Annotated in this window: 40 protein-coding genes and 1 pseudogene (1 of these 41 running past the window's edge); 10 read left to right on the top strand and 31 right to left on the bottom strand. The window is 45.2% G+C overall.

What is annotated here, in order from left to right:
* Nucleotides 1-339: 339 nt before the first annotated feature.
* The 7 genes from DW033_RS17645 to DW033_RS17610 form a co-directional block, all read right to left on the bottom strand.
* Entirely contained in the window at nucleotides 340-1,413 is a 1,074-nt protein-coding gene (locus DW033_RS17645) for an AAA family ATPase (RefSeq protein WP_048694584.1), read from the bottom strand.
* 2 nt (nucleotides 1,414-1,415) lie between these two features.
* Complete coding sequence (locus DW033_RS17640) at nucleotides 1,416-1,790, bottom strand: helix-turn-helix domain-containing protein (protein ID WP_048694588.1); 375 nt, start codon at nucleotides 1,788-1,790, stop codon at nucleotides 1,416-1,418.
* A gap of 100 nt (nucleotides 1,791-1,890) precedes the next feature.
* Nucleotides 1,891-2,649, bottom strand: coding sequence for a hypothetical protein (locus DW033_RS17635; protein ID WP_122382991.1), 759 nt, complete (start codon nucleotides 2,647-2,649; stop codon nucleotides 1,891-1,893).
* Between the two features lie 167 nt (nucleotides 2,650-2,816).
* Complete coding sequence (locus tag DW033_RS17630; RefSeq protein ID WP_122382990.1) at nucleotides 2,817-3,935, bottom strand: site-specific integrase; 1,119 nt, start codon at nucleotides 3,933-3,935, stop codon at nucleotides 2,817-2,819.
* 107 nt (nucleotides 3,936-4,042) lie between these two features.
* Nucleotides 4,043-5,503: a helix-turn-helix domain-containing protein gene (locus DW033_RS17625; protein ID WP_048694598.1), complete on the bottom strand. Its 1,461-nt coding sequence runs from the start codon at nucleotides 5,501-5,503 to the stop codon at nucleotides 4,043-4,045.
* Nucleotides 5,504-5,889: 386 nt separating this feature from the next.
* A complete protein-coding gene (gene mnmE / locus DW033_RS17615; protein ID WP_057326341.1) occupies nucleotides 5,890-7,275 on the bottom strand; it encodes a tRNA uridine-5-carboxymethylaminomethyl(34) synthesis GTPase MnmE in 1,386 nt (461 codons plus the stop codon).
* A gap of 8 nt (nucleotides 7,276-7,283) precedes the next feature.
* Nucleotides 7,284-8,402 (bottom strand): DUF362 domain-containing protein, encoded by a 1,119-nt coding sequence (locus tag DW033_RS17610; protein WP_008773563.1) that lies wholly within the window; start codon nucleotides 8,400-8,402, stop codon nucleotides 7,284-7,286.
* A gap of 77 nt (nucleotides 8,403-8,479) precedes the next feature.
* Between DW033_RS17610 and DW033_RS17605 the strand changes: the two genes are divergently transcribed.
* On the top strand, nucleotides 8,480-9,664 hold the full coding sequence (locus DW033_RS17605) for an AAA family ATPase (protein ID WP_036617201.1): 1,185 nt from the start codon (nucleotides 8,480-8,482) through the stop codon (nucleotides 9,662-9,664).
* Between the two features lie 21 nt (nucleotides 9,665-9,685).
* The gene (locus DW033_RS17600; protein ID WP_057327238.1) at nucleotides 9,686-10,432 is read left to right on the top strand and encodes a nitroreductase family protein; all 747 of its coding nucleotides are present in this window, start codon (nucleotides 9,686-9,688) and stop codon (nucleotides 10,430-10,432) included.
* On the opposite strand, the gene rpiA is transcribed toward DW033_RS17600, so the two are convergent.
* The 5 genes from rpiA to DW033_RS17575 form a co-directional block, all read right to left on the bottom strand.
* Nucleotides 10,422-11,126 (bottom strand): ribose 5-phosphate isomerase A, encoded by a 705-nt coding sequence (gene rpiA / locus DW033_RS17595; protein WP_005864338.1) that lies wholly within the window; start codon nucleotides 11,124-11,126, stop codon nucleotides 10,422-10,424. The genes DW033_RS17600 and rpiA overlap by 11 nt on opposite strands.
* Before the next feature lie 13 nt (nucleotides 11,127-11,139).
* Nucleotides 11,140-12,009: a nucleoside phosphorylase gene (locus DW033_RS17590; RefSeq protein WP_057327239.1), complete on the bottom strand. Its 870-nt coding sequence runs from the start codon at nucleotides 12,007-12,009 to the stop codon at nucleotides 11,140-11,142.
* A gap of 88 nt (nucleotides 12,010-12,097) precedes the next feature.
* Nucleotides 12,098-13,090: a flotillin-like protein FloA gene (gene floA, locus DW033_RS17585; protein ID WP_005854361.1), complete on the bottom strand. Its 993-nt coding sequence runs from the start codon at nucleotides 13,088-13,090 to the stop codon at nucleotides 12,098-12,100.
* A 10-nt stretch (nucleotides 13,091-13,100) separates the two neighbouring features.
* On the bottom strand, nucleotides 13,101-13,589 hold the full coding sequence (locus tag DW033_RS17580) for an NfeD family protein (protein ID WP_009275728.1): 489 nt from the start codon (nucleotides 13,587-13,589) through the stop codon (nucleotides 13,101-13,103).
* A gap of 8 nt (nucleotides 13,590-13,597) precedes the next feature.
* Nucleotides 13,598-15,046: a tetratricopeptide repeat protein gene (locus DW033_RS17575; protein WP_057327240.1), complete on the bottom strand. Its 1,449-nt coding sequence runs from the start codon at nucleotides 15,044-15,046 to the stop codon at nucleotides 13,598-13,600.
* A 111-nt stretch (nucleotides 15,047-15,157) separates the two neighbouring features.
* Here DW033_RS17575 and DW033_RS17570 point away from each other — a divergent pair, with 111 nt between their 5' ends.
* Complete coding sequence (locus DW033_RS17570; protein WP_121962638.1) at nucleotides 15,158-15,904, top strand: tRNA 2-thiocytidine biosynthesis TtcA family protein; 747 nt, start codon at nucleotides 15,158-15,160, stop codon at nucleotides 15,902-15,904.
* Nucleotide 15,905: 1 nt separating this feature from the next.
* The gene (locus DW033_RS17565; protein WP_005854365.1) at nucleotides 15,906-16,277 is read left to right on the top strand and encodes a DMT family protein; all 372 of its coding nucleotides are present in this window, start codon (nucleotides 15,906-15,908) and stop codon (nucleotides 16,275-16,277) included.
* A gap of 127 nt (nucleotides 16,278-16,404) precedes the next feature.
* Here the strand turns inward: DW033_RS17565 and miaA are convergent, their stop codons facing one another.
* Nucleotides 16,405-17,304 (bottom strand): tRNA (adenosine(37)-N6)-dimethylallyltransferase MiaA, encoded by a 900-nt coding sequence (gene miaA, locus DW033_RS17560; RefSeq protein WP_122382989.1) that lies wholly within the window; start codon nucleotides 17,302-17,304, stop codon nucleotides 16,405-16,407.
* The gene (locus DW033_RS17555) at nucleotides 17,304-17,864 is read right to left on the bottom strand and encodes a hypothetical protein (protein WP_005854369.1); all 561 of its coding nucleotides are present in this window, start codon (nucleotides 17,862-17,864) and stop codon (nucleotides 17,304-17,306) included. The genes miaA and DW033_RS17555 overlap by 1 nt, the downstream gene beginning before the upstream one ends.
* Before the next feature lie 72 nt (nucleotides 17,865-17,936).
* Here DW033_RS17555 and DW033_RS25225 point away from each other — a divergent pair, with 72 nt between their 5' ends.
* Together DW033_RS25225 and DW033_RS17545 are read left to right on the top strand one after the other, a co-directional pair.
* Nucleotides 17,937-18,062 (top strand): hypothetical protein, encoded by a 126-nt coding sequence (locus DW033_RS25225; RefSeq protein ID WP_255419887.1) that lies wholly within the window; start codon nucleotides 17,937-17,939, stop codon nucleotides 18,060-18,062.
* Nucleotides 18,063-18,183: 121 nt separating this feature from the next.
* A pseudogene (locus DW033_RS17545) lies at nucleotides 18,184-19,040 on the top strand (PD-(D/E)XK nuclease family transposase).
* Between the two features lie 101 nt (nucleotides 19,041-19,141).
* Here the strand turns inward: DW033_RS17545 and lpxA are convergent.
* The 8 genes from lpxA to DW033_RS17505 all read right to left on the bottom strand — a co-directional run bounded on the left by lpxA (nucleotide 19,142) and on the right by DW033_RS17505 (nucleotide 27,390).
* Entirely contained in the window at nucleotides 19,142-19,927 is a 786-nt protein-coding gene (gene lpxA, locus DW033_RS17540) for an acyl-ACP--UDP-N-acetylglucosamine O-acyltransferase (RefSeq protein ID WP_009018102.1), read from the bottom strand.
* A gap of 17 nt (nucleotides 19,928-19,944) precedes the next feature.
* Nucleotides 19,945-21,330: a bifunctional UDP-3-O-[3-hydroxymyristoyl] N-acetylglucosamine deacetylase/3-hydroxyacyl-ACP dehydratase gene (locus DW033_RS17535; RefSeq protein WP_122382987.1), complete on the bottom strand. Its 1,386-nt coding sequence runs from the start codon at nucleotides 21,328-21,330 to the stop codon at nucleotides 19,945-19,947.
* Nucleotides 21,331-21,336: 6 nt separating this feature from the next.
* Nucleotides 21,337-22,380 carry a UDP-3-O-(3-hydroxymyristoyl)glucosamine N-acyltransferase gene (lpxD, locus tag DW033_RS17530; protein ID WP_005864351.1) on the bottom strand — a complete coding sequence of 348 codons (1,044 nt, stop codon included), beginning with the start codon at nucleotides 22,378-22,380 and terminating at the stop codon, nucleotides 21,337-21,339.
* An 89-nt stretch (nucleotides 22,381-22,469) separates the two neighbouring features.
* A complete protein-coding gene (pyrF, locus tag DW033_RS17525; RefSeq protein ID WP_122382986.1) occupies nucleotides 22,470-23,312 on the bottom strand; it encodes an orotidine-5'-phosphate decarboxylase in 843 nt (280 codons plus the stop codon).
* Nucleotides 23,313-23,344: 32 nt separating this feature from the next.
* A complete protein-coding gene (prfA, locus tag DW033_RS17520) occupies nucleotides 23,345-24,454 on the bottom strand; it encodes a peptide chain release factor 1 (protein WP_005854384.1) in 1,110 nt (369 codons plus the stop codon).
* A gap of 9 nt (nucleotides 24,455-24,463) precedes the next feature.
* Nucleotides 24,464-25,630, bottom strand: coding sequence for an AIR synthase related protein (locus tag DW033_RS17515; RefSeq protein WP_005864354.1), 1,167 nt, complete (start codon nucleotides 25,628-25,630; stop codon nucleotides 24,464-24,466).
* Between the two features lie 46 nt (nucleotides 25,631-25,676).
* Nucleotides 25,677-26,585, bottom strand: coding sequence for a glucosaminidase domain-containing protein (locus tag DW033_RS17510; RefSeq protein ID WP_122382985.1), 909 nt, complete (start codon nucleotides 26,583-26,585; stop codon nucleotides 25,677-25,679).
* 73 nt (nucleotides 26,586-26,658) lie between these two features.
* The gene (locus DW033_RS17505) at nucleotides 26,659-27,390 is read right to left on the bottom strand and encodes a bifunctional 2-polyprenyl-6-hydroxyphenol methylase/3-demethylubiquinol 3-O-methyltransferase UbiG (RefSeq protein WP_122382984.1); all 732 of its coding nucleotides are present in this window, start codon (nucleotides 27,388-27,390) and stop codon (nucleotides 26,659-26,661) included.
* 125 nt (nucleotides 27,391-27,515) lie between these two features.
* On the opposite strand from DW033_RS17505, the gene cdd reads away from it, so the two are divergent.
* Nucleotides 27,516-27,992 carry a cytidine deaminase gene (cdd, locus tag DW033_RS17500; RefSeq protein WP_005864357.1) on the top strand — a complete coding sequence of 159 codons (477 nt, stop codon included), beginning with the start codon at nucleotides 27,516-27,518 and terminating at the stop codon, nucleotides 27,990-27,992.
* Nucleotides 27,993-28,054: 62 nt separating this feature from the next.
* On the opposite strand, the gene DW033_RS17495 is transcribed toward cdd, so the two are convergent.
* The 6 genes from DW033_RS17495 to DW033_RS17470 all read right to left on the bottom strand — a co-directional run bounded on the left by DW033_RS17495 (nucleotide 28,055) and on the right by DW033_RS17470 (nucleotide 36,627).
* Nucleotides 28,055-29,803: a phospho-sugar mutase gene (locus DW033_RS17495; protein ID WP_122382983.1), complete on the bottom strand. Its 1,749-nt coding sequence runs from the start codon at nucleotides 29,801-29,803 to the stop codon at nucleotides 28,055-28,057.
* A gap of 134 nt (nucleotides 29,804-29,937) precedes the next feature.
* A complete protein-coding gene (locus DW033_RS17490; protein WP_122382982.1) occupies nucleotides 29,938-31,626 on the bottom strand; it encodes a M23 family metallopeptidase in 1,689 nt (562 codons plus the stop codon).
* Nucleotides 31,627-31,713: 87 nt separating this feature from the next.
* Nucleotides 31,714-32,358, bottom strand: a complete 645-nt coding sequence (gene pdxH / locus DW033_RS17485; protein ID WP_122382981.1) for a pyridoxamine 5'-phosphate oxidase — start codon at nucleotides 32,356-32,358, stop codon at nucleotides 31,714-31,716.
* Between the two features lie 87 nt (nucleotides 32,359-32,445).
* Entirely contained in the window at nucleotides 32,446-33,492 is a 1,047-nt protein-coding gene (locus tag DW033_RS17480) for an endonuclease/exonuclease/phosphatase family protein (RefSeq protein ID WP_122382980.1), read from the bottom strand.
* Between the two features lie 39 nt (nucleotides 33,493-33,531).
* A complete protein-coding gene (locus tag DW033_RS17475; protein WP_122382979.1) occupies nucleotides 33,532-35,019 on the bottom strand; it encodes a hypothetical protein in 1,488 nt (495 codons plus the stop codon).
* A 150-nt stretch (nucleotides 35,020-35,169) separates the two neighbouring features.
* The gene (locus DW033_RS17470) at nucleotides 35,170-36,627 is read right to left on the bottom strand and encodes an aminoacyl-histidine dipeptidase (RefSeq protein ID WP_122382978.1); all 1,458 of its coding nucleotides are present in this window, start codon (nucleotides 36,625-36,627) and stop codon (nucleotides 35,170-35,172) included.
* A gap of 147 nt (nucleotides 36,628-36,774) precedes the next feature.
* Between DW033_RS17470 and DW033_RS17465 the strand changes: the two genes are divergently transcribed.
* Both DW033_RS17465 and DW033_RS17460 read left to right on the top strand, forming a co-directional pair.
* The gene (locus DW033_RS17465) at nucleotides 36,775-36,993 is read left to right on the top strand and encodes a hypothetical protein (protein WP_005854411.1); all 219 of its coding nucleotides are present in this window, start codon (nucleotides 36,775-36,777) and stop codon (nucleotides 36,991-36,993) included.
* Between the two features lie 25 nt (nucleotides 36,994-37,018).
* Complete coding sequence (locus DW033_RS17460) at nucleotides 37,019-37,624, top strand: OmpH family outer membrane protein (protein ID WP_005854413.1); 606 nt, start codon at nucleotides 37,019-37,021, stop codon at nucleotides 37,622-37,624.
* A 174-nt stretch (nucleotides 37,625-37,798) separates the two neighbouring features.
* Here DW033_RS17460 and DW033_RS17455 read toward each other — a convergent pair whose 3' ends face one another.
* Both DW033_RS17455 and DW033_RS17450 read right to left on the bottom strand, forming a co-directional pair.
* A complete protein-coding gene (locus tag DW033_RS17455) occupies nucleotides 37,799-38,122 on the bottom strand; it encodes a hypothetical protein (protein ID WP_122382977.1) in 324 nt (107 codons plus the stop codon).
* The gene (locus tag DW033_RS17450) at nucleotides 38,123-38,428 is read right to left on the bottom strand and encodes a septum formation initiator family protein (protein WP_005854418.1); all 306 of its coding nucleotides are present in this window, start codon (nucleotides 38,426-38,428) and stop codon (nucleotides 38,123-38,125) included.
* Nucleotides 38,429-38,497: 69 nt separating this feature from the next.
* On the opposite strand from DW033_RS17450, the gene DW033_RS17445 reads away from it, so the two are divergent.
* On the top strand, nucleotides 38,498-40,258 hold the full coding sequence (locus tag DW033_RS17445; protein ID WP_122382976.1) for a DNA polymerase III subunit gamma/tau: 1,761 nt from the start codon (nucleotides 38,498-38,500) through the stop codon (nucleotides 40,256-40,258).
* Nucleotides 40,259-40,303: 45 nt separating this feature from the next.
* Here DW033_RS17445 and aldA read toward each other — a convergent pair whose 3' ends face one another.
* Nucleotides 40,304-41,089, bottom strand: the 3' portion of a protein-coding gene (gene aldA, locus DW033_RS17440) for an aldehyde dehydrogenase (RefSeq protein ID WP_122382975.1). 651 nt of this gene lie beyond the right edge of the window; only the last 786 of its 1,437 coding nucleotides appear in the window; its start codon lies off the right edge, out of view; its stop codon occupies nucleotides 40,304-40,306.

Genomic DNA, 41,089 nt, shown 5'->3' with positions numbered 1-41,089 from the left:
ACATCTAAAGACTCCGAAAGACCGGCTCCGGACACACTAAGTGAAACACTACCCGAAATTCGTATTTTGTCGAGAAAGTAATACCAGAGCTGGCAAAAAGAAAAAATGTCCAAATAACGCCTTTTTCTCATCAATCAGCTTGCTGAAGGATTTGGTAATCTCAAACGACCGATTGGTTGCTTGGGGGATTATGCTACCCATATAAGATAATGTCTGTACAACGGGCAAGCCCAATCAATGGCAGCGACCGATTCCGTGAATTATCATGAAACCAGTCGTTGCGCTTGAACTTTGACTTATATACGAATAGGCACTTTTAGAATAAAGTCAAGTGGGGGATTAGTAGTGATAATCAGGCATGAACCGATAAATGCCACGGCTTTCCTGAATCACCATCCGTTTGTTCGTGAGGAACTTAATCAACTCTACAATCTTGTTGTGATTCAATTTCGTTCCTGCCAGTTCGTAGGCAGTGGTCAGTTCTTCTTCCAAAGCCTTATATCCCGAAATAGTCTCTTTACCGTCAAAAGCCAGTTCGAGAGCTTTGCGATGGATGGCTTCTGGAATATCCCTATAAGGGGAGAACGGTTCCTGTTTGGGACGACCTGCGCTCTTCTTTGTCGGCACATAGTCCGGCAGAAGTTCGGGAAGTGATTGGTCATTGATGCAGAAAGCGAATGGCAGGAAGTCTTTGGAACGGGTATGCACACTTTCCACTTTACTGATGTTGCTGTCGTCCTTGTCTTTCTCGATTTGGATGACAGTCTCAGCCTTGTTGTTGATTTCCGTGCCAATGTGCCCTCGTGCGTTTTCATCGCTTTTGTTCTGGTGAAGGATGGTATGAAGATGAATCTGGTGCTCGTCAGTCCACTGCATAAGTTTGGATATTACGCATGTGGCTTCACTCGGTGAATTGATGTCATAAACCAAGTCACGTATTCCGTCAATCACCACGAAACCGAGACCCTCAATCTGACTGATGGCATCGTCTATGATAGCCAAACGCTCCTTCGGATTGAATTTGCGTAGAGCGAGAAAATAGAAACGGCCGCAATCCTCATTAGCCGGCAACTCTGCCAGTTCCATGATACGATGCATCACAATCATACAATGGTTCTGACTCTGCTCTGTGTCAATGTAAAGGATGCGTTTTTTCCCGTCAGGAAAATCCGTTGTGTAGTTAAGGACTTCCTTTCCGGACAAAGCTGCTGCCACCATAGCAGACACATTGAAAGTCTTTTTGCTTTTAGCCTTGCCTATGGATGCACTGAAATTTCCCAATGTCCCGACAGGCACTCCACCTATTTTCAGAACTTCCGGCTCCTGCTCGTACTCCTTTTCCAAGCTGAGCATGGTATCTTGCCATCTTGTAGCGACCTGGGCAAGATCTTGAATGGGTGTTGGCGTTTCCATACTCACCAGTTTTTAGGGTTAGGCTTGCGACGATGTGAGGCATACATCGCTTCGTTTTCCTCATCGTATGTGAGAGGTACTGACGTTTTGCGTGATGCTTCCAGCCATTTGTCGAGCTCGTCACGATAGATATAGAGGTGCTTTCCTTGCTTGATTACCGGAATGCTGTCCTTCTTTATCTTGTAATAAAAGGTGGAGATCGGCATTTTCAGATATGCACAGGCTTCCTGTACCGTCATAGGTACGTGCAGATTCTCCTTTGGTTCACTTTGACGGTTAAGAGTGTCTCTAAGCAAATTTTCCATACTTGCGATTCGCTCGCATAGTTCGCCTACCACTTTCGGCAGGTCGTTAAAAGTTAACTCAGTTGCAGTCATATTATCAATAATTTAAATTAATATGCTGCAAACCAATAGAATGAAATCTTACAGAAATTCGTCAGCAGGAAGAATGATTACCGTCTGCACGGTTTAATTCTCAAGTATTGTTATGAAAGCGGAAATCTCCTTTGTCCGGCACGTCAATAGGGATGTCGCATGGGGCATTAACACGCAAATAGGCTTCCAGATATTCTATATCAGCGTTTCGCAATTCGTATGGGAAAGATGATTTGATAAATACCGCCCTGTCGCGGCGGGAGACTCCAAGCCGTTCTCCGATATTCCAAGCCAAATGTCTTAAAGAGGGAGAACTGAGCTTCGTTTCTTTCGTTGAATGGATTGGCTGGCAGTCTGTCACCCGATTTTCGGCAAGACACTCGATATTGTGGAATAACGTGCTGATATTCTCCTTTGACAGATATTTCGAGGTCTTTTCCACCACATATTCATGGATGGCTATCATGGTATCCCTTTTCCGTTTCACCTCTTTCAGTTGCTCTTCCACGAGAATGCTCTCATATTTTTCCAAACTGTCAGGCATTTGCTTCAGTATAACCGGTTGAGTCTCTGTTATAGAATTATTTGGGCTAACCTCTTGCGAACAATTATTTTGTACTTGCTCTTTTATGGCACAATTGTTAATACTCTTATAAAGTCCCACCATTACTTTGCGGAATACGGCAAAGGTCAAAATGAGCATTACCAAAGAAATAATAAAAATGGTGACATCAAACAGGATGTAGTGATTGAACTTTTCACCAAGATTGTATGCGGTGAGTGCCGAGAGTGAAACGATTACCACTCCAACGAGACTGCTGATGTCCGCTGTTTTCTGAACTTGTACATTATTCTCCATATAGTTGTGATTGTTTACAATTCTATGCCACAAAGTTCAGCACTAATTTCTATATAACCATAAATACTAATGGTTGTTGGACAGATATTTATAAATAATTATGGTTAGAATATGAATCATACTCAGAAATCATACTCTAACCGTATAAAAAGCGGTGTTTATGCCCGTTAGTTCTTACGAATCAGGGAGATTTTATTGCTGGCTTTTCGCTTGTTGCTATCCACTACTTTCATGTATCGTTGGGTAGTGGTGATGCTTTTGTGCGCCATGATACTTTGAATGGTTCGGATGTCAGTTCCGGCAGCCGCCTGCAAGGTGGCAAATGTTCTCCGGTACGAGTGGAACGTGATGTTTTTGGTGATACCGGCAGTTCGAATCCACTCTTTCATGGGGTATTGCGTCCAGCATCTTTTCAAACCTTTGAATACCAGCCCTGTCTTTTCCGGGGAATAGCCGATTAATTGCAAGGCTTCGTCACTAATGGGTATGATATCTTCTGTCTTTGTCTTTTGAGTGACGGTATGGACGCATTTTCCTCCGGCTGCAAAGTCAACGATTTCTTCCCATCGCAATGTGAGAATATCGCTTATTCTCAAACTTGTCAGGCAAGAGAACAACGAGGCGGTTTTCAGTACCGGTATCTTGCAAGGTGTTTCTGCCAATCTGTACAGTTCTTCTACGCTGAGATAATCTTTGACGACATCTTCCGGTTCTATTTTCATTAAGAAATCGTTTACATTGGAATGAATCAGTTTATTGCGATAGAGTATTTTGAGGAATCCTCTGAATGTGGACCAGTAGCCCACGGCTGAATTGCGTGATATGGGACGCTCCGGACGTCTCAGTTGCTTCGCATTGAGCAGATACTCTCTGAACTTGTTGCATAAGTCCACATCAATCTCCTCGAATGAGCATTTACCGCCCACGAAATTGCAGAAGTGCAGATAGACGAACTCCCATTTCTGGTCGTGCTTGCGGAGTGTCTTCTTATAATAGGCAAGGAAATCTCCTTTCATCTTGCTCTTGTCAAAGAAATCATACCGCTCATTGACGATGGATTCAAAACGTCGGCATCGGATAGCTTCCGCCTTTTCCGACATGATGGCATTGAAGTTCTGTTCCCGTTGATTCTTAGGGTCGGCATAGATGTAGATGCCCAAAGATTCATGACGGATTACCTTCATACTCTCTTTGTCGCGATAACCGGGATAATAATCCAGATAGAACGACAACATGTTTTTCTTTAGAGGTCTTGTCCTCAATGTTACAGTTTTACATTCGTGCATAATGATAAATATTATATTTGGTGAATAATCTGTTGCAAATCAATACAATGAAACAACGCTGATGACTGCCATTACTGAAAATGATTCTTGTCTGTGCAGAATAATTCTCAGATGCCGGATTTTTCAGCCATAACCTTGTCAAAATCCTCTTTCAGCAGGAACATCGACTTGCCGTGGTGCATCTTCCGTATGCTGTTGTACCTCGCATAATTGTAGACATCATCCCTGCGAATGCCGTATTTTTCCATCGCTTCGGCTACGCTGTAATACCTTTCCCGTTGGTCGAAGCCACCGTTTTTGATGATGTCGATATGGTCTTTTGAATACTGGACTTTGCCATAAACGACACGGGACGGGATTTTATGGCGATGCACAAACGAACATCGGGCATCTTTGCTCATGCCGTAGATTTCTTCCATTTGCTCTGCACCAATCCATTCCTTGATATTGTCAGCCGCTTGGTACTTGGCAAAGAATCGGTCAACTGACAGTTGCTCGTAATAGTTGAACCCACCATGACTGATTTTAGGAATGTCGTTTTCACGGCACAGCTTGCAAATGGTTTTCCTGTTCATCTGATAGGTCGTTGCAATTTGTTCGGATGAGTAATAGCCTTCAGGGATTACAAAAGTTTCTTTCGGCCGGTCGCATTCCTTTTCCCGTTTCTTGGGCGTATATGTTCCATCACGATGCTCAATATAGACTTTTTCAAACTCCGAACGGAGCACCATTGTCCGGCTTCCTTGCTTGAACCGCTTGATGTCGTACTTGTTGACATAGTAGCTGATATTAATCTTGGTAAGTCCGTATTTCTCGGTGATTTCATCGTAGGTATAGTAGTCGGGATTCAGCTTCTCCTGCTTTTCCTTAATCGCGTCTATATGGGCACGGGAATAATACACCTCGTGGTGGCGGTTGATTCGGGGGATATTGTGTCGCATGGCAAAGGTGACAACGGCATTACGGCTCATACCGTATTTGTCCATAACCTGCTCCGGAGTATAGTAACTCGCTGGATTGATTTCCTCGGCAAGGTCCGCGAAGTATTTGTCTATAAGACTGCGGTTGTAAAATACCCGATTGCCCTCTTCAATCTTCGGAATGTTATACAGCTTGCATCTGCGGTAGAGGGTTTTCTTTTGGATTTGGTACTTCTCCAATACCTCATTCGTGGTGTAATAGAGTGCAGTCTGCTTCCTTCCATAATTACGTTTCTTGTAATCAGGAGCATTATCGAACATCTTTTCAATGTCCGACTTGCGGATAATGGTACGCCCACGAAGTTGTAAAGCCCGGATGATTCCGACAGCCATGTGGCGATAGATTGTCGCACGACTGATACCTAAAAGGGTAGCGGCTTCGGCAGGGGAGAGATACAACTTGCTTCCCACGATGCCGACTTCCTGCATGGGCTGCTCATTTTGCCGTTCCTCGTAAGCCTGCAATCGTTGCTTCCGCTTCTTCTCTTTGTACGCTTTTTCATTGCACGATTTGCTGCAATAGCGTGTTACCATTGTGTGTGCTATAAATGGTTTGCCGCACCACTGGCATTTTCTCTGTACTTCCATATATTTGCTTTTTGCACATATATGCCTTGGTCTCGGCATACAATCAACACGAGGTTGTTGTCTGCACTCGACTTTCGGCAATATTCGTCGCCTTTAATTTCGTCGATTCTGTCTCAACGCGTCTCACAATTTCTCACAGCGTCTCACACTGTGTCTTCTATAGCGGTTTGGCACATTCTCATTGCGTCTCACATCGTGCCTAAGATGTCGCTATGATGAGTGCGAAGTGTCCGCTTATTTGTTCGGCGGTAGAATTATGGTACAAAATGATGCTGGAAATCCGCAACCAGTCCGATTTGACTGAAAACAGCATAAAAAGAAAAGCCACTGGTTCTCAGCGGCTTTCTTCTAATTGGCTATGGTTGTTTATGGCTGCTTACAAGCCATCATTTCCCGATGCAAAAATGCTGAAATATATTCCCCAACACCTGATCCGTCGTAACCTCTCCTACGATATCCGATAAATGGAATATACACTCCCGTAAATCTTGCGAGATGAAATCCCCGGAAAGGCTGGAGTTCAAACCTTCTTGTACCCTATGTATAGCTTCCAGCGCATGCGTAAGCGCCTCGAAGTGGCGGGCATTCGTTACGATGATGTCGCTTTGGTGGAGGGTGGGGATGGAAGATACTTCCGTGAGGAGTTGTTGTAGCTCTGCGATATGCAGCTTGCCTTTGGCGGAAATAGCGATTTGATGCCAGCCTTCGGTGGGGAAAGAGAAGGTTGGGAGAGAGGATGTGGGTAATACATCGCATTTGTTCATCGCTAAGATAACAGACTTATTCGTTAATCTCGGAGCTATTTCTTGATAGAAAGCCTCGAAATCCTTGAGGTCACGGGTTAAGTCGTACATGAGGATGACGATTTGCGCTTGGTCTAGAGCCTTGAAACTACGTTCAATACCAAGAGCTTCGATCGTATCGCTTGTTTCACGGATACCGGCGGTGTCGATGAAACGGAAGAGCTGGCCGTTGATATTGATCGTATCCTCGATAACGTCACGGGTCGTTCCGTGGATGTCGCTGACGATCGCTTTATCCTCGTTCAACAAGGCGTTTAGTAAAGTAGATTTGCCGGCGTTCGTCTCACCGATGATGGCGACGGGAATACCGTTTTTGATAGCGTTACCTACGCTGAAAGATTGGGCGAGTTTGGAGATGACCTGTTCGATATGATCCGCAAGCGTGCGAAGCTCGCTACGATCAGCGAACTCTAATTCCTCATGGTCACTGAAATCCAGTTCCAGCTCCATGAGAGAGGTGAAATGGAGCAGCTGGTTCCGAAGTTCGGCAAGTTCCTTGCTGAAACCACCTCGCATCTGGCTTAGAGCCAAACGATGTTGGCCAGCCGAAGTGGAGGCGATTAAATCCGCAACGGCCTCCGCTTGGCTAAGGTCCATCTTGCCATTCATGAAAGCACGTTGCGTATATTCACCCGGTTGCGCTATACGGCATCCGCTGGAGATAAGGGATTGCAGGATTTGTTGTTGGATATACGTCGAGCCGTGGCAGGTGATTTCCACCGTATCTTCCCCCGTGAAAGAATGGGGGGCACGGAAAACAGCGGCGATCACCTCATCTATGGTTTCGTCATTGTTACCGACGATGGAACCATACGTTAAGGTATAAGCCTTTTGGGTAGATAAACTCTTACCTGCCTTCTTCGGCCGGAATATCCGATCACAAATCTTGAAAGCATCCGGCCCGGAGACACGGATCACTGCGATTCCTCCTACTCCCGGAGCTGTAGATATAGCGCAAATTGTACTCATTCCGTCTATTAAACCGTTATTAATTCATACGCTTGAGAACCCAGTCCGATTTCCTCCGCATAACGTAGGCCGGCTTGCCAGTTCGTATCCGGATGAATCAAATGGAATTTATCCTCTCCCTCAAGGTGTTCGTGAGGATGAGTCTCGGCTAATTTATTACCTCCAATGATAGGAGCGTTGATAACCATATCGGCGCAAGCCTTATCCAAGGCCACCGGATCGAAAGATGCGGCGATCCCCAAATCAGGGATGATGGCGGCATCGTTATGATTCCAGCAATCGCATTCCGGAGATACGTTCATGATAAAACTAACATGGAAATGAGGCTTGTCTGCTAATACGGCTTTCGTGTACTCGTCGATCTTGTAATTCAATCGCTCGGAAGTATCACCTTCGCCCATTACGGCACCGTCGTACTGGCAAAGAGCCACACATTGCCCGCAACCTACACAACGCTCGTAATCAATTTCGGCCTTTCGGTTGTTATTCAAATGGATGGCATCGTGAGCGCAGTGCTTTACACAGATGTTACAGCCTTTACAAGCCTCCGTATCGATACGGGGTTGTGAGGCACAATGTAATTCCAGTTTACCGCCTACGCTGGCGCATCCCATCCCGAGGTTTTTCAGCGCACCGCCGAAACCGGCTTGCTCGTGACCTTTGAAATGGTTCATGGAAATGATGATATCGGCGTCGGCGATAGCGGCACCTATTTTCGGGGCCTTGCAATATTGCCCGTCGATCTCGATTTCCCGGTAGTCCGTACCTTTCACGCCATCAGCGATGATAACGTTGCAACCGGCGGACATGGGATTGAACCCATTTTCCATGGCGCTTTGAAGATGATCGACAGCGTTGGAGCGGCGGCCCGAGTATAAGGTGTTACAATCGGTAAGGAACGGTTTCGCGCCTAATTCACGTAACAGGCTTACCAAGCGAGCGGCGTAATTAGGACGAATGTATGCCAAATTCCCCGGTTCGCCAAAGTGGATCTTAATGGCTACAAATTGATTTTTGAAGTCGATATTGGCGATACCGGCACGTTTTACCAGACGTTCCATCTTATCCAGCAGGTTGCTGCTGGGGGTCGTGCGTAAATTAGTAAAGTAGACTTTGGATGTATTCATCTTTTTATTGGTTTAGTGTTGACAAAGGTACGAAAAACACGGAACATTTTTTATATTCGCGTAAAACAGATTTGTATATGGACTTGCTTCAGCGGAATCATCAGCTATTGTTGAAAGGAATAAATTGTACATTCCTGCGTTATTTGCATGCACGGATAGAGTGGGAGGATCGGTTAATCGGCATCTTCGGCTCTCGAGGGGTTGGTAAGACTACCTTGTTGTTACAGCATATTAAGTTGAAATTTGAAGATTCACGGGAAGCCCTGTATGTGAATCTGGATGATTTCTGGTTTGAGACACATTCATTGACCGATGCGGTTAAGGAGTTCCTGCAAGCTGGGGGGCATTATTTGTTTTTGGATGAGATCCATTTCTATTCGGGCTGGATGGAAGAGGTCTCAGCTTTATTGGATGCCAACCCCGCCTTAAAGATTGTTTTCGCTACCACTTCTTTGTACTCGCAGACAGAGGTGCGGAACGGGTTAAGGCATGAGGCTGCTTTTTATACCATGCATCCGATGTCGTTCCGTGAATTCCTTTCTTACGAAAGCATTCTGGATAAAGATCCCATTCCGTTGGAGGATATCTTAGCGAACCATCATGATTTGGTGAAGGAGATCAATGCGGAGATGAATATTGTGCCGATTTACCGGAACTATCTGGAACATGGATGTTATCCTTTTTATTGGCAAGACCCGGATATGTATTATTTCCGTCTGCAAGAATTAGTGAGAAAAGAGATTTGCCGGGATTTGCCTTCGGTGGTTTCTATTTCGATGAGTAATCTGGAACGAGCTCAAAAATATTTTATGATGGTGGCTGAGTCGGCTCCTTTACGTCCGAAATCGATTGATGTAACCCGTAAGACAAATATGCTTCGTCAGCAAAGCGATAGCCTGTTGCGTTTCTTTCATGATGTGAGGCTTATTTATTACTCGGCAGACCAACTGGGAACCACTCCGGCCAAGCAGAAAGTCTTTATGGGGGATACCAACTTGCTGATCTCTTTTTTCGGAGATAAGGAGAATCGGCAATTGATGTGTGAAACCTATTTCTTAAGCCAGATGCGTTCCGTGGCGAACGTGGAATTCATGGAGAACGGAGATTTCTTGATTGGCGGTAAATATATCTTCGCCGTAGGTGATCCCTTAAGGGGATATGATCGTCTCCGCTTCGTACCCGACGCTTATGCGGCTATCTACGGGTTACCGAAAAGCGTGTTTAACCGTATGCCGGCATGGATATTAGGATTTAGTTATTGAGAATTTAAAAATAGGATTGCTATGTTAGAATGCATGAAGAATAGAAGAAGTATCCGTAAATATACGGATCAGGATATCCCGGAGTCTTTGCTGAATGAATTATTGGAAGTGGCTACTCGTGCCTCGAATACAGGAAATATGCAATTGTATAGTGTCGTGGTTACCCGCGACCCTGCGAACAAGGAGAAACTGGCTCCGGCTCATTTTAACCAACCAATGATTACGGGAGCCCCGGTGGTACTTACTTTTTGTGCGGATGCGAACCGTTTCGTGAAATGGGCGGAGTGCAGGAAAGCGGAGGCCGGATTCGATAATTTACAAACGTTTATCGCTTCGACGATAGATGCGATGTTGTTCGCCCAGAGTTTCTGCAATGCCGCTGAGGAAAAAGGCTTAGGCATTTGCTATCTGGGTACGACGGCTTATAATGCGGACCAGATCATTGAGGCGCTTTCTCTTCCCCGTCTGGTTGTCCCGATCGTTACGGTTACGGTGGGTTATCCGGCAGAGCCTATACCCCCTCAAGTAGAACGTTTACCATTGGCGGCTGTGGTACAAAACGAGACTTATACGGACTTTACTCCGGCTTCCATCGATGCCTTGTATAGTGAGAAAGAGGCATTAGAGGTGAATAAGCAGTTTGTAAGGGAGAATAATAAGGAAACACTGGCGCAGGTCTTTACGGACGTACGCTATACGAAGAAAAATAGTGAACATTTCTCCGAGGTGCTCTTGAAGGTATTGAAACAACAAGGATTCATGAAGTAAGCCCTAATACTTCTACCTTATAGTTCATAAAGAGTCCACTCTCGAGTACGCCCGTAATCGACTTGAGAGTGGATTCTGTATTTTCAGGGATATAGTCCATCCATACGTCTAGGATCATATTGCCATTCTCGGTAATGATCGGTCCATCCTTACCTTGCCCCATACGAAGTTTTATCTCACCGGGATTCAATCGCTGGAGTCTGTCCTCTACATAGGTGAGAGCTTCCGGGAAAATCTCTATCGGGATCGGGAATTTAGCTCCCAGCCTCTCCACTTTCTTGGAAGGATCGACCAGTATATAGGTCTGCGGACTGGAGCTGATTAATAGCTTTTCCTTGAACATGGCGCCTCCACGCCCTTTGATCAAGTTAAAGTGGGAATCTACTTCATCAGCCCCATCGAAGGTCCAGTCCGGCTTGTGGGAAAACAGGCTGGTAACCGGAATGCCTAGCTGGGCGCAAGTCATCCGGATTTCTAATGAAGTGGGGATCGCCAAGATGGAAAGACGTTCCGTCCGGATACGTTCCGCTATGCGAATTAACGCTAGATAGGAGGTAGAACCGGAGCCAACACCTATGACTTGTCCGTTTTCGACTTTAGATGCGATAAGGTCCGCTATCTTTATTTTATCTTCCTTATGGGAGATCTGATTCCCCCATTCCAACGTATCGATTAGTGAATGATCCCACTTCATAGTCTTGATATTATTATATACGGTCTAATACAGTTTCAATCAGTTCCTCCAAAGAACCTTTATAATCCGTATTCATATGATTATCCACACGTCCGGCGATAATACAACATACGGTCATTGCCCGGTGTCCCATGAGAGCGGCCAGACCAGCTAAAGAGGAGCTCTCCATCTCGAAGTTCGTAATCTTTCGCCCGTTATAATCGAAAGCTTCTATTTTCCGGTTCAATTCTGGATCGGTCAAGGGCAATCGGAGCTCACGTCCTTGCGGCCCATAGAAGCCATTGGCCGCGATAGTCGTTCCCCGGATAATATCATTACGGGTGATTTGCTCGATCAACGATGGATCTGCCGATACGACATAAGGCCATATGCCGCTAAGCCGCCAATCAAGCTGTTTTATTAATTCAGATTCCAAGTCTGCGTCACGAACGGAATTACTATTTGCGTAGAAATAAATGACTCCATCGAATCCGATCGATTTCTCCGCAGCTACATAAGTCCCAATCGGGACAAATGGCTGTAACCCTCCGGAAGTCCCGATACGAACTAGGGAAAGTTGCTTGAATTCCGGCTTGATCGTACGGGTTGAGAAGTCAATATTAGCGAGAGCGTCCAACTCATTTAATACGATATCAATATTATCTGTACCGATGCCATGGGATACAACCGTGATACGTTTTCCCTTGTATTGGCCCGTGATGGTATGAAACTCCCGGCTGGAAACCTCACATTCCTGAGACTCAAAATAGGAAGCGACGGTTGTAACCCGTGCGGGATCACCAACAAGTACCACACGATCCGCGAGTTGTTCTGGTTTTAAATGCAGGTGGAAAACACTACCATCTGAATGGATCGCTAATTCTGAAGCGGGGATTGTTCTCATATTCGATCAGCTAATTAAGTTTACTTTTAATCATAAAAGGGCAAGGTGCGACCCTGCCCTTGGAGATAGTTCCATGTATATAACTATTTTAGTCCTTTAATGGTTTTGATGGAGTACCGGTCGGTTTAGCTATCGCTTCACGCATAGAAGTGTCCGCCTCGATGTTCTTCATCTTGTAATAGTCCATTACGCCTAGGTTTCCTGTGCGGAAAGCGTCTGCCATTGCCTTGGGAACTTCCGCTTCTGCCTCGATCACCTTGGCACGGGCTTCTTGTGCTTTCGCCTTCATCTCTTGCTCGAGGGCGACAGCCATCGCACGGCGTTCCTCGGCTTTCGCCTGAGCGATATTCTTATCCGCTTGAGCTTGATCCATTTGCAAGAAAGCGCCGATGTTCTTACCTATATCGATATCGGCGATATCGATGGAAAGGATTTCGAAAGCTGTTCCGGCGTCAAGCCCTTTGCGAAGCACTAATTTCGAGATGGAATCCGGATTTTCCAATACGGTCTTATGGCTTTCGGATGAACCAATGGAAGATACGATACCTTCACCTACACGGGCTAAGATCGTCTCTTCTCCGGCACCACCCACTAATTGCTTGATATTCGCACGAACGGTGACACGTGCCTTGGCGATTAACTGGATTCCGTCTTTCGCTACCGCTGTTACCGGAGGGGTATCGATCACTTTCGGATTTACCGACATTTGTACAGCCTCGAATACGTCACGTCCGGCCAAGTCGATAGCGGTAGCCATCTGGAAAGGAAGGTCGATATTCGCTTTCGACGCGGAAACCAGCGCATGCACTACTTTCTCGACATGTCCACCCGCTAAATAGTGCGCTTCCAGCTCGTCGCGTGTAAGCGTCTTTATTCCTGCCTTATGCGCTTCGATCATCGCACGAGTGATGATGTAGGGAGGAACCTTTCGGATACGCATCAAGAATAACTGGATCAAGGAGATATTGACTCCTGATACTTTGGCCGAGATCCATAACAGGAACGGCACATAATAGAAAAAGATTGCCAGCAGAAGTACTGCGGCCCCCAATAGGATAAGTGGCAAAAAGGTTATTTCCATATATAAAAAATTAAGCGTGAATATTTGTTTCTTCTTTAGGACGGACAATTACGTTGTAACTGTCTACCCTGATCACTACGATCGGCGTGTTCTCATCGATTAATTCGTCTTGAGATTTCGCTTCCACGTTAATACCTTTAATCCGGGCCTTGCCGATAGGGGCTAAGCGTGAGAGCGTGATCCCCTCGTCTCCGGGTTCTATTCCGAGATCCCTGCTGGATGTCAGCTTGGAATCGATATCTGTCTTTAAAGCGATCTTGTTAAAAGACCGGGAACGCAATAACCAAGCGAAGATTATTCCGAATGTAATGATTGATAAGGATAAAGTCAGATGCCCTACCCATATACCTACCGTATAAGCGAAAACGACTCCGCCGATAGCGAAAATAGCCCCGCCTATACCCGCGAGTGTTATTCCCGGAAGAAGGAATATCTCTGCCAGTATCAGTAGGATGGCCGCTACCATGAGGAAGACGATGATGGCTATGTCCAGTAGCATAGTTCTTCTTATTTATGGTTGTTTCTTAGGTATACGATCTCTGCGTTACGTGCCTTTTTCTCCCATTCGTCCGGTTGGCCGAGCAGGTTGTTTAACTTTTCTTCCGCATCAAGAATCGTAGGCTTCAGTTGTTCTCGCTTCGCCTTGTTCCCTTTGATGTAGCTGGCTCGTAAGCTCTCTAGTTTCTCATTTAACTCCTTGATCTGTTTATGGATGGAAACTACTTTCTCGTAGTAGTTCTTCGCTTCCGGACTTTGGATATCGTCCAAGGTGTAATAAACGATATCATCATGGATCGGGAACGTGAAATCTTTCTTTATTTCTATACGTCCATAAGGAATCTCGGTATGGGCTAAATGAATAAGCTCTTCGTAATTCGATCCGGGTTTCCATGAATCCTTGATCGAGGCAATAGAGGCCCGGGCACGTTTTAGTTCGACATCCTCGCTATCTACTCGCTCGCGGTTGTCATTCGGGATGAATAAGTATACGCAGACTTTTCCTTCCGGTTGATAACGATCGGAAACGAACCATCCCAATTGCTTGGCTTCGTCGATCACCATCATATAATCGTTAAACGGGGAGTTATAGGGCATGCCCAATTGCTCCGGTGTAAGATAAGTATCGGAATTGATGTTGTAACGAGTGACGAATAAATCATATCCGCCCAGAGAGCCGTTCCCTTTGGATGCGTAATAAATCGTTACGCCATCGGATAGCACGAATGGATACCCATCGTCGGCGTCACTATTGATATTCATCGGTAACTGTTTCTCGTCTCCCCATTGATCCATGAGCTTGGATTGGGTAAAAAGACAATTGTGGTTACCGTCTGTCGAGTGGGCGTAATAAATCTTATCCCCCTTCTGGTTCATGTATACCGATGAGTTGCCCGGATCGTTAGTCTGGAAGAAATCTTGGTAAGTGGTCAACGTACCGCTTTCCTCGCTTAAGGTATAGGCTGATAAGAAATCATCTTTATCAACGACCAAGCTATCGATAATCTGGACATTCTCTACCTTATCAAGCATACGGCTTGCTTTGTTCGCCAAGTCCATACGGATCTGGTAAGGCTCCACATCTTGTTTCTTTTTTGTTAGGAGGGTGATGTATTCGTCGAACATCTCCTCGGCTTCGTCAAAACGATAGGTCTGGTAGTATACTTCTCCAAGGTATCGATAAGCGTCTTGTACCCTACGCTTTACGGCGACCTTAAGATGTTTCTCCGCTCCTGCTAAATCTCCGGTCTCGAAACAGCAAACACCATACCATTGATTATAAGAGGCATTGCTTGGCGCTTGTTTCACTAGTTTCTCGAACACAGGTTTGGCTTCTGCGTATTTCCCGTCGTTATATAATTTTTTTGCCTGATCAAGACTTTGCGCATGTAGTTGCATTCCTCCGCATAGGAGTGTAACTCCTAGCGTATAAAGCAGCTTTTTGGATAACCGTTTCATTTTGTCTATTCTAGATTATATAGTTATGCAGTTTCAAAGATAAGAATATTTTTGTAGAGGCATACAAATCGAAAAGATAAATGTATAATTTTGCGCCCGTAAAGAAAAGATATGGCAAAATTGACAGCGGACGAACGTTTGTTTCGTAAGATAGAGGATAAGGTAAAGAAGGCGATTTTCGACTATGGCTTGATCAATGATGGCGACCGGATCTTGGTCGGGTTGTCCGGAGGAAAAGATTCCTTGGCCTTGGTGGATTTACTGGGGCGCAGGTCGAAAATCTATTGTCCTCGGTTTGAGGTCGTGGTAGCGCATATCGTGATGACGAATATCCCTTATTGTTCGGATCGGGAATATCTTAGAAGTTGTGCGGAGGAGCATGATTTGCCTTTCATTGTCCATGAGACAAGTTTCGATCCTTCTACGGACACTCGCAAATCCCCCTGCTTTTTATGCTCTTGGACTCGCCGGAAAGCTTTGTTTGAGATCGCTAAGGCGCATAAATGCAATAAGATTGCGCTAGGGCATCATCAAGATGATATCCTAGAGACACTGGTGATGAACCTGACCCACCAAGGGGCTTTCGGAACAATGCCTCCCCGGTTGAAAATGGATAAGTTTGATATGGAGATTATCCGTCCGATGTGTCTGGTGGAAGAGAGGGAGTTGATTCAGGTCGCCGCATGGAAAGGGTACCGGAAACAATTGAAGAACTGTCCTTATGAGTCGGGTTCCAGTCGTTCGGATATGAAAGAGCTGCTGAAAAGTCTGGAAGCGATCAATCCGGAGGCCCGTTACAGCCTTTGGGGGAGCATGACGAATATACAAGAAGATTATTTACCTCGAAAAATAAGATAATATGCAAAGTGTTTATACGATTTTATTATTGATCGTGTCTAATATTTTTATGACATGCGCTTGGTATGGTCATTTGAAGATGAAGCAACAATTCAGTTGGTTTGAGCATCTTCCTTTGTTTGGCGTAATCCTGTTTAGTTGGTTTCTCGCTTTTTTTGAGTATTGTTTCCAAGTACCGGCGAATCGCATCGGTTTCCGGGATAACGGGGGGCCGTTCAACTTGATTCAATTGAAAGTGATCCAAGAGGTGATTACGTTGGTGGTATTCGTGGCCTTCAGTACCATCGCTTTTAAGGGGGAGTCGTTTAAATGGAACCATGCGCTTGCTTTCGTATTCTTGGTAGCGGCGGTTTATCTGGTTTTCAAGAAATAAAGTCGTTGCGTTTGGCTTTGATAATCAGCGGAAAACCTTGATGCCTATTGTAAGATGCTTACAATGCCTATTCAAGCATGTTTATAATGCCCATTGTAAGCTCCTTATAATGGGCATTGTTAAAACGCTATATGATCTGTTGGCTCAGATGTGCAAATATAGCTTCGGTCTCATCCGGATGGAACCATGTTATTTCTGGGTCCCGTTTAAACCAAGTCATTTGCTTCCGGGCGTAGACCCGGGAGTTTCGTTTGATTTTCTCCACGGCGAGGTCTAATGTCCATTCTCCGCTGAAGTAATTGAATAATTCTTTATAACCTACCGTGTTCAAGGAATTCAAATGACGGAAGGGATAAGCCCGGCGAGCCTCTTCCAATAATCCTTCGCTCATCATTTGATCTACACGTTGGTTGATGCGGTCGCATAATTCGTCACGATCTCTATTAAGCCCTACTTTGATGATCCGGAACGGACGCTCTTTCTTAATGTTCGTGCGGAAGGAGGAGTAAGGCTTGCCTGTCATCCGGCAAATCTCTACGGCATGGATCACTCGTTTGTAATTATTCCGGTCCACTTCCTCATAATGGACAGGGTCTGCTTCTTTTAATTCAGCGAGGATAGGGGCTAGTCCCTCGGTTTCAAATTGCATGTATAGGGCATCCCGGATCTCCGGTGTAACCGTCGGGATATCGTCAATACCTTTACATACGGCGTCGATGTACATCATAGAGCCTCCGGTCATTACGACGGTCGGGATCGTTTTATGTAATTCGGATAGGAGGGAGACCACATCTTCCTCGAAGTTGCTGGCGCTGTAATAATCGGTAAGCGAGAGAGTGCCTACCATATAATGCTTGACACGTGCCATTTGTTCCGGTGTAGGGGCAGCCGTGCCGATCGGAAGGTCTTTATAGAGCTGACGGGAGTCGGAAGAGATAATCGGAGAGCCGAAACGTTCCGCCACTTGGAGGCTTAACTCGGTCTTTCCGACTCCTGTCGGCCCAAGTAATATAACGAGGGAATTCATCAAAAGCGCTCGTCGTCGTAAGGATTATCCATCGGACCTTCGCCTAAACCGTCGAAGCCGCTTTTGTCTAATTCGTCCATATCGTATTCGGAGTCACCGTAAAAATCTTCTCCTACGTCCGTGCTACCGTTCTTAGCCTCGAACTCATCGAAAGAAACTATTTGGGCGGGAGGCGTACCTACCGATTTGCTGCAAATAGGAGCATCCAAGTCTTTTCCCGGAACGATCTCACGAAGTTCCATGAAGAAGGCACGTTCGGTCATATAATCGAAAACGAAAAGTAGTTTTTGGTGCTCGTCTTCCAACAATTCTTCCAGTTGAGTATCGGCCATGACATAGCTGTCTTCCTCGGAAGAGGTATCCATCTCCACTAATGTGATCTCTGTCTTTTTACTCCAGTCATCGTCACATATGAAGAAAGAGGTCATTTGATCCTTTGTATAACCTACAGAGTCGAGGATGGCGTTTTGCAAATCCAAGAAAGTAGACTCGGAATCAATCTTGATCTCGCGCTTGAAGTCATCTGCTTCATCTGATAGGATTAGAAATCTAAATAGCATAGTTGTTTAGTTTTATTATCGCCTCAAAAGTAGTAAAAATATGGATATACCCAATATACGTCGCTATAAATAATGAAAGAGGGTGCGCATCTGATCCCTGTATCTGAGGCGACCGTCGTAGCTTCGTCTTCAACCTTCGTCAAAGAGACGGAACCTGCGGCTGAGATATTAGCGGCAGTTGTCACCTTGAATAGGTAATTGTAATATGGGTAAATAATAAAAATCACAGTATCAGATATCAATCTTTTGTCTTTCGCCCGAAATGACATATCTTTATGGCACCGCTCGCTATTGGGCCGTAACTTAAAACCTATCAACTATGGATAAAAAAAAGGAGGATCAACGCATAAAAGAATTAAAAGACCGATACATACGTTTCGATTGGGCGATCAAGAGACTGCTCCGGCAAAAAGCCAACTTCGGTGTGCTGGAGGGTTTTCTCACGGTTTTTTCTTGGAGAGAAGATTACCATCGTGGAGCTGCTGGAGAGCGAGGGTAATCAACTGTCATGAGGATGACAAGTTCAACAGGGTGTACGCCAAGGCGCTTAACGACAAGGGCGAGATCATCATCGTGAAAATACAAAATATTCGCAAGCTATATTATCTCGAACAGGTACTCTATGGCGTGGCGAAAACCATAACCGAGTACATATCACTGGGCGAGGACTACCTTTATCACGGGCAGAATCATTTCATCGGCGTACATACCAAGGATCAATTGGTAGTCAACACGAAAGAGAGGAATGCGATTGTTTCCCGGCTACCTTCCGAGATTTTCCCCGAATACATACTTATACGGGTCAACGAGTTCGATAAGGTAGCCGTCACTCCCTTAGAGGAATGGATGAACTACCTTAAGGACAGAACGATCCGTCCCGGCACCATGGCTCCGGGATTAGGCGAAGCTCGAGAAAAATTAAAATACTACTCCATGACTCCTGAGGACAGACACGCTTATGACGAACACTTGAATGCGGTCATGATACAAAATGACGTGTTGGATTCGGCGAAGCTTGAGGGACGTATGGAAGGACATATGGAAGGACATATGGAAGGACTGGCGGAAGGCGAGGCGAAAGGTAAGGCAGAAGCGAATCTAGAAAACGCCAAGAAGATGAAAGCTATGGGGATCGATCTTGAAATGATCCGGCAGATCACGGGAATTACCCTATAAATAACCTTTTGGCGACATAAATAGCGAATCGGCGCAAACCCCTCATCGTAAGATGCGGATTTGCGCCGATTTGTTTTTGGTTGTTCGGATGTCCGTGTCGCTTATTCGTCGATCGAACCTCTTACGATACCCCGGCTGGAAGACTTGATGAAATTGAGGATCAAATCCCGTTCCTCGCTAGGCTCGTACTCGGTCTCGATCGCTTTCAGCGCCTCCGTATTATTCAAGCCTCGGGTATACAGCGTGCGATAGATGTCTTGAATCAAGAATACCTGCTGATTCGTGAATCCCCGGCGACGTAAACCTACGATATTGATACCGCAATAAACGATCGGATCACGGCCGATCAAGGTATAAGGAGGGATATCTTTTCCGATACGAGAACCGCCTTGTACCATCACGTGCTTGGATATACGGGTGAACTGATGCACCAAGGAACCTCCGCTTACGATAGCGAAATCATCAATCTCTACCTCCCCGGCGATTTGCGAAGCGTTACCGATGATAATATGGTCTTTTAAGACGCAATCATGGGCCACGTGCGAATAAGCCATGATTAAGCAATTGCGACCTACCACGGTCTTGCCTTTGGAAGCGGTACCCCGGTTGATCGTCACGCATTCGCGAAGCGTCGTGTTATCTCCGATTTCCGCCGTCGTGGTTTCCCCCGCGAATTTCATGTCTTGAGGGATACCGGCAACGACCGCTCCCGGGAAAATATTGCAATTTTTACCAATCCGTGCGCCATCCAAGATAACGGCGTGAGAATATATATGGCAATTATCACCGATTACGACATCTTTCTCAATCACGGCAAACGGATCGATAGTTACATTCTGGCCGATCTGGGCCTCTGGATGAACGACTGCTAGAGGAGATATATTCATTATCGTACTTTATCTTATTATTTGTTTTTTACAATCTGAGCCATGAACTCGGCTTCACTAACCAATTTATCACCAACGAATACATACCCTTTCATGGTAGAGATCCCGCGGCGAATCGGTGCCAATAATTCCAGACGTAAGATCAACGTATCGCCCGGAACGACTTTTTGGCGGAATTTCACGCCATCTATTTTCATGAAGTAGGTAGAATAACGCTCTGGCTCATCTACGGAATTCAAGACTAGCAAACCACCTGTTTGTGCCATAGCCTCAACCTGTAGAACTCCCGGCATGACCGGCTCTTGAGGGAAATGCCCTTGGAAGAACGGTTCGTTGGTCGTGATGTTCTTTACACCTACGATATAGTTCCCGCCAACCTCGATGATCTTGTCAACCAATAAGAACGGATAGCGGTGCGGCAATAATTCACGGATACGGTTGATATCCATCACCGGCTCACGGTTCGGATCGTATACCGGGGCTTGCACCTCGTTCATCTTGATATCCTTGCGGATCATACGAGCTAACTGGTTATTGATCTTATGTCCCGGACGGGTAGCGATCACACGTCCGCGGATCGGCTTACCGATCAAGGCGATATCTCCGATCACGTCGATCAATTTATGACGTGCCGGTTCGTTATCGAATACAAGCGGCTTGTTATTGATATAGCCTAATTCTTGCACGTTCTTGTGAGGGATGCTCAGCATATCTGCCAATTTATCCAAAGATTCTTGCGGTATCTTCTGGTCGTAGATAACGATCGCATTGTCTAAATCGCCACCCTTGATCAAGTTGTGGTTGAGCAACATCTCCACTTCGCGTACGAATACGAACGTACGTGAAGCCGCCAATTCTGTCGGGAATTCGCTGAGATCGTTCAACGTGGCGAATTGGTTGGAAAGCACGGGCGAATCGAATGAGATCAATACGTTCACACTGAACTTATCATCCGGAAGGATGATCAACGAAGAACCGGTTTCCTCATCTTTTACCTCGATCTTGTGCTTTACGATATAATAATCCTTCGGAGCGTTTTGCTCAACGACCCCTGTCTTTTGGATTTCCTCGGAGAAGAAGCGAGAACTTCCGTCTAGGATCGGAAATTCGGGTGCGTTTACCTCGATCAAGCAGTTATCGATCTCGTAAGCGTATAAAGCAGCCATCGCATGCTCGATCGTACTTACTTGAACGCCATTCTTGCTAAGCACCGTACCTCGCTGTGTATTAACCACGTTCTCGGCCAAGGCATCAATCGTCGGTTGGCCTTCCATATCGACACGTTTGATCTTGTATCCATGGTTCTCGGGTGCGGGATTAAACGTAATCTCTATATCTAATCCGGTATGCAACCCTTTTCCTTTCAAGGAGAAACTTGCCGCAAGCGTTTTCTGTTTTTGCATAGGTCTTTATTGTTTATTAATTTCTTTCTTGAGTTGTTCGATTTCCCGTTGCATTTGCCCCAGCGAGCGGTATATATCCGGAAGACGGTTGAAGATCGCACTGGAACGCATGAAGTTCTTAGCGTTGATCGCCGGCGCCCCGAGCAATGTCGTCGCTTCCTTCACGTCACTGATAACGCCAGCCTGAGCTCCGAATACGACATGGTCCGCTACATGGATATGTCCGGCCAGACCAACTTGTCCGCCAAACATACAATGCTTTCCTACTTTTACGGAACCGGCGATGCCGACTTGCGCCGCCATCACGGTATTCTCGCCTACCTCCACGTTATGAGCGATTTGTACGAGATTGTCCAGCTTAACGCCTCGGCGAATGATCGTAGAATCCATCACCGCACGGTCAATTGTCGTATTGGCTCCGATCTCTACATCATCCTCGATAATAACGTTGCCTAATTGCGGGATTTTCTTGTAAGTCTCACCTTCGGGAGCGAATCCGAAACCGTCGGCTCCAACTACGCTACCGGCATGAAGGATACAATTATTGCCGATTGTACAATTCTCGTAAACGGTGGCATGCGGATAAAATACGCAATTATCTCCTACCGTCACGTGATCACCGATATAAGCGTGCGGGTATACCATACAGTTCTTACCCATTTTTACGCCTTCTCCGATGTAGGCGAAGTTACCGACATAACAATCGTCGCTCACGGTCGCGGAAGCGGCGATAAAAGCGGTAGAATCAACCCCCTTCTTTTTGCTCTTCGATTGCTCTACCAAATTTAATAACATCGCGAGCGCCGCATAAGCGTTCTCTACTTTTACAAGTGTGGCTCTTATCGGTTGTTCCGGTTTGAAATCATTATTCACCAAAACAATGCTTGCCTCGGTATTATAAATATGATGCGCATATTTAAGATTCGCCAAAAAGGTCAATGTACCTGGCTTTCCTTCTTCTATTTTAGAGAAGTTGCTGACTTTAACGTTCGGATCTCCTTCGATCGTTCCGTTCAGGAAGCCGGCAATTTGTTGGGCTGAAAACTCCATTACTTATTCAATTATATATGTATCTTCGTTGACTGTCCGCTGTTTATAGACAGTTAGTTTGCAAAAATGGTGAAAATTCTTTATATAGCCTATGCTTTGCAGGGAATAATTCCCTTATCGTATAGATAACCGGCCATTTCTTTCTGTACGGCATGTGCCGCCTCGCGGGCTACGTTGGCGAAAGCCTCCGTCTTATCCGCGTAAATAATCGCACGGGAAGAATTTACCAAAAGACCGCATTGGTCGTTCATCCCGTATTGAGCTACTTCTGCCAAGCTTCCACCTTGAGCGCCTACGCCCGGAACTAACAAGAAATGATTCGGGGCCTGTTTACGGATATCAAGGAACATCTTGCCTTGGGTAGCGCCCACTACATACATCATTTGCTCATCGTTAGCCCATTCTTGCGATTTCTTTAGTACTTTCTCGAAAAGACGTTCACCATTCGCGTCTTCTGTCATTTGAAAATCATGTGAACCTTTATTGGAGGTCAAGGCCAATAAGATTACCCAAGCCTCCGGGTAGATCAGGAATGGCTTTACGCTATCCTCGCCCATATAGGGAGCGACCGTTACGGCGTCTACCTTGATATGGTCGAAGAAAGAACGGGCATACATCTCGGAGGTATTTCCGATATCACCGCGTTTCGCGTCGGCGATGATAAATTGATCGGGATAATTCTCCCGTAAGTAAGCCACAGTCTTCTCAAAAGCCATCATACCCTTTGTGCCGAGGCTCTCGTAAAAAGCCAGATTCGGCTTGTAAGCGACGCAATAATCGGCGGTAGCGTCGATGATCGCTTTATTGAACGCGAAAATAGGATCTTCTTCCGACAATAGATGCTGCGGGATCTTTTTTATATCTGTATCTAATCCGACACAAAGGAAGGATTGTTTCTTTTTTATATTCTCGAATAGTTGTTGTTTGTTCATTTTCTTATTCAGTATGAAATGATTGGATGTGTTTACAATTCAGACTCTTTCAATCGCTCAGCGTTCTCCGCTACGATCAGGTGATCCAAGCAATCTTGAATTTCACCGTCCATAAAGGCTGAAAGATTATAGATCGTGTAATTGATACGGTGATCCGTGATACGCCCTTGCGGGTAATTATAAGTACGGATCTTCGCGGAGCGGTCACCGGTAGATACCATGGTCTTACGCTTGCTGGCGATATCGTCTAGGTATTTCTGGTGTTCCTTGTCATAAATAAACGAACGAAGACGGGTAAGCGCCCTTTCTTTGTTCTTCGGTTGGTCTCGTGTCTCCGTACATTCGATCAAGATTTCCTCACTCACACCTGTAATGGGGTTCTTCCAGACATAACGCAGACGGACACCTGATTCCACCTTGTTTACATTCTGACCACCGGCACCACCGGAGCGGAAGGTATCCCATTTAATCTCCCCTTCATTAATCTCAACATCAAATTCATCCGCCTCAGGCAATACGGCGACCGTGGCGGCGGAGGTATGTACACGTCCTTGCGTCTCCGTAGCCGGTACACGCTGTACACGGTGTACACCGGACTCATACTTCAACGTTCCGTATACTTTCTCGCCCGATACCGTGAAGATGATTTCCTTAAAACCGCCGGATGAGCCTTCGCTAAAGCTAGACACGCTTATTTTCCATCCCTTCAGTTCGCAATACTTCACGTACATACGATATAGATCACCGGCGAAAAGGGCGGCTTCGTCACCTCCCGTTCCTCCTCGTATCTCAACGATCGCGTTCTTGTCGTCTTGCGGATCAGCGGGAACGAGCAATAATTTTATCTCTTCTTCCAAAGCGGGAATACGTTCGTTGCAGGTATCCAGCTCTTCACGAGCCATTTCCCGCATTTCCGGATCTTGCTCGGACTCAAGCAAGGCTTTCGCTTCCTCGATCCCGTTCAATACTTTCACGTATTCCGAACGAGCTCCCACGATTTTCTCCAAATCACGGTACTCTTTGTTCAGTTTTACGAACCGTTTCATGTCGGCGATCACCGCCGGGTCGGTAATAAGCGTACCGACTTCCTCGAAACGGCTCACTAATCCGTCTAATTTACCAAGTAAACTATTTTCGGCCATTTATCTTTATTAATAGGTGAAGCGACCTTTCTCGCTTTCGATAATCAATTCATTTTTATCAGCTTCCTCTACGAAACCCACGATTTGCGCATCAATACCAAAGCTTTTTGAGATGCTGATTACTTCTTCCGCATGCTCGGGAGCGATGTAGATCTCCATCCGGTGTCCCATATTGAATACCTTGTACATCTCGCTCCAGTCCGTACCGCTCTGCTCCTGAATCGTGCGGAATAACGGTGGGATAGGGAAGAGATTGTCCTTGGTTACACGCTTGTTCTCTACGAAGTGCATAACTTTTGTCTGAGCCCCTCCCGAACAATGTACCATGCCATGGATCTGGGAGCGTAGTTTATCAAGCAATACCTTAATTACCGGCGCATAGGTACGTGTCGGCGAAAGCACCATCTTTCCGGCGTCTATCCCTAATTCCTCGATCTTATCCGTAAGTTTCAATCCTCCGGAGTAAACCAATTCTTCGGGAACGGCGGCATCGTAGCTTTCCGGATATTTCTGCGCTAAATACTTGGAGAAGACATCATGGCGGGCAGAGGTCAAACCATTGCTTCCCATACCTCCATTGTATTCTTTCTCGTAAGTGGCTTGTCCGGAAGATGCCAGACCTACGATCACGTCTCCTCCTTGGATATTTTTATTGTCGATTACGTCCGAACGTTTCATGCGGCAAGTGACCGTACTATCTACGATGATGGTACGAACTAAGTCGCCAACGTCTGCGGTCTCGCCACCTGTCGCATAGCAACCAACGCCCATCTCACGCAACTCTGCCAGCAACTCATCTGTTCCATTGATGATCGCCGAGATCACCTCGCCCGGAACCAACAGCTTGTTACGTCCAATTGTAGAAGAGACCAAGATATTGTCTACGGCACCTACACAAAGCAGGTCGTCGATATTCATGATAAGAGCGTCTTGGGCGATACCTTTCCACACCGAAAGATCTCCGGTCTCTTTCCAGTACATATACGCCAAGGACGATTTGGTACCGGCGCCATCCGCATGCATAATATTACAATATTCAGGATCACCGCCTAAGATATCGGGGATGATCTTACAGAACGCTTTCGGAAAAATTCCCTTATCGATGTTCTTTATCGCGTTGTGAACATCTTCTTTTGAAGCGGAAACGCCTCGCAGGTTATAACGTTGATCACTCATTGTACTATATTATTTGAACCGCAAAGGTAATACTTTTTTATGTTACTTATCTAAGTTTTAAGACATCTCCTTCCTCCGGGATGTAATCTTTGTCTTTTTTATTCATTTTATACAGACTCTTGATCTGGATTCCGTACATCTGTGCGATACTGTGCATAGACTCTCCGACTTGTACCACGTGGTCGTAATTCGGCTTGTCCGCTTTCTTCTTTTTCTTTTCCAGATATACGATATCGCCTTCCTGCAACGGGAAGTCCTCGGGCACCTCGTTGAATTTCATCAACTGCTTGGCCTTGAATCCCATGCTTCGGGCGATCTGGTCGAAACTGTCGTTATCCTTAGCGTATACATAGATCAAACCGTGGGTACGATAGACTTGATAATTGAACACCGGAAGATTTTGCTTCTTGGTAGAGGTCTTCTTTGTTCCCTTACCGGAGTCAAAGCGGTATAACTCATAATCTTCGATAACCTTGATTAATTTATTCGCGTAAGCACGATCGGTGGCGTAACCGCATTTTTGTAGTCCTTTGGCCCAGCCTTTGTAATCCTTGATGTTTAATTTGAACAGGCGTTCGTAGCGGGAGCGTTCGGCGAGGAAGCGGGAATGGTCATCATAAGAATCCTCTACTCGTTTGTATTTCCGGAAGCACTCTCCCCGCAGGTCGTCGTCGTGATAGACCCTGCCGCCTCGCCAGTCCGAATGGCATTTGATACCGAAGTGATTGTTGGAGCGTCTGGCCAAGTCGCTTTGCCCAGCTCCGGATTCCAGTAATCCTTGCGCTAAGGTGATACTTGCCGGAATGCGATATTTCTTTTGGTGTTGAATCGCCAAATCACTGTATTTACTGATGTATTTTTGATAGGAAGTCAGCTTCCGCTGGCTTTCCGCCCCTGCGCTTAAACAGACGAGGGACAATAATAATATACCTAAAAAATGAAGGGATAAACGCATAACTGTTCTTTTCGATCCGATTTTACCGGACAAATATATAAAAGAAAATACATATCTACCGGGAATTGATGGGTTAAAAATAGGAGATACGGGCTAGATAATCGTAATGCTCCCCATCTTCTATTTTTTCCGCTTTAAAGCCGGCTTGCCTTGCGTATAGATTCAGCGTGTTGAAATCTATATATAACCAATCAAATGAATCCCCTTTGATACTTTTATATTGCATACGGAAATCGATCTCTCCGAAATAATCATCCTCGGGGGCGATATCCAGATTCCCGTCTTCATCTTCAAATAAATAACTTAAGTCGCTAGAGTCAAGTAAAAGCTGTCCGTCCAGGGCTAGAACTTCTTTTAAGCGGTGAAAGAAAGCCGGGAGATTTTCCAGTTTACCGATAATCCCGGAACCGTTCATTAAGAGAAGAATGGTATCGAATGGTCCGGTTAAGCTCCTGTCAAAAAAATTCTGTAAGCGGGCGTCTTTTACACCCCGTTTGTTCATGGCCTCTATGGAAAGAGGGGATATGTCGATAGCGGTAACCTCTTTACCCATTTCCTGTAAAGCCAAGGTGTGGCATCCACTTCCGGCACCAACATCCAATATTTTACCTGTACTGAGTTGAAGGGCTTTCTGTTCCAAGGAGGGCATTTCTTGGAAAGTCCGGAATAATTGATTCACGGGAATCTCATCTTCATCGAACATGGAGGAGAATACACGGAGTTTGCTCGCTTTTCCATGTGCGAGATAATCGATGATAGCGGCGCCCATCGGGTCTTTATCGGATGTAAGAAGCATTGAATGCATATGTCTTTGTTCTATATTAAGGTATATTCTATGATGTGGGTGCGAAATTAATATATTCTTTTTATATTTATAGCCTATAAGAATTATAGTTATGTTTCTTTCAAAACATTAAAACAATCAAGAAAATGAAAGAATTGAAATTAGAGACCCGGGTAGAGGTCTATGCGGTAGGAGAATTGGACAATATATATAGGCAATTGTACGAGGCCGCTTTTGAAGCCTCGAAAAAAGCTTATGCTCCTTATTCCAAGTTTCATGTGGGAGCGGCGGTTCTATTGGAGAATGGGGAGATACTTTCCGGAAATAATCAGGAAAACGCAGCCTATCCGTCTGGGCTTTGCGCGGAGCGGACCACCTTATTTTATGCGGGAGCACGTTATCCGGATGCGGCAGTTCAGATTTTGGCGATCGCGGCTATGAAGGATGGGGAACGTGTGGATCTTATCACGCCTTGTGGTGCCTGCCGGCAAGTGATGTTGGAAACCGAGCAACGTTATAACAAACCTATGAAAGTCCTTCTTTGTGGAAAAGAGGAAGCGTATCTCGTTCCGAGCGCAACGGCCTTGTTGCCGTTTTGTTTCAGTAAGTCTGATTTGATCTGATAGAATAAAAAGAGGCAAGAACGATTCTCGCCCTTGCCTCTATATGTAATAATTAAGTTCGATTAGATCCCTAAAGAAGCCTTGATCTGATTGATCTTTTCTTCTGCCGCTTTCTCTGCCTCCGGCAATTCATCGATACTCTTTACCTTGGAGTGAACCTCGCAATAGAATTTGATCTTCGGTTCTGTTCCGGAAGGACGGATAGATACTTTTGTATTATCTTCCGTGAAGTATTGAAGCACATTAGAGGTAGTAGGCATATCTAATGTAACGGTTTCGTTCTCCGCATAGTCCTTACCTTTCAATGTAGAGTAATCGTAGAAATAAGTTACCTTAGAGCCTGCGATCTCTGTCAACGGGTTCTCACGGAACTTTTTCATCATAGCCTCGATCTCCTCCGCTCCACTCTTGCCTTTCTTCACGACAGAGATACCTTTCTCCTTAGAGAAGCCGTATTCCACGTAAATCTTCTGAAGCAATTGATACAAACTCAAACCTTGATCTTTTGCCCAAGCTGCGATCTCGGCTAAGATAACGCAAGCGGAAACAGCGTCTTTATCGCGGACGAAATCCTCGCAAAGGAATCCGTAGCTTTCCTCGCCACCACCAATATAGTTTTTCTTGCCTTCGTTCTCACGCATAACGTTAGCGATCCATTTGAAGCCTGTATAAACATCGTACATTTCTACGCCATTACGCTCGGCGATTGTCTTGATCGTCTCTGTCGTAACGATTGTCTTTACGATATATTCTTTACCATTGATCTTACCTAACTCTTTCCAGCGAGTGATTAAATAGTAAACGAACATCAAAGCGGTTTGGTTACCATTCAAAAGTACCCATTCGCCTTCGTTATTCTTAACGGCGGCACCTACACGGTCTGCGTCCGGATCGGAAGCCATTACCAATTCAGCGTCAGTCTCTTTTGCTTTCTCTACAGCCATAGCTAAAGCAGCCGGCTCTTCCGGGTTCGGAGAGATAACCGTCGGGAAATCACCGCTAACAACATCTTGTTCCGGTACATGGATAATGTTCGTGAATCCGTAAGCTTTCAAAGCGGCAGGAACCAATTTAACACCAGTTCCGTGGATCGGAGTGTATACGATCTTCATATCCTTATGGCGGGAAATAGCCTCCGGAGACAAAGAAATCGTTGTTAATTCCTTGATATATTCATCATCGATCGCTTGTCCGATGATCTCGATCAATTCTTTATTTCCTTTGAATTTAATCTCGCTAGCGTTACGGATCTTGTTAACCTCGGCGATCGTATTCTTATCGTGCGGGGCGATCATTTGTGCGCCATCATCCCAATAAGCCTTGTATCCGTTGTATTCTTTCGGATTGTGAGAAGCCGTCAAGATGATACCGCTCTGGCATCCCTGTTTACGGATAGCGAATGACATTTCCGGAGTCGGACGCAGGTCTTCGAATAAATAAACCTTGATACCGTTAGCGGAGAAGATATCGGCTGATATTTCCGCGAACTTACGGCTGTTGTTACGGCAATCGTGGCCGATGACAACCTTTATCTGTTCTAAATCCGCGAATTCCTTTTTCAGATAGTTGGATAAACCTTGGGTGGCCGCACCAACCGTATATATATTCATACGATTTGAACCTACCCCCATGATTCCGCGCAATCCACCTGTTCCGAATTCTAGGTCTTTATAAAAACACTCGATTAACTCAGTAGGATCTTCGTTGTCAAGTAACGCTTGAACTTGAGCACGAGTTTCCGCATCATAACTTTTCGTAAGCCATCCTTGTGCCTTACTTCTTACCATTTCTAATAAGTCGTTGTTTTCCATGTTTATAATATTATTGTGTTTATTGTTGAGCAATCTACTCAATACGATAAATATACAAGAAACAAATATACGAATTTCTTAAAGTAAAGCAATCAAAGGACTTATATTTTGCCTAAAAAATACGATAAATCGTCCTACCAAGTAAACGGATGTGTATAAATCGACTCATTTCCGCAAGCATCCGTTACGATTAATTCAAGTTCATGCTTGCCTCTTTGCAACCTCTCTTTATCGAAGCGATAGGTAATAACCGATTTATTATTCATCTCGAATAAGACAAACTGCCCGTCTATTTCTCCCCGGTAGGTTTGTACCCCGCTTAAGTTATCGGACAAACGGAATATGAAGTTCTGTTTGCTGATCCACGTCTGTTGGTTGATCGGCGTGATAACCGGAGCCTTTGTATCTTGTTGTATCTTATAACTGCCCAATTCCTTGATATTTGCGTCGATCCAGCCATTACGGTATGTACCGCCCATCCAAGAGGCACGTCCGTTTTGTAAGCGAACCACACCATATTGTTGTTTATTCTCAAGCGTATCGCTTTGCAAGAATAGTGATAACTGGGCCGTTCCATGCAAAGGGATTGGCTTATCGTGCAATATGTGGGTGGCTGATAATGAGGTACTATCTTCTTTCACCGAATAGCGGAAGTAGAGGTCATTATATAGATTACCTTTAGGCATGACGAGACGGATGCCTTTAGCGCCGAACCTATTCTCGCTACCCCAATGGAATAATTCTGTATGAGTCGTATCGATCTGGGGGATCTCTTGTTTCTTTCCCTCGATCCAGATGGATAAACGGGTGGCATTGCCGAAAGCGTCAGCAAGTGTATACGTCAAATGATAGGTACGAGGTTCATCTATACGCAAGATTCCCCGGTTTAGGCTTTCAAGGAAGCGTAGACGGTTTCCCGGCTCGATGAAACTACGCATATAGAAAGAGCGATGATCTTTCCATTCTTCGTAATCTGTGAATGTGTTCAGATAACGGGTCTCGTCAAATGCGAACTTATCGAGATTACTATGGAAAATCACTTGGCTGTCTGCCGTGAGCGTGATTTCTCGTACGCCATAAATGTTAGTCGTATTATCCATATAATCATAGGCTTTTACAGCGAACCCTATTTCTCCCCATGCCTCGATTTTTCCAGTGATTGTCTGTTTCCCGTTTTTCGCCGTGACGGGTTTTATCTCAAGCTTCTTGCTTTTGCCGTTTACTACGCCTTTTCCTTCGATGGGGACGATCTGTATTCCTTGGATTTTAGGAGGACGGGTATCGGTTATCCGATCCGAGAAATAATCCAAGGGGTCCATGACTTCCTCGGTATCGGTGTCTCGTACCTCAAAATGGAGATGAGGTCCACCAGAGCTTCCGGTATTGCCGCTTAACGCTACGACTTCATTTTTCTCGACAGGAAGCAAATCCGGCGTAAGGAAGAGATTTACATTGAAACTTTCTTGTGCGTATTGTTGCTCTTTTACATAATTCGCTATTTTCTTCGAGAATTTTTGTAGATGGCCGTATACGGTGGTCGTTCCATCCGGGTGTGTGATGTAAAGCCCGTTACCGTAGCCCCATGGACTTACGGATATACGTGATACGTATCCTTCTTGTACCGTATGTACGGGTTTACCTTCTACCCCTTGTGTCTTGAAGTCTATTCCGGAATGGAAATGATTACTTCTTAACTCACCGAAGTTTCCGCTCAGTAAGATCGGGAAATCGAAAGGATTCCTAAGTTGCTGGGCGTTTGTGTTGATTATGTGGGAGCCGATGATCGCGAATAGACCGGCTAGATATATGGATCTAATATTCATAGGTATTACGTATTTTGACAGACAAAGATAATCGTTTTCGATGAATTATCTATCTCTTATCCTTTGGTATCGGACTTGTACCTGATTTCATGGGGCGAGCCTTTCTTTTTTCCAATGGCCGTCCGGTTGAAGGGTATATACTATGCGATCATGAAGCCGGTTGGGCCTACCTTGCCAGAACTCGATACGTTCGGGAATGACGGCATACCCGCCCCAGTGAGCCGGACGCTCCACTTCTTTTCCAATCCAACGAGCTACCTCTCTAATGAAAGCTCGTATAAGTTGCATACGGCTGCCGATGGGTTGACTTTGTGGGGATATACGAGCTCCGATCCGGCTTTTATACGGGCGTTTTTTGAAATATTGATCCGATTCATCCGGGGGGACTTTTTCAGCCGTACCTTCGATATGTACCTGCCTTTCTAATTGATGCCATACAAACGAAAGAGAGATTGCCGGGTTTTGTGCCAGTTGCCTGCCTTTTCGGCTTTCGTAGTTGGAGTAGAAAATAAACTTATCATCATGCAGGTCCTTTAATAAGACGGTACGGGTGGAAGGTTTGCCTTCTGGAGATACGGTCCCTACTAGCATGGCCGTGGGTTCATCTACTTTGCTGTCTATAGCCTCTTGTAACCATTGACTGAAAAGCAAGAATGGGTTATCCGGAAGTTCGCTTTCCCTTAATCCTCCTTTTGTGTATTCTTGCCGGATTGAGGCGAGATTTATTTCCATATGTGTTCTGTTTGCTTGTTGACTACATAGCTTTTCTTCTTTAATAGGATAACAAGAGATCGGAAAAAAGGTTTCAAGGTTTTCCTTTCAGCGTTTGATCTGAGAACGTATTAGGAAATCGGCTGTTAATGGTAAATGGTCACTAAAACCGCCCTCATATTTAAAGCCGTAATAGGTTCGAAAAGGACGTACCCCCCGCCATGTTTTATCCTTAGTCAATAAAAAATCAGGAGCGAATATGTGGATGCTTTCCGGAATGATATGCATGGAAGACTCTTGCGTGATGAGATCCCGGTTTACGATTATTTGATCGAGTTGGCTCCATTCGCCTTGGTATTTATGACTACCCGGGAATTGAGTTATATGGGGGCTTGCGAACAAATTATAATAGGTACAAGATGTGGAATCTGTGATCTGCGTATTTTCAGGAAAGGCTTGGGCAGCGAATATCTCGGAAATACTTCTGTCTTGAGGGGTATCATTGAAGTCTCCCATAATGAGTATCTGCGGCTTTTCTCGTATCAGTAACAGGGAATCGCTAGATCCCCGTAAAGTGCGGGCCGCGTCAAAACGATCCTTTTCACTTTCTTTTTCTCCTCCGTAGCGGGAGGGGAAATGACACACGAAAACATCTAAGGTATCGCCTGTTATGATCTTTCCATATACGTGTAGGATATCTCGGGTTAATTTGTGTTTGTTCCCGGAGAAACGAATTGGAATGGATTCATGTCGTAAATAAAAGAATTGATCTCGTTGATAAAGAAGAGCGACATTAATACCTCTGGGATCGGGGCTTTGAGTGATAATATATCGGTAATCCTGCCAGCGGAGCGGTGTGCGACGGGTAAGATGAGACAGGACGGAGTCATTCTCGACTTCGCAAAGAGCTATTAAGGCCGGTGTGCTCCATTCCCCGGCAGCGCTTATTACTTTCGCTATTTGTTGTAGCTTATGATAGTAGCGGCTTTGTGTCCAGTACCGGTTGCCGGAAGGTAGAAATTCATCGTCATTCTTGGTTGGATTATCCCTTGTGTCGAAAAAGTTCTCCACATTATAGGTCATGACCTTGAACGTAGCTTGGGCAAATAACGGAGGGGAGGCAAAGAATAAAAGAAAAAACATAAAAATCTTCATAGTTAAAGCTTTGATTAATTGTTAATATGTAATGTATTCTTATTCGTTTGAATCTTCGGTCTCTTCCTGAACAAACTCGTAGGCTCCTATGGTCGGGCCGTTCGAACTGGTTAGCCGGTTGACACCGTAACGATCGATCGGATAATTCTTCGTTATCTCGGGATCTGCTTTTCCGACTCCGGTAGTCGATACGGAATCTGGCCGGAAATCATAGGTGTATTTATTTTGCTTGCCTCCTACTTTCCGATAGGAAGGAGTCTTTTTGATAAACAAGACCTCCTTGAAGTGATCGCTGGAGGATTCTTTGGCTTTAAGCGCACAGTGATTGAGCCGATAATCGAAATCTGTACTGCCATCTGCTTTTAATTCGACATCGTAACTTCCATCGATAGTGCAATTGTCAAAATAAGCTTGCGTGATAGGATACGGGCCATTTCCGTCTACTGTTACGTTATTGAGCAAGTACAGGCATTTACTATCCAAAGGAACAGTCTCGCTGGCCATTTCCCTTTTGGTTAAACTCATGTAATTAGCCATCGTACAGTGAGCGAAGTAATATTTACCACCGACTAAAGTGAGTACACTTCCTCCGGCATTGCTGAATTCCGTATTTGTAGCGATAACATCACAATTGATGGCGAAGAATAGATCGCTCCCCATATTCGTGATCTGTGAGTTGTTTATCTTGATCTTTGGCCGGTCCGGGGTGGAAGGCTCGCAATATACACCGGAGGTACCATTACGTACGATTACATTATCCCAGACATTCCCGTAGCTATCCGCCTTAAAGGTAATGCCTCCCCATTGTCCGGGAGTCCGGTCATACGGTAATATATCATTTAGTATATAATCCAAACGGTCGCCTCGGAAAGTGATAGGCTCATCCAAGGTGCCTAAAGCGTTCATGGAGCCGTGAACGATCAGGCTCGCTTTATCATGCATATAGAAAGTAGCCCCCTTCTCGATATTCAATGAAACCCCTTTAGCGATAACCAAACTATCGTAGATCAAATAAGGACGATTAGCCGTGAGGATAGAATCTTTTGTAATCGTAACACCGCCTTTGTAAAGATTAACATCCTGCCCATAGGCTTCCAATAATACGGATTGACGGATGCCATTCACGGTGAAAAGTACGGAATCCTGTATCAACAGAGGTTGATTGCCCCCATTCGGATCGACCGTTACTTCCACGAATACATACATGCTGTCGTTGGCGAGTATCCCTACATTATTAAATGAGCTACCTTTGCGTCCATCCACATTCATGCGGAAGCCGGTAGCCTCTCCACTGGCCAGCATGATGGACTCAATGCTCAGAGGTTCACTATTTTTATTGTAGATCATAAATTGACGAGTGGTAGAACCGATCGTACTGAAGATCGTGTCAAAAGCGAGCGTGTCTGTCGAGAAGCTTAGCCGGTAAGTCGGGTTGGTGGAATAATGATCATCCAAACCGTCGCATGCCGGAAGCATGTTCAACAGAAGCGTCGCGAGTATAAATAGCGTTATCGTTAATCTTTTCATTTTCGTAAATGTTAACTGTAAATATCTTGTGTTCTTGTTTCAATAGATAAACAAAATTATCATAAAAAAGTTGCAAGACATTAACATAAAAAAAGAGGATAGACACGGTTATCGTGTCTTTCCTCTTCTTATAACGCAAAAAACGTTGGTTTATTTTGCGGGGATGCTCTTTAATAATTCAAGAAGGTGGCTCCACCATAAACCGACCGTAGCGATCTCGATACGCTCGTTGGGTGAATGTACGTCACGCAAAGTAGGCCCGAAAGAGATCATATCCAGTTTCGGATATTTTTCCAAGAACAAACCGCACTCTAATCCGGCGTGGATGGCCATGATCTTGGCGTCTTTGTTGAATAGGCGTTTGTAAGTCTCCTGTGCGATCTTCAAGATCTTAGAGTCGGGGTTCGGGGCCCATCCCGGATAGCCGTCGCCATGTTTTACATCTGCTCCAGCCAATAGGAACGTGGAGGCTACCGTATTGGCGATAGCGATCTTGCATGATTCGATAGAGCTACGCTGGCTGGTACCGATCAAGATCGTATTGCCTTCTTTCATCTTTATGGAAGCAAGGTTGGTAGAAGTCTCTACCAAGCCTTCTATATCGTGGCTCATACCGATTACGCCGTGCGGACAAGCGTGCAAGGCGTAGATTAATTTCTCGGCGGTGGCATTGTCGATATGATACTCCGGACGATCCGTGGACTCCATCGCTAACTGAACGTTCGGATCTACATGTTTCAACTCATTTTCAACGTCGGCGGCGAAATGGTTCAGCAAGATACGTACATCCTCCTTATTTTCCGGATGCAAGCCGATCACGGCGTGTGCCTCGCGAGCGATTGCGTTACGTAAGTTTCCTCCATCGATAGAGCAAAGAACGAAATCATATTTCTTTTTCAATAAGAATAAGAAACGAACCAAGATCTTGTTGGCATTGCCTAATCCTTTGTGGATCTCGCCACCGGAGTGACCGCCATTCAGCCCTTTCACGTCGAAACGGAAATACTGCATCTTATCGGACGTAGGAACTGGCTCGTAATGGAAAGTCGCTTGTGTGTCTTTACCTCCGGCGCAACCCATAAAGATCTCTCCCTCGTCCTCGCTATCGAGATTTAACAAGATATCTCCGGTCATGAAACCTTCTTTCAAGGCTTTCGCTCCAGTCAAACCTGTTTCTTCGTCTACCGTGAACAAACATTCGATCGGACCGTGTTGGATATCATCGGAGGCAAGCAAAGCCAACTCGGCCGCTACACCGATACCATTATCGGCTCCCAAAGTAGTGCCGTTGGCACGCAGCCATTCGCCGTCGACGATCGTCTCGATCGGATCATTGTCGAAATCGTGTTTCGTACCGTTATTTTTCTCGCAAACCATATCCATGTGAGACTGCAATACGACTACCGGACGATCCTCCATTCCCGGAGTGGCAGGCTTTGACATTAAAAGGTTGCCGGCTTCATCTTTCTTGATAGCTATTTTGTACTCTTTCGCGAATGATTCTAGGAATTCAATCATTTTGCCTTCCTTTTTTGAGGGGCGAGGCACTTGGGTTACTTGATGGAAGAACTTCCATACGATAGTAGGCTTTAAATCAGTAATCTTCATAATGTTACAATGTATTATAGATGTTACTCTAAAGTTAATAAAACCGCAACTGAAAGAGCTTAGTTCGAAAAAAAGTAGAATAAAATGCCAAAAAGACACTTAGTAATCACTTAAACTCTTATATTTGCGTCCACAAATATAGAGAAAATGCTTACAACGTTATTATTTACGGTCATAATTCTTGTTATCAGCGTCGTGTTGCTATCGATAAAAGTGCTGTTGAAAAAGGGAGGAAGGTTCCCGAATACGCATATCGAAGGAAACAGGGCGTTGGGTAAGAAAGGTATATTTTGCGCGAAGACCATGGATCGTATGGCGGTTAAGCAAAAGGGGCTCTATGACATCATGAACGAAATAAAAGAATAAAAAAATAAGATTTAAATTGCACTTTATGAAGAACATTAACTACGTTATTAACGGTGTGCTAGCGGTGGCTGTCGTAATCTTGTATATTATGCAATTTTCCGGCAAGAAAGAATCAAGCGTAACAAGAACATTTGCGTCAGCGGGAGACACAACGGCCTTACTTCCGATCGCTTATGTAAATGTGGATTCCCTGTTACTTAATTACAATTATTCCAAGGATCTGAACGAGATCATCTTGAAGAAACAAGAGAATTCCCGTGCTAACATCACCCAGAAAGCCCGTAGTTTACAAGGCGAGATGCAAGATTTCCAGCGTAAGGTAGAAAATAACGCTTTCCTTACCCGTGAGAGGGCGGAGCAAGAGCAACAACGTTTATTGAATAAGCAACAAGAGTTGCAGAACTTAGATAACCAATTGGCTCAAGAGTTGATGCAAGAGCAGCAGAAGTTGAACGAGCAATTACGCGATACGGTTGTTTCTCAATTGAAGGCTTTCAATCTGGGTAGGGGCTATCAAGTGGTATTCAGCAATACGGTAGGAGATAATATCCTTTTGGCTGGCGATTCCTATGATATCACAGGCGAATTGCTGGAATACTTGAATAAGAATTATTCCTCTCCGGCCAAGTAAGCTATTAATAGAATTTATAAAAGAAAGGGTGTATCAAAGGAACGTTTGATACACCCTTTTTTAACGGTACTTACCGGGGATTTTATAGAAGATATACTGTATCTGCAAAGTAATATATACTGCGTTGGCCTGGTCAGTATATATTCATCGGTCGAGACTGCGTTTTGCGGCCAATTACTCTTTAGGAGTAACGAAAGCGGTATATACTTGTAAGATAGCGGCTACGCTCAAGCAAAGGATCCACTCGGTACGGTTGTTGAACATAAAGCCGGAAGATACGATCATTAGAAGTCCGGCGAATACGTTGAAACGGTGGAGCCGACGGCGACGAAAGTCCAAGTCCTTAACCGGAAGGGTCAGATAGCAAACGGCTATACCCGCTGCACCGACAGCGAATAAATAAGGGGTGACAGCCCAATGAGTAAGAAACAATACGGCACCGGCTAATACGAGTAATCCCGCTACGCCGAAAATAATCGATCTGATTTGTTGATTCATTTATTTGTCCTTGATAATAAAAACATCCTCGTTCGACCTTTTCATAAAATACTCTTCACGGGCGAAACGTTCCAGTCCCTCCTTGTCCGTATGAAGGTCGTTTAATTTCTTGCTGTTGATTTCGATCTCCTTTTGGTAATGTTTGATCTCTTTCTCCAAGCCGCGTATTTTCTCGTCGTACGTATAGCGTTTATACAGGCTGCTATCGCCCACCGTAAAGGTGACGATAAGGAACACGATGGTAACCAACCAATAAGCGTTGATCCACGATAGATACTTTATGTAAAACTCTTTTATGCGTGACATCGGAACATCGTTTTCGCGAAGATAATGAATTATTTTGTTTATCTTTGTCTTATCAATAAAAAGCAGAGAATGGATAATTATATTGTATCGGCAAGAAAATATCGCCCGTCCACTTTTCGGAGTGTAGTAGGGCAGAAGTCTCTTACCACTACGCTGAAAAACGCGATACAAAGTAACAAATTAGCGCATGCTTACCTGTTTTGCGGTCCTCGTGGAGTAGGAAAGACCTCGTGTGCCCGTATCTTTGCGAAGACGATCAATTGCTTGAATCCGACGGCGGATGGCGAGGCTTGTAATGCGTGCGAGTCCTGCCGGGCGTTTAACGAACAGCGTTCTTATAACATCCATGAGCTGGACGCAGCTTCCAACAACTCGGTGGACGATATTCGTACCTTGATTGACCAAGTGCGTATCCCGCCTCCAATCGGTAAATACAAAGTCTTCATTATTGACGAGGTCCATATGTTGACGACCGCCGCTTTCAACGCGTTCTTGAAGACATTGGAGGAACCTCCGCATCATGCTCTCTTTATCTTGGCTACGACCGAGAAGCATAAGGTGCTTCCCACGATCCTTTCTCGTTGTCAGATCTATGATTTCTCCCGTATATCCATCGCCGACATGGTGGAACATCTGCAATATGTCTCTTCGCAGGAGGGGGTAACAGCGGAACCGGAAGCCTTGAACGTGATCGCCCAGAAAGCGGATGGAGGTATGCGCGACGCTTTGTCTATCTTTGACCAAGTGGTAAGTTTCACGAATGGCAATATTACGTATCAAGCGGTTATCGATAACTTGAACGTGCTGGATTATGAGTATTATTTTCGTCTGACGGATGCGATCTTATCCGGCAATGTGCGGGCATCTTTATTGATCTTGAACGAGATATTAGGCAAAGGATTCGACGGGCAGAATATCATAACCGGTTTGGCCGGGCATTTCCGGGATTTATTGGTATGTCGGGATGAGTCCACCTTGGTGCTATTCGAGGTGGGTGCTTCTATACGGGAACGATATAAGGAGATGGCGAAACGTTGTCCGGATCAACTTCTGTTCAAGGCGATAGAGCTGGCGAATACGTGCGATTTGAATTATCGTGCCAGCCGCAATAAGCGTCTTTTATTGGAATTGACGTTGATTCAGCTCTGTCAATTAACACAGGTGGCCGCCGACGATAAAAAAAAAGCGTTAATTGAGCCGATCGCCGGGACGAATCCGTCTTCTCAAGCGGTGAATAGCGGGAAGCCTCAACAGCCGCCTCAAGTTCCTTCAGTTACGGCAGCGGCCGGTGCTCCACAAGTTATGAGTACGCACATGCCGAGCTCGGTTCCTGCGCCACCTCCGTCTACAGCGCCTAATCCGGTTCGTAGAACGGCTCGTCCGATGGGAATCTCCATGAAGGAGATCGGAGTGGAGAAGCCTAAGCAACAAACCGTTCAACAAGCGACAACGAACGTAAAGGAGGTAGTAACTCCCTTTGACAATGATTCCTTGGTTCGTGAATGGGATAATTACGCCGCAACGATTGACAAGAAAGTGTATCTTAAGAATACGATGATCAATTGCAAGCCTACCTTGCAAGAGAATTATTATTTCGAGGTAGCCGTACATAACCCGGGGCAGCAAGAGGAATTGATCAATAACGCGATCCATATCCTGCCATTTCTCCGCCAGCATCTTACTAATAGCCGTATCCAGATGCGTGTCCGGATCGTAGAGGGAAATGAGAAGCATTTGGCTTATACATCCACGGAAAAGCTAGAGTTGCTGATGAAGATAAATCCTACCTTGGGCCGTTTGAGGGATGAGTTTAATTTGACGTTAGATTAAGTAGATATGCTAAAGATCCCAAGAAGGGATCTTTAGTCTTATTTTTTATTCCTTTGTCTCAAGATAAACCACTTGAGTTTGCAAATACTCCTCAAGTCCATGTTTTCCATCCGCGCCACCGATTCCGGATTTACGCCATCCCGCATGGAAGCCTTGCATAGCCTCAAAATTCTCACGGTTAATATAAGTCTCCCCGAATTTTAAGGAACGCATTACCTTGAATGCATTATCCAAGTTTTGTGTATATACGGAAGATGTCAATCCATATTCGCAATCATTCGCCCATGCGATAGCGTCGTTGATATCTGAATATTCGACAACCGGCAGTATGGGGCCAAAAGTCTCTTCTTGTATGATATCCATTTTCTGTGTAACACAATCCAAAACGGTCGGTTCGAAGAAATATCCTTTTGTACCGATCCTATGCCCGCCACACAGTAGCCTAGCACCTTGCTGGATCGCTCTCTCTACTTTTTTCTCCATAGACTCCAACGCGCTGGCTTCAATAAGCGGTCCCATATCCAGATCCGCGACCTCATTGGGGTTTCCTACTTTTACCTGCTTCATGCCGGCGACTAGTTTTTCCATGAAGGTCTCTTTTATCGCTTTGTCTACATAAACCCGTTCGGCACAATTACATACCTGTCCGGTATTGATCACACGAGAGGCAATAATAGACTTAACAGCAAGATCGATATCTGCGTCCTTCATCACGATAGCCGGGGCTTTACCTCCTAACTCCAGAGATACTTTCGTGATATTAGGAGCGGCAGCGGACATGGTTTGTTGTCCGGCTCCCACGCTTCCTGTCAGACTAACCATACCTACTTT

It is taken from the genome of Parabacteroides sp. AF39-10AC (genome assembly GCF_003635405.1).
In the GTDB taxonomy this organism is placed as follows: domain Bacteria; phylum Bacteroidota; class Bacteroidia; order Bacteroidales; family Tannerellaceae; genus Parabacteroides; species Parabacteroides distasonis.
This window is presented reverse-complemented; position numbering and strand designations above follow the sequence as displayed.

Excerpts from the sequence above, each read along its gene's own strand:
- DW033_RS17645 (WP_048694584.1), bottom strand. The coding sequence starts at position 1,413 with ATGGAAACGCCAACACCCATTCAAGATCTTGCCCAGGTCGCTACAAGA.
- DW033_RS17640 (WP_048694588.1), bottom strand. The coding sequence starts at position 1,790 with ATGACTGCAACTGAGTTAACTTTTAACGACCTGCCGAAAGTGGTAGGC.
- DW033_RS17635 (WP_122382991.1), bottom strand. The coding sequence starts at position 2,649 with ATGGAGAATAATGTACAAGTTCAGAAAACAGCGGACATCAGCAGTCTC.
- DW033_RS17630 (WP_122382990.1), bottom strand. The coding sequence starts at position 3,935 with ATGCACGAATGTAAAACTGTAACATTGAGGACAAGACCTCTAAAGAAA.
- DW033_RS17625 (WP_048694598.1), bottom strand. The coding sequence starts at position 5,503 with ATGGAAGTACAGAGAAAATGCCAGTGGTGCGGCAAACCATTTATAGCA.
- mnmE (WP_057326341.1), bottom strand. The coding sequence starts at position 7,275 with ATGAGTACAATTTGCGCTATATCTACAGCTCCGGGAGTAGGAGGAATC.
- DW033_RS17610 (WP_008773563.1), bottom strand. The coding sequence starts at position 8,402 with ATGAATACATCCAAAGTCTACTTTACTAATTTACGCACGACCCCCAGC.
- DW033_RS17605 (WP_036617201.1), top strand. The coding sequence starts at position 8,480 with ATGGACTTGCTTCAGCGGAATCATCAGCTATTGTTGAAAGGAATAAAT.
- DW033_RS17600 (WP_057327238.1), top strand. The coding sequence starts at position 9,686 with ATGTTAGAATGCATGAAGAATAGAAGAAGTATCCGTAAATATACGGAT.
- rpiA (WP_005864338.1), bottom strand. The coding sequence starts at position 11,126 with ATGAAGTGGGATCATTCACTAATCGATACGTTGGAATGGGGGAATCAG.
- DW033_RS17590 (WP_057327239.1), bottom strand. The coding sequence starts at position 12,009 with ATGAGAACAATCCCCGCTTCAGAATTAGCGATCCATTCAGATGGTAGT.
- floA (WP_005854361.1), bottom strand. The coding sequence starts at position 13,090 with ATGGAAATAACCTTTTTGCCACTTATCCTATTGGGGGCCGCAGTACTT.
- DW033_RS17580 (WP_009275728.1), bottom strand. The coding sequence starts at position 13,589 with ATGCTACTGGACATAGCCATCATCGTCTTCCTCATGGTAGCGGCCATC.
- DW033_RS17575 (WP_057327240.1), bottom strand. The coding sequence starts at position 15,046 with ATGAAACGGTTATCCAAAAAGCTGCTTTATACGCTAGGAGTTACACTC.
- DW033_RS17570 (WP_121962638.1), top strand. The coding sequence starts at position 15,158 with ATGGCAAAATTGACAGCGGACGAACGTTTGTTTCGTAAGATAGAGGAT.
- DW033_RS17565 (WP_005854365.1), top strand. The coding sequence starts at position 15,906 with ATGCAAAGTGTTTATACGATTTTATTATTGATCGTGTCTAATATTTTT.
- miaA (WP_122382989.1), bottom strand. The coding sequence starts at position 17,304 with ATGAATTCCCTCGTTATATTACTTGGGCCGACAGGAGTCGGAAAGACC.
- DW033_RS17555 (WP_005854369.1), bottom strand. The coding sequence starts at position 17,864 with ATGCTATTTAGATTTCTAATCCTATCAGATGAAGCAGATGACTTCAAG.
- DW033_RS25225 (WP_255419887.1), top strand. The coding sequence starts at position 17,937 with ATGAAAGAGGGTGCGCATCTGATCCCTGTATCTGAGGCGACCGTCGTA.
- lpxA (WP_009018102.1), bottom strand. The coding sequence starts at position 19,927 with ATGAATATATCTCCTCTAGCAGTCGTTCATCCAGAGGCCCAGATCGGC.
- DW033_RS17535 (WP_122382987.1), bottom strand. The coding sequence starts at position 21,330 with ATGCAAAAACAGAAAACGCTTGCGGCAAGTTTCTCCTTGAAAGGAAAA.
- lpxD (WP_005864351.1), bottom strand. The coding sequence starts at position 22,380 with ATGGAGTTTTCAGCCCAACAAATTGCCGGCTTCCTGAACGGAACGATC.
- pyrF (WP_122382986.1), bottom strand. The coding sequence starts at position 23,312 with ATGAACAAACAACAACTATTCGAGAATATAAAAAAGAAACAATCCTTC.
- prfA (WP_005854384.1), bottom strand. The coding sequence starts at position 24,454 with ATGGCCGAAAATAGTTTACTTGGTAAATTAGACGGATTAGTGAGCCGT.
- DW033_RS17515 (WP_005864354.1), bottom strand. The coding sequence starts at position 25,630 with ATGAGTGATCAACGTTATAACCTGCGAGGCGTTTCCGCTTCAAAAGAA.
- DW033_RS17510 (WP_122382985.1), bottom strand. The coding sequence starts at position 26,585 with ATGCGTTTATCCCTTCATTTTTTAGGTATATTATTATTGTCCCTCGTC.
- DW033_RS17505 (WP_122382984.1), bottom strand. The coding sequence starts at position 27,390 with ATGCATTCAATGCTTCTTACATCCGATAAAGACCCGATGGGCGCCGCT.
- cdd (WP_005864357.1), top strand. The coding sequence starts at position 27,516 with ATGAAAGAATTGAAATTAGAGACCCGGGTAGAGGTCTATGCGGTAGGA.
- DW033_RS17495 (WP_122382983.1), bottom strand. The coding sequence starts at position 29,803 with ATGGAAAACAACGACTTATTAGAAATGGTAAGAAGTAAGGCACAAGGA.
- DW033_RS17490 (WP_122382982.1), bottom strand. The coding sequence starts at position 31,626 with ATGAATATTAGATCCATATATCTAGCCGGTCTATTCGCGATCATCGGC.
- pdxH (WP_122382981.1), bottom strand. The coding sequence starts at position 32,358 with ATGGAAATAAATCTCGCCTCAATCCGGCAAGAATACACAAAAGGAGGA.
- DW033_RS17480 (WP_122382980.1), bottom strand. The coding sequence starts at position 33,492 with ATGAAGATTTTTATGTTTTTTCTTTTATTCTTTGCCTCCCCTCCGTTA.
- DW033_RS17475 (WP_122382979.1), bottom strand. The coding sequence starts at position 35,019 with ATGAAAAGATTAACGATAACGCTATTTATACTCGCGACGCTTCTGTTG.
- DW033_RS17470 (WP_122382978.1), bottom strand. The coding sequence starts at position 36,627 with ATGAAGATTACTGATTTAAAGCCTACTATCGTATGGAAGTTCTTCCAT.
- DW033_RS17465 (WP_005854411.1), top strand. The coding sequence starts at position 36,775 with ATGCTTACAACGTTATTATTTACGGTCATAATTCTTGTTATCAGCGTC.
- DW033_RS17460 (WP_005854413.1), top strand. The coding sequence starts at position 37,019 with ATGAAGAACATTAACTACGTTATTAACGGTGTGCTAGCGGTGGCTGTC.
- DW033_RS17455 (WP_122382977.1), bottom strand. The coding sequence starts at position 38,122 with ATGAATCAACAAATCAGATCGATTATTTTCGGCGTAGCGGGATTACTC.
- DW033_RS17450 (WP_005854418.1), bottom strand. The coding sequence starts at position 38,428 with ATGTCACGCATAAAAGAGTTTTACATAAAGTATCTATCGTGGATCAAC.
- DW033_RS17445 (WP_122382976.1), top strand. The coding sequence starts at position 38,498 with ATGGATAATTATATTGTATCGGCAAGAAAATATCGCCCGTCCACTTTT.